Raw genomic sequence first — 57,671 nt, 5'->3', positions numbered from 1 at the left:
CATCGCTGTGGTCATCTCCAGGATTCCCCGAGTCCGGATGTTCATTGGCAGGTCCTTTAGAAAGGCAGGTCGTTCGACATATCAAACGTTTGGACGATATGATGTGCATAACGACGCCTTTCGTCAAACCGAACAATCGTTTCCGATAGAGAACGAAATGCCCTCTTCTTCCCCAGTTGCCCCGCCCTCGCCCATCGGCCTGCTGTCCGCGTCGCTCAGACGGGAGCGTGAGCGCATGGGCCTGTCCATTTCCGAGTTGGCCAAGCGAGCTGGCATCGCCAAATCCACCTTGTCGCAGCTTGAGGCGGGTGTCGGAAACCCGAGCCTGGAGACGCTCTGGACCTTGGCGATGGCACTGGACGTCCAGGTAACCCGGTTGATCGCCCAACCTAAAACCCGCGTCCAGGTCATCCGCGCCAATGAAGGTGCCACGGTGGCGTCGGAGCAGGCCCACTACGCGGCCACCCTGCTGGCGGTCTGTCCAATTGGTGTGCAGCGTGATCTCTATCGGCTCGCGGTCGAGCCTGGCGCGCCTCGCCTGTCTGAACCGCATCCGCCCGGCACGATTGAACACGTCGTGCTGTGTCGCGGGCGAGCCCAGTTGGGGCCGACCGACCACCCCGTCGAACTGTCCGCAGGCGACTACGCGAGCTACTCAGCGGACCAGCCCCACATGTTCGAAGCGCTCGAAGCCGGCACCACCGCCATTATGTTGATCGAGCATACGTAAGGCGCGGGCGGGTCTTACTTGTTTCCCACGCCTGCTGCATCGCGATCGAGACGGACGGGAGAGCCACTCCAACTTCAAGTAAGTAGAGACCGCCCCGTCGAGATCGACCCGGTCATGGATTGCGGGGAGCCAGGCCCGCGGGAGCCGGGCGCTTCACGGGGTGCAAGCGGTTCAAGGGCGAATATGACCGGCAGCGTGCCTACATGCGTCGACCCATGGGATCAACCAGAACGTGCTTCAGAACCTGCTTCATTTCGCGCCCCTGATAACCGCCGCCATGACCTGCGTGACGGCGCTGATCTGGGTCGTCTACCTGAGTTTCTTCCTGCGCAGCTACCGCCGGCAGCAGCGACCTTCCATCCTGATCACGTCGGGCGCGGGCAAGGACCTGGATGCGCACTGTTTCGTGACCAACCTGGGGCTGGAACCGGTATACCTGCTAGATGTGGTTATCGATCTGATCGACCCTGCCGGCAAGGTCGTGCGCGCGGTCATTCCCGAACGCACAGAGAGATGGAGCCACGCTGCTCCCGGGGACGATGATGATGTGCGCCGTGCGACCAACGTGGGGGCGCTCAGTAGTGGCGGCGAACGTGACCTGGGGCGATTCCGGACCCTGATCGAGCGCGCCAGCACGGAGAACCCGGACATCGCCGCCGAGACCGCCTTCACCAGCCTGGAAGTGACCGTGGTGACGGTCACCGCGAGCCAGGCAGAGTTGTGTGGGGCTTCGCGCTGCTACGGCATTGAGCATCGCGCAGATGGCCACGCTCGACTGAAGGCAAGAACCATCAAAGCGCGACAACTGCAGGGTTACTTTGCGCGACGCAATTTGACCCGCTTGTTGACCGCTCAGCTGGAATCCAAGGCTGCAGGCTGACGGCCATCGCAGTCACTGGCGGGTCTTTACTACTAACCCGGTGAGCACCAGGCGCCCCCTGCGCCTCCAGAAAGGCGCATGCCATCGAGGCCAAGCCTCCATGTCAGTAGAAATACTGAGCGGGAGACAGTGGATACGCTCTTGTCACCTGTGTGGCAGAGAGACCACAGTGAGGTTAGAACTTCTCATACCTCTGCACGCACGAACGTAGTGCATGGCCTGGGCCCAGCGATGCCGGTTGTGCCTGCGAGTCGGACCTCCATTCACCCCGCCCCGCCCCAGCGAGCTCAGTCCATGCGCCCCATGTCTTGCGGTCCGCTGCGTCTGGTGACAATGGTGATGCTGCTTCCAGCATGCCAGCGGCAGGAGGGCGAGCCGGATCGCGCGAAACCCGCTGCGGTTACTGACATACAAGCAGCCCAAGCGACAGCCAACGACCGCGAGCAGGAGGAGGCGCGAGCAATCGCCAAGGATGCCTACATCTACGCATTTGCGATGCTCGAGAACTACAACACGCTCTACAAGCAGGTGGCCTCGCCCACTGCTCCGGAGTACGTCGGTGGCTTCGGAAAATTCAGGCACTACTCGCAGCTCTATACGCCCGACAACCATGACGTAGTGACCCCCAACAACGACACGCCCTATTCCTGGGCCTGGTTGGACCTTCGCACTGAACCCTGGGTGGTCACCGTTCCCAAGGTGCCCGAGGGACGCTACTACGTCCAACAGTGGGTCGACCTGTTCACATACAACTTCGCCTACATCGGGTCGCGTGCCACCGGGAACGACGCCGCCAGCTACTTGATTACCGGTCCCGGCTGGAAGGGTGAAACACCGAAAGGCATCAAGAAGGTGTTTCCCTCCGAAACTGCCCTGGTGATGACCCTCACGCGCATAGCGCTGAACGGCCCCGACGACATCGCCAACGTCAAGAAAGTGCAGGCGGGGATGAAGCTTCAGCCGCTCAGCGCCTATCTGGGCACCCCGTCTCCGCCGGCAGCACCGGAGATTCGGTTCCCCCCATATGATGCTGACAAAGTCCATTCGCACGACTTCATCGGCTACCTCAACTTCCTGCTTCAGTTCACGCAACCGCCGCATCCAAGTGAGACCGCGCTAATGCAGCGGTTCGCAACAATTGGCATCGGCCCCGGGCTTCCGTTCGACGCCAAGACATTGCCCCCAGCGCGGTTGGCGGCGATCGATGCAGGCGTGGCAGATGCCAAGGCGGAAATGTCCGAGAAGGCCAAGACGATGCTCTCGTCCAACGGCCTGTTCGGCTCGCGCGAGTTCCTTGAAAACAACTACCTCACGCGCGCCATCGCGGCCGAGAAGGGTCTCTATGGGAACTCCATCGATGAGGCGTGGTATGGCGGCTACGTGGGTGACGGCCACAAGGCGTCAATGATCCATTTCAGCAAGGAGGCCCTGCCCCCGGCCAGGTTCTTCTGGTCAGTCACGCTTTACACCCTGCCGGACCGCTTCCTCTACGCCAACGAACTGAAGCGCTATTCCATTGGCGACCGGACCCCCGGCCTCAAGTATGACGCCGATGGCGGGCTGACCCTGTATGTCGGCCACGTTTCGCCTGGCAGGGAAAAGGAAAGCAATTGGCTGCCTGCCCCGGCCGGTCCCTACAGCGCGGTGGGACGCGTGTACGGTCCGAGCCCTGCTGCCATCGAAGGCAAGTGGAATCTGCCTCCTTTGCAGCCGGTTGACACAGACACGCCTTGATTCCCGCACGACATACGTCGGCGAACCAGACCACCAGGGAGAGACCGCATGCACGACCATCGAATTCCATCCGCTTCGGGGATCGGGATGCTCCTTGCCCTTGCCGGCTGCATGACACTCAGCGCCTGTAGCGAGCGAGCATCGACCGACAAGGAAAAGGATACGGCCACCACCGCGAGCCAACCGGCTCCAGCCGCGCAAGCGCCGGCAGACGCCTCAGCGCTGGAAGAGGCCAAGGCGACGGCCAGGGACGCTTATGTCTACGGCGTCCCGATGGTGGACACCTACAAGACCGTCTATGCGTTCAACGTTGATACGTCCAACCCGCAGTACAAGGGTCCGTTCAACGCCATCCTGAACATCGCCCGGGTGTTCACCCCGGACGACACCGCGTTCGTCACGCCCAACTCGGACACACCCTATTCGTTCGCCATGCTGGATCTGCGCGCGGAGCCGGTCGTCATCACCGTGCCGAAGATGGCGAAGGACCGCTACTTCGTTTTCCAGTTGATGGATCTCTACACGTTCAACTTTGATTACATCGGCAGCCGCGCAACCGGGAATGACGGCGGCAGCTTTCTTATTGCCGGGCCCGGGTGGAAGGGCGAGGCGCCCAAAGGCATCACCAAGGTGATCCGGTCTGAAACCGATCTGGTCAGCGTGGTCGGACGCACACAGCTGTTCAACGCTGCCGACCTGGAGAACGTGAAAAAGATACAAGCCGGCTACAAGGTGCAGCCCTTGTCAGCGTTCGCAGGGACGCCAGCGCCGCCACCGGCCCCTGCCATCGACTGGATCAAGCCAACGCCACCGGCGCAGGACAGGACGTCCCTCGAGTTCTTCAACCAGCTGGCGTTCCTGCTGCAGTTCGCGCAGCCCCCGCATCCCAGTGAGTCCGCCCTGCGTGCACGTTTTGCCCAGTTGGGCATCGAGCCGGGCAAGCCATTTGATGCCACCCGCCTGCCGCCACCAATGCAGGCCGCGCTCAAGGAAGGCATGGCCGAGGGGCAGAAGCAGATCGATGACAAGCGCGCGTCGCTGGGAGGAAAGACCGATGCCCTGTTCGGCAATCGGGACTTCCTGAAGAATGACTACGTCGCCCGTGCCACTGGCACCCAGGTAGGCATCGGCGCGAACTCCCGCGAAGAGGCGATGTATCCGATTCTGGACAAGGATTCGGACGGCCAGCCCCTGGACGGCAGCAAAGGCGCGTACACGCTGCGCTTCGCCAAGGACCAATTGCCGCCCGTGGACGCGTTCTGGTCGGTCACAATGTATGGCTTGCCGCAGCAGTTGTTGGTCAAGAATCCGATCAACCGCTATCTCATCAACTCGCCCATGCTGCCGGGCTTGAAGAAAGATGCGGACGGCGGTTTGACGATTTACATCCAAGCCCAGCCACCCGGGAAGGACAAGCAGGCCAACTGGCTGCCGGCACCCAGCGGGCCGTTCGTGATGTTCATGCGCTACTACCGTCCCAAGCCGGCGTTGCTGGATGGCCACTGGCAAACCCCCGCTGTGACCAGGATGCAAGGCGGCGATGGGCAATAGCTGCGCCCTCAGCTCTCTCACCAGAACCTGGCATACAGTCGAGACCGGCCTGAAGGTCAATGGGGACGCATTGGGCGAAGGACCCGCGAGCGGACCAAGTCAGTCCAGCATTGGCAGAACATACTGAGCTATGACCCGCCCACTCCGGATAACCACGTAGGAATAGGCGTGACCCGACGTGCAGTGGAACGAACGAAGTTCGTCGCCACGCTGCATGCCAGCGATCATGCCTGTCCACTTTGGATCTTCTTAGAGATTGGGATAGAGCTCCCATCGACGCCCTATATTCAAGGCGTCATTTGGAAGCAGCGGAACAGATGCTCGACAGCTGGGCATGCCTAGTTGTCGAGTGAGTGATCTCGGCTCCTTCTTTAGGGGCTCGAGGAACTGCACCCTGAGACGGACACAGCTAACGCAATGAGGATGACAATCGATCCCACGCGAAACGGAATACTCCAAGGGCATGCGCTATTTGATTGAATCGGAAGCTTCATTGAAGGGGCTCTGATGCTGCATGACTTGGGATGAGGATTACCGACACGATATGGGCGGAGGACTTCATAGCCATTAGCCGCCAGGCCACAACGACAAAGCCCGATCAACGAGCGGAATTTTCTATTGCGCCCGCCCCCGTTTTACCTTGACATGACTGCTGTACAACTGGGCGCAATTGATCTTCAGGATGCCGCATCGCGACCGTACTGCTCCACTCAGGATCCTCTGCCGGGTTGGGATAAACCTTCAGTTCTCTTCCGATCTCGACTACTTCGGTCGAATTCAGCGGTACCGGTACCATGTAGTCCGGAAGCCTGGCTCATTGCTTCCGGCACAGAAACGCAGCCAATAGCTGAAGTTGCACTGGCAGCAGCAATGATGAGTCCCACGCCATCAAAACGAAAGCATCTACCTGACATCATCGAAAGCATCGTCAGGCGAGCGATGGGTAGTTCCGCGACCAGTTTGGCGAGCTTGCCCACTCGTTGATCCCTCAACTGTGCAAAGAGCCGAGCATAGCCGCAGGACAGGAGGACCGCACACAGACGCGCCACGCTCAACGCCTTGGTACGACGGGTTCGTTTGATCAGCCGGCAGTCGAGCACGGCCTGAGGGTCAGTGGGGAGGCGCTGGACAAAGGACGAGCGACAGGTCGATATGCAGCTCAAATGACGGGAGATACGCATGCGAGTGTTTCCTCGACATGCTTCCCGCCTTCCAAACCATCCAACTCAGTTGATTTACTTTACAAGCAATGCGCTGCAAGAGTCTGGCGGAGAGAGTGGGATCGGATCACCACCGATCTAACCAATTCTCTCCGTTGCAGAAAGCCTCTTTGGCAGGTTTCCTTGGGATGTTTCCTCGATCATAGCCAGTCCAAGGTACGGTTGGTACTGCTTCCCCGGGTGACCAGGCCTCCCCCGATGGAGGAGCGGTCGGCTAGCAAATTAGCCAACCGAGGCCCCCGATGGCAGCGGGTGCGGAGATACGTCTAAGGCGGAGATCTAAGGTCGAATTGGAAGTTCAGATATGTGAAATTTCTCTCATTTTTAATTTGGCGCCTATGGGTATGGGTGCTTGGATGGGGCCGTCCACTAACGAAAAGGAAGGCTCTATGCACCACGACACACAGCTCCACATCGCTAGCCAATTACTCAGCGCTCTCATGTTTCAGACCCCAAGTCGGGACATGGACGATCGCGAGGCAGACATTCGGCATGCTTTGGATGTCGCCGCCGAACTGATGAGGCAGTGGGGACCGACTACGCCCCCAGTGGGTTTCAATCCCCCGCCCGCAGCCGGCAGGTCACTGAGCATGCCCGTTGACCGCTCACTCCCACCACCGGAAATGCCAGAATCGATGGAGCAGTGGCGGAGCAGCAGGATCAACACACCAATGCCCGGTCCAAAGCCAAAGCTGGGCAGACGGCCTGGTCTGCACTGAGTAGCAAGTGGCCCCGCAACTGCGGGGCCACTTGCTTTATCGACTCGGCGGGCCCGACGGACGCGATGCCGGACCAGGCCTAGGCACTTCCGGGACCCTGCGCACCGATGGCGCCACGAATGCGGGCAACTCACCGCAAGACTGAGCCAACTCCGACGCTTGTTGAAGAATATCTCTTTCGGCGGCGTCCAGCGCAGGCTGAGTCGCCCTCTCTTGGGCCTTAGCCAACTCGATTGACCGCATCTCGAGCACAGCCAGACGCCTCCCTCGGCGTTTGGCCCATTCCTTGGGCGACCACTGGCTCCCTTCTCGTGGGTGGTCCGCGTTGAAGCCCTCCCACTGCTGCTGCGCCATGTGGTGAAGCCGGTCTGCTCGCCGGACCGCGCTCTCCCTCCGCCCCCTTCTCAGCAACGCCTGCTTGAGCGTGCGGATCTTGACCGCAACCGATGCGACCAACGGGCGTGCCTGGACGGTGTCACCAAAGCGGACCACGTGACGGCGCACACCCGCGAGCCACTCCCGAACAACGCCCAAAGCCAAGTCCGCGCGGGCTTGGGTAATCTCCCAGAGGTCTCTCAGTGCAACATCAATCCACTCAAGGCAGCTCCAATGCCTCGGGGGGCGCTCGGGGCCCCACACCCCGTTCTCAATGGGAGGCAGCCGGATGCCCATCACTCCCTCAATCTTGAGATCGCCGACCACGAGAACCGGCGCGTCAGACTTCTGCTTGGCTCGCTCAGCGAGTGCAGCCCGGTGATCGTGCGTGGGAGGAAGTCCAATGGCCCGCCCCTCCGCCACAGCGTCTTGGATCAGCGATTCGAATTCTTCCTCGTTTTCCTGCTGAATCGATAGGTTGGTCTCTTCAACGTGGGTGGCCTGGCCTTTCCTGGCAAGCGCCGTAGCGACCTTTCCTTGGTGACGCGTAGGCTCCCTGGATAGCAGCGTTGCCCGAAGTGGATCCCCCTCCAACAAGGCCATCTGAGACTGCTCTTCCAAGCTGCGGTGGTCAACGCGGGACCGGATGCCAGCCGCCTCCAGATGTGAGTTGATCGTGGACGCCACCGCCTCGCGAACCCACTCCACCTCAATCCTGCCCGTGGGCCCGCCGTCCAGCTCCTTGGTCTTGTCACAAAAGCCTTGCTCAGTGATTCGGCCCGTGCTGGCAAGGATGTGTACGTGGTGGTTCAGGCCGTCCGGTATTGCGGGCGCATGGATGCTGGCTTGGACGGCAAATCCATAGCGCTCCACCAACACCTCCGCTATCGCCCACGCGAGTTCACTGCGCTGTTCGGCATCGAGCTCGTGTGGCAGCGACACTTCGAACTCGCGTGCAATCGTGGCGTCTTTGCGACGCTCAGCTGCTTCGACCGCGGGCCAGAGTTCGCCTGGAATCAAGGCCCATGGTGGCGCTCCTGGAGGCACCACGCACCTGCTTGCGACGACACCACTGCGGCGCTGATAGTCGTGCACTTGTCCTGTCTGAAAGTCTTTAAGCCGCAGACCGCCGCGATAGGCGGCCGCCGCGACGGCGGACTGGCCTCGCGCACGGCTGAAGGTTTTGACGCTGGTGTGGTAGATAGCCATTGAGAACTCCGTGATTGGTCGGAGTCTTTATGCTTTTGTTTTTTCTCTTCGCAAGCGGGAAACCGCTTGGGGTTCAAGGGGCGAAGCCCTTTGCGCACGTGTAACAGAGTTACACCTAAGTGCGCTCTTGCATTGTTCTTTTAAGCATGTTTTTTGAGCGCTCATTGAGCGTTGCACGTTTGTACATTTTCAGATGCTAGCGATCTTGACGACACCAACTTCTTTGGTTGACTGGTTTCAACCTCATGAAGGAATTCACCATGACCGCAACCAATCAATACCATGAGCGCATCCAGAGGGCCACAGAGCGGCTCGCCCAGCTTCAGGCGCGCGAGCTGTTGGCATCACAACGTCAAGCAAGCAAAGCCAAGCAAGCCCAGCGTCAAGAAGAAGCGCGGCGCCGCCGGCGTGTCGCAGCGCTAGTTTACTTGGCTGCTGCAGAAACATTGGATGACGCAGAACTCTTGGGCGCGCTTTTGATCCACCAGCAGAGCCGCACAGATGATGAGATCCGAAAGGATGCCCGCGTCGTCGGCAAGGCGAAGCTGCAAGACTCCGCTGCTCCACATTGACGCGTTTGATCTGATCCAGGTGCTGGCCGCCCAGGATGGACGGCCAGCCTGATGGTTACTTCTTCTTGCCCTTGTCCGGGGCCTGACTGAGAGCCGAGCCAGCGGCGGTTTTGGAGTTCTTGCCTGTGGTGCCGCTCTTCAAGACCTTGCTGGCTGCGGTCGCTGCCTTCGGACTGGTTTTCTCGTTGTTGGCCATGTTCCTCTCTCCAGGTCAGTCACCGGCTGGTGACGGCCATAAGCTGCGCTCGAAACGGCGGCGAGACAAGTGTGCGAAACAGCCCCAAACTGACGGTCCCACAATGCATTCACATTTCCGGGCTGAGCAACACCAAGCCTCCCATCTAGGCGCGCATTCAGTTGCCCGTCATCCCTTGCAAATGGGGACCTGATCACAGTGGATCCTGCCTTTGCGTGGCCAGGCTGATCCAAAGGGCCGATCACCACGCGCGCGACCGGCACGCCAGTCTCGAGGATGCCATACGCCCTAGCTGAATTATTTGAGGCTGGGCTATGGTTGGACACGTGACCGGCTTGCTGAAGAAATTGACATCTTGCACCATGAAATGTAGTGTGGTAAACGAGCCGCGAAAGGTTAGCACCCATGAAGATCAAAATTGCTCACTACCCTCAGCTACGCTCCCTTTCCTGGAACCGGCGTCCGGATGGGACCATTGAGGAGGTTGACGCCCTTGCGCTCTATGAGCGCAATTGGCATTACGTTGACCAGCAGAATATTTCTGCCGATGAGAAAGCTCTGATTGATCGGCTGGTTAACACGTTCGGGTTTGGCGTGCTGAATGTTTAAGCGAGCACACCATCAAAGAATTGAAAAGGTGCTTCGAGCCCTAAATAGTGACTTGTTTCTGGATGCAGAGTGCTACTTCGGTGGCGGCACGGCGATTGCACTTTCTATCGGAGAGTACAGAGAGTCCGTTGATGTGGACTTCCTGTGCGCGTCTATCGATGGATACCGATTGCTACGGAACACCATCGGCTACACCGATCTCGGGCCGCTTATCGGGGATTCCATCAAGCAACTTCGCCAGGTACGTGCCGATCGATACGGCATCCGCACTGTCTTGGAAGTAGACGGCATACCCATAAAATTTGAAATTGTCAGCGAAGGCCGGATACAAATTTCAGGCGTAATGTCGGGCATGTTCGGCGTCCCAACACTCTGCCGTGCCGACATGTATGCAGAGAAGCTCTTAGCCAACGCTGATCGCTGGGCTGACCGGTCGACATTGAACAGAGACATCATCGACCTTGCCATGATGATCAATCAGTGGGGTCTGATCCCAAAGGATGCTTGGGACAAAGCTCTCGGCGCTTATGGCAATCATATGATCGACTCGTTCTCAAGGGCCGTCGAGAGAGTTTCTGATCAGAACTATCTCACGCAATGCCTCGAACAAATGCAGGCTCAAGACGTTTCGCCGGGCATCATCATGGATGCGTTAAGCCAACAGTTGGCGACGAATCCAACCCTTGCACTGGAGAGTCAATCAACTGCCCAGGCACGACCCCGGGTACGTTGACCGCCAAATCAGCAGCAAGACTGTGTTGACGTCGTCCTGTCTTGCGTTCACTTCACGTTGTGCACGCGCGACGCAGCGGCAGCCGACGTTTGTCGTTTTGGCGCGCGCCTCCTCTATCTCCTTTTGACCAATGGGACGCAAACTGGCGGAAATCCTGCGTTCTTCCCGCATGAGCCAAGATCGATGGGGGCTGCGATTGGCAAATCAGGTCAGAGACTTCCCGAGTCAGATCAGTCCCTGTAGAGATTTCGGTCCAGCTCCGTGAAGAGTCTGAGCTCGCATTCAGCGACCTCCAAGAATCGCCTCTCGGACCAAACGCGCTGGAGATGAGGCGGCTCGGCCTGCCTTACCGTGGAAAGCAAGCCGGGCATCGGCTCCGCCTCTGGCGTTATTATGGCCTTCAAGGAAGCGCCGTAGGCAGGGGGCCACGTGGCGAGAAAAAGGAAGCAATCCGCCGCCGGCTGGATCGTCGGTGTATTGGTCGTTATTTGGCTGATTCCAAAGGAGATTTGGATCGGTCTCGGGATCGCCACACCCATAGGATTAGTCCTCTGGATCTGGCTCAAATGGCGGGCTGAGAGGAAGGTCGCCCCGGCACCAGCGCCGGTGCCAGAACCCACGCTGGCAGAGCTCATCCAATCTTCAGCGCCCAAGGCGATGCCCAAGGAGCCAGTCAGGCGGCCGACGCCCATCCGCGACGAGGCAGCCATTGCTCCTGTCGAGCCATTGAGAGCTTCTGGCCCGCCCGCCTCCCACTCTTCAGGCTCGGGTGGATCACCGTCTCAAGTGCCCGGACCGGTTTCGCACGGGTCGGCCGTCGGTGGGCCAAGCACAATTGAAATGGCCCTTTCGCCTCCGGACGCGGGGACGTCCCCGAGGGTTCTTACCAGGGCCGCCCTTGCCATGGCCGATGAGCCCACCCTAGGCCCGGACTTCTCGGTCTCACAGCAAGAGCCAAGCAATCTGAGCCTGGAGACCTCCACTCATTCCGCCCCCCGTAAGAAAGCTGGAAATCTGGCAGAGGCAATGAAGGCCGTAGCCGAGCGCTCTGCTGCAGGAAAGGCTGCCCAGAACTTTACGGAACAGGTGCAGGTCCAAATTCCCGCAGCGTCGGACGCAGCTCAAAGGCTCGCAGCAGCTTTGACGGCCCATGGGGCCCAGGCGACTGGCGCAAGCCGGCACGGAAACTTGAAGGAAGTGAAAGCACATATTGCCGAGCACGGAGCTTCCTACAGCGACCCCACCCAAGTTGAAACGGAACTGAGGACCAGCGCTCACGATGATCGCGGACCGTCTCAAGGTCAGCAGGCGCCGCCTGCCATCGCCAGAGCTGTCCCTCCACCATTGCCCTCAGCAACGGGACCCGCTACCGGAATGGAAGAGTTGCATCGCGTCGTCATCGCTTCTGACACTCCCTCAAAGGAGTTCACCGTCCCTCGCCCGCCGGAAGGCTGGGCGAAGACACGATGGCTGGGCGCCGATGAGACGGTCGAGATCGGGGGCATAGCCATTCGAGGCGGCCTCTTCTACACGGGCGTCAAGCTCGACTCCCCCAATGGCGACACCGAGCCCAGCCTTGTCAACAGCGTCTTGGCCGTCGCTCCATATGGCGATTACAGGGGCTCCACCAACTACTGGCTGGCTTACGCTCAGCTGTCGCCCAGCGAGCGGCGGGCCTACCTGACCTGGTTGGCATCGGACCGAAGCGACAGCAATTGCTCAATCAACTATGTCCGCCTCTACTTCTTCGGCCTGGAGCGCCGCGTCCTGCTCGACTCGGTAACCGATCCAGAGTCGAGAAAGGACTGGCCAGCTATCAAGCAGGCCCTCCGAAAGCTGGGCTCCGCCTATGGAGAGATCTACGGTCCTATCCGTGGATACACCAACAGCTTGTTGGACTGGATGGAGCTGGATTCGGTCGAAGATAAGCTCTACTCAAAGCCAATTCCCCCGTTTGATCGCTCCTACGAGCTCCCCTTCTACGTCCGCTTGGCGCTGGGCCAGTGTTCGCTTGACCGGGCCCCCGTCCCTGCTCCACTGGCTCTGGCCTGGATTCGCCTAAACCCGGAGGTTTCGCTGCGAACCGCGGCAGTCCGGTGCGCCGATGAGTTCGATCGCCTGTTTGTAGAGCGGTATCACGAGCTGTTTGGCAGCGGCATGGTGCTTCCCAAGAACCGCACCAAGCTCAAGTTCGCACGGCAACCAGCTTCGCCCGCCCTGTATGGCGCCTCCCTCAAGCCCAAGACGTTCGGAGACGTTCCTGACGTCACGGCCCTTCGTGCCCCACTGAAGGGCCTGCTCGAGGTTGTTCAGCAGTGTACAGACGAGCTCGGACCCTACAGCCGATTGGTTGGCAGATCTTCCGATTCAAAGAATGCGCTGGAAGCGTTGCTCTTGCTGCCGCCCAGCATTTGGCCTGAGAGCCAAAGGAACATCCTCCGTTCAATTGCAGAGGACGTCCAAGCAGGCAACATGACGATCCAGTTGGCAGAGCTGAGCGCTCGGTTCGGCCCAAGCCTCGGCCCTCTTGGCAGGGAAAGGCTTCGCGATCTCGCCCGGGTCTTGGAAAGCGTGAATGTCGGGATGGAGCCAAATGTCTTGGAGGGAGCACGTGCTCCGTCTGAAGCCGATCCGATCGTGATCTTTGCGCTCCTACCGGGTCAGTCGCACAAAACAGACGCCGCGGCGTATCAAACAGCCATCCTTACCTTGCAGCTCGCCTCGGCGGTCGCCCAGTCGGACGGTTCCTTCAGCGCGCATGAGCTGGCGCATCTCTCCCTAGAAATCGACGGCTGGTCTCACCTTAGCGTGGCAGATCACGGACGACTGCGTGCCCACCTCGACTTGCTTGTCGCGTCGCCCATTTCCCTGCCATCACTGCGGAAAAAGCTCGACCCGCTGGACAGTGCCACCAAAGAGACCATTGCGGCTTCCATGGCCACTCTCGCCCAAGTGGACGGAATGGTGTCGCCGGAGGAGGTGCGCTTTCTGGAGAAGGTCTACAAGGCCTTGGGTGTCGAACCTAAGCGGGTCTTCAGCGACATCCATGCCCCGAGATCGGGCAAAACCCAGCCCCAGTCCACCCCTTCCGCCTCGTTCCAGCTGGATCCAGAGCGCATCGCCGCGCTGCAGCGCGACACGGCCAAAGTGTCCGCCCTCCTTGCGAACATCTTCACGGAGGACGAGCCCAACTCTAGCCACGAAGATGTTCCCTCTGCATCTGTGGAGGAAAGGCCTGAAGTCAGCGACGGCCTACTAGGCCTGGATGAGTCTCACAGCGCATTGCTCCGACTGATGCTGTCTCGCCCGAGCTGGACGCGTGCCGAGCTCGAGGACGGCGCTGCAGACCTTGAGTTGATGCTGGATGGTGCGCTGGAGCAGATCAATGATGCCTCCTTCGACGCCTATGACATCCCCTTCTCCGACGGAGACGATCCGTTGGAGGTCAATCCCGAGTTCATTGAGAAGATCGAGCAATGAGTAGCCCTATTCGAACCAAAGACCGCGACGCGGTCGTCCAGTCTCTTCGCGCTGGCGTTGTCCCCCGCGCGGGACAGCACCTGATCCAAGTTGGCCGCGCCCGCGAGGTGGAGACGCTGGTCGGCGACATCGACCGGCTCGCCGATGGTGGATCCTCCTTCCGCCTAGTGATCGGAGAATACGGCTCCGGCAAGACGTTCTTCCTCAACCTGGTTCGCGCCATTGCCATGGAGCGAAAACTTGTCGTAGCCAGCGCGGACCTGAACCCGGATCGCAGGCTTCATGCATCGGGAGGGCAAGCGCGTTCGCTATATGCGGAGCTGATGCGGAATCAGGCGACGCGAACCAAGCCCGAAGGCGGCGCATTGCCCGCAGTGGTAGAGAAGTTCATCGCTACTGCAAAGTCCGAATCTAAGGCAAAAGATGTCCCTACCGAACAAGTCATCCGCGCCAAGCTGGAGCAACTGACGGAGCTGGTCAACGGCTACGATTTTGCTGACGTCATTGCGGCTTACTGGCGCGGGTTCGAGGAAGGCAATGAACAGTTGAAATCCGATGCCATCCGCTGGCTTCGTGGTGAATTCACGACCCGTACGGATGCCAAGGCCGCGCTAGGCGTCCGCACAATCGTTGACGACGCGTCCGTCTATGACCAGCTCAAGCTCATGGGCAGGTTCATCCACCTCGCCGGCTATAGCGGGTTGCTCGTATGCCTAGATGAGTTGGTCAACCTGTACAAGCTGGCCAACGCTCAGGCCCGAAACTCCAACTACGAGCAGCTTCTGCGCATGCTCAACGACTCGCTCCAGGGAACGGCGGTTGGTTTGGGTTTCGTTCTTGGAGGGACACCCGATTTCCTTATGGACACCCGCCGCGGCGTCTACAGCTACCAAGCACTGCAAAGCCGACTCGCACAGAACACCTTCGCCACAAACGGCCTGGTGGACTTCAGCGGACCTGTGGTCCGCCTCTCCAGCCTTACTGCAGAAGACTTCTACGTTCTTTTGACCAAGATCCGCCACGTCTATGCCGGTGGCGACCAGGCCAAGTATCTCCTTCCTGACGAGGCCGTTCATCAGTTCATGGAGCATTGCGCCAACCGCATCGGCGACAACTTCTTCCGCACCCCTCGGACCACCATCACCGCCTTCATCAATCTGCTTGCTGTGCTTGAGCAAAATCCTGGCACCAACTGGCAGTCCTTGATCGGTGCGGTCGAGGTCAAACCTGACCTTGGCGGCCAGGGCGACCTTGATGTGGTCGAAGATGACGAACTGACCTCTTTCAAGCTGTGAGCTCATGAGCACCTCCAGCGCCTTCCATTCGCTTCATCCCGGCATCCAACGCTACCTGTGGGCGGAGCAATGGGAAGCATTGCGGGAGGTGCAGGAAATGGCCATCCCGGCCGTCCTGCTGGCAGATCGGGATGTCGTAATCGCAGCCAGCACAGCATCAGGAAAGACCGAAGCAGCGTTTCTTCCGGCCCTGACCCACCTTTTGAACGGCGATACAGATGGGCTGATCGTCTACATCAGTCCCCTCAAAGCACTGATCAATGACCAGTTCGGGCGACTGGATCGCCTATGCGAGGATCTGGATATCCCCGTTTGGCCATGGCACGGAGACATCGGCTCAACTACAAAGCAGCGCTTCTTCAGGAAGCCAACGGGCGTGTTGCTGATCACCCCAGAATCCCTGGAAGCGATGCTGTGCAATCGCGGCACATCTGTGGCGGGCATCTTCAAGGGAGCAGCCTTCGTCATTGTCGATGAACTCCATGCATTCATCGGAAGTGAGCGAGGAAAACAACTTCAGTCGCTCATGCATCGCATGGAGGTTGTCCTGGAGCGGAGAGTGCCTCGGATTGGGCTGTCGGCAACTCTGGGAGACATGCAAGCCGCGGCGACCTTCCTCCGCTCGGACGGCAGGGCCGCAATCGTCGATGCCCAGTCGGGAAACAACGAACTTCAGCTGATACTTAAGGGGTTTGAAGAGCCTCCTGCGCCGCAAGATGCCAAGCACGAAGAAGTGGCGCCGTTAGCCGTTGCCAAGCATCTGCATGAGGTGCTTTGCGGCACGAACAATCTGATTTTTCCCAACAGCAGGCGCGAGGTAGAGCGCTACACCCACCTACTGAACGAGATCAGCGAGCAGGCCAGTCGCCCGCGGGAGTTCTGGCCGCACCACGGCAATCTTTCCAAGGAGATTCGCTCAGACACGGAAGCTGCGCTCAAGCAGAAGGAGCGCCCAGCAACCGCTATCTGCACGAATACGCTCGAACTGGGGATCGACATAGGCGCCGTGAAGAGCGTGGCTCAAATCGGGACGCCCCCTTCCGTTGCCAGCCTGCGGCAGCGCATGGGTCGATCAGGTCGCCGCAAAGGCGAGCCGGCTATCCTCCGCGGATACGTCATCGAGGATGCGATCGACTCCAACTCCGATCTGAAGACCCGCCTGAGGCTGGACACGGTTCAGTCCATCGCTTCTGCATTGCTTCTCATCGACAAGTGGTTCGAACCACCCGTCGCCGGCGGCGCTCATCTGTCGACACTGGTGCAGCAGCTTTTGTCTGCGATCGCCCAGTATGGCGGGCTGCGCGCCCCCCAAGCGTATCAGCTGCTGTGCGCGTCCGGCGCGCCGTTCCAAGGGCTCTCAAGCGAATCCTTCGTAGAACTCCTGCGCCATCTTGGGAAGCAGGACGTGCTCACCCAGGACAGCTCCGGGTTACTCCTCCACGGGCCGACCGGCGACAAGCTGGTCAATCACTACTCCTTCTATGCTGCTTTCGTGGCGGACGAAGAGTTCCGCATTGTCGCGGCGGGGAAAACTCTGGGAACCTTGCCAATCACGCAAATGCTCGCGGCCGGCCAGCGCATCCTCTTTGGTGGACGCACCTGGCTAGTGGAGCAAGTCGATGAGACACAGAAGACGATCTACGTCCTGGCAGCCAAAGGTGGAAGCCCCCCGATCTTTAACGGAAGCGGAGGGCGTGTGCATACCCGTATACGTCAGACGATGCATGCGCTCTATCGCGGTGAACTACGACCAACATTCCTGGACGCTACGGCGAGCCGCTTCTTGGAGGAAGGCAAGAGCGCCTATGAGCACCTGGGGCTCGACGAGAACGTCCTACTGGACCAAGGAAGCCATTTCCTCCTCCTCACATGGGCTGGGGACGCTGCCAACGAAGCCATTGCATGCCTCCTCGGCGCGAGAGACTTCAACGCACAGGCCGGCAGGCTCGGCGTTGAGGTCACCAAAGGCTCGCAGACCCGCAGCCATCTGCTGGAAACGATGGCAGTAATCGCTTCACAGCCCGCCCCAAGGAGTGAGGAGCTTCTCGTCAAGGCTAAGAACCTAGCCAGCCAAAAATGGGATGGCCTGCTGCCTCCGCGCCTTCTCATGCACTCCTACGCTTCGATGCGCTTGGATGTGGCTGAGGGCATGGACTGGCTGAGGGGACATCAGACTGTCAGTCAGGCCGAGCATTGAGGCGCAACCTCAAAGGCCCGTCCAGCCGCCTGCAGCATGGAGGGCTCAGTAGAAGAATGCCCGAAACGGGATTTGCGGGTGGCGCTTTGGGCGCGTGAAAGAACCTACGGAGTTCCCTCCCAGCTCCTCCGCCCCATCGTGGGGCGGACGAGCTCGCCTGCTGAAAAGTCGATATTTCTGACCCTTCAACTTGTCATATCACTGATCATCATCCGTGCCCCGACTCCCGGTAGGCGGATCCTTTGGCCTAAACCTGCCAGGCCTCTCAGTTCGCCTGACCGCCTTGAGGACTACGTCCTTGAGGTCTTCAGACAGGTTCGGAACCTTCCTTAGGGCGTCGCGAAACATTGGTGACGCAAAGAACTCGGCATACGGGCTCCCGTGATCAGTCTCCGCCATGAAACGCAACGGCTCTTGATCAAGGTGGCGGAGCGCAGACCCAAATAGGTCTTTTTCAAAGTCTGGGTCGATACGTGAAGCCTCGCGCCGATAGCCCTCGTAGGCTGTCGCCAAGGATGCTTTAAATGAATAGTCCTCGGCTAGACGGAATCGCTGAGCTATCTGACGGGTCGCCAGCCACGCTACCCACAGCGGCGCAGCAAGGGACAGCGTCCCAAGGGCGACTTGAACCCAAAGCAATGACATGAACTGCTGGGCCGTCGGGTCCTTCGTCAGTTCGGAGATTGCTTGGACTCTCAGGTAGCCAAGATAGGCACCGGCGCCGAGTGCGCCGATCAAAAGCCCAACCCACCATCTGACCGATACCCGGAGGGCGTTTGCCCGGCTATTGAAAGCCTCAGCGAGCGCATGGCTGGTCGTGGCGCGATACACGGCCTCGATCCCGTCCAGCACCTTTTTGGCCTCGACCTCCAATGCCTCCATCCGAGTGAAAGACGACTCAGCATCATCTGCTGCAACCTTAGACTTCGACGCAGCTTCAACTGCAGACTGATGTGCTGCGGCAACGTCCTTGCGAGCATTTGCAATCATTTCAGCATCGACCGGAAGGTCGCCGATCAGCTGTGCGCCCTGCTTGATTTCGGCCAACTGGGCTTCGAGGGCCTCTCGATCCACAACAATGGCATCCAATGCCTTCCTGGTTAGCTTCAGTTGACGCCGCAACCTACCCGGCAGCGTCTCTGGGTCCGGCTCGGCCCAAGCCCCATTTGGGAACAGAGTGCGCTCCCACTGATTGAACGTCTCAAAATACGCCCAACCTCCCTGACCTATGTTACCGCTCGTTAGATTGCCCAAATTTCCAGTAAGCATGCTGAGCTGGGCCGGAAGGCTGGCGATCAAGTCCGCTTGATCTTGCTCGTCACCATCACTGGAATCGAAGCTAAGATCGGCATCCCTAATCCGCTGAGCCAATCTTGCCGGGACAGCAGCAACTTCCTGGGGGGTAAGCGCAGGCGCCATCCAACCGATCTGCTGTTGAAGTGGATTGGTCACCCCACTAAACGTCCGCTCCACTGCAGACGTGAATTCATCCAGAGCACTACACGCCGCTTCGACCTGCTCATCCATAGATAGCCCCCATTTTCAGCGCATTGTAGGGGCAGATCCTGCCTCAGGAGCAAGATGGCGCCCTGTGACGAAGCTCATAAAAAGGTCAGACATGCCAAAGGACCCTCGCCCAGGCGCCTGAAATTTGCTTTGAGCGGTATTCAGGGTCTCATCCACTCAGGTTGACGTAGCCAAAATCTGCCGCCAACTCGCCAAAATGACACAGATTGTCCCGGGCCAGGATAAGACAGGTCAATTGACGACCCCCGCCTCGGGTAAGCCAATGCAGGAGCGCGGCACAAGCAGAAAGTCTGCGCGGATACGCCAGGCCTGACATCGCCCCCCTCTCCCGCGGTCGCTCTCCCCCCCAAGAACCCCGGCACTCAGGGCCGAACTCTTCTGTCGAATCCAGTCTAGAAAGGTAGCGGAAAGATACAAGGCGGAGGGGCCCCTCCGCCCTGCTTGAGCAGTTCTCGGCTCCGCCTCTGCTAGACCAATCGCCCTACCCCAAGTCTACTGAAGAGATTCCGTTGAGCTCAGCTAGGCGAACACGGCATGCGTCACTAACGCAGAGCCCGCCCCTCCTTCGACTTGCTTCCGGTTCGATAGTCATTGAGCCTCCCCACAGAGTGCTGCTAAGGGCTGAGGGCTGAGGGCTGAGAACAGAGGGGCAAAACCAACGCCTACTTGCCCAATTGTGTGACAGGCGTCACTATTCTGAAAAGGACTTGCTCTCCTATCGCACCGCCTACCACAAGGGACGTGATCCATGGCGAAGAACAACCGGACGTTGCGCTCCCAGCTTAGGTGGCCACGGAGAGGAAAATGGGCTCCGAGCGCCCCGATTTGATTTCGACCCTTTTCGGCTCCAAAACTATGCATTCGTCACCAAAATCCAAAAAACAAACGCGTTGCTGTTTCATGGATGCCAATCCTGGCATCTCCTCTCAACCAAAGGAGTTTTAGCATGGCAGCTCGATACATCCTCAGCCGTTCAGGCGTTCAATTTCGCTTTGTCCTCAAAGCGGGAAATGGCGAAACCATTCTGACCAGCGAGCTTTACACCACCAAACAAGGCGCTCAGGGCGGGATCGCTTCGGTCCGACTGAACTCCCCTCTCGATGCTCGCTACGAGCGAAAGAACGCGACCAATGGGCTTCCCATGTTCAACCTGAAAGCAGCTAATGGGGAGCGAATCGGGACGAGTGAGCAATACTCTTCTACCAGTGCGCGCGAGACGGGTATCCAGTCGGTAAAGGCTAATGGCCCCACTGCACCTGTGGATGATCAGACCTAAGCAACAAAGCGGGCGGGCAGCAAATGCCCGCCCGCAGCCCGATCGATGGTTTGTCTAACGCTAAACGGATTGCCACCGTGAACAGCAAGAACCTCCGACAGCGCTCAAGATAATTTGGCGGCGATACTTTGATCTTGGCGTAATCGCGAAACGGGCCAATCTAGCTACGCTCTCTACCCGCGCGACAATCCCTATACGATCGATGCCAGGTGATGCGAGCAGTTCTTTTTCGATAGGGCAACTAAGTGACGTAGCGCGGCAGCTCGGTCCTGCCATGTGTCCACATGCCAAGAGGGATGGTAGACCCACGTCATCAGTGCCTTGCCTCCCGGGTAATCGAGCGACCAGATCTCGCGCGACTCAATGTAACGCCGCTTGCTTTTTCCTCGATTCACCTGTCGCGCGATGAAGGGCTCTAATGCCGGTTCCACCTTGCCATGACTGAGGAGCCGCCAAGTTACCCGACCCAGCACAAGGACAACGGTCGGCTGTAGCACTGGCAGGATGTCCCGAACGAAAACGTCGCTTCCATCTCGCAGCGCTTCGTTTCGCGGTCTGTGATTTGCCTGGGAGCCCGCCAAGGACTGGGAGAGATTCATGAATGCCACACGCTTCCAATAGTCAGCCGCTTCGTGAAGGTCGAAGTCCTGCTGCCCAACGAGCACCAAGTCGAGTGCCTTGAAGAATGGCCCGTCGCCGTCTTTCCGCACGGGCAAGGCCATCTCACGGAAGTGGTCTTGAGTGAAGGGGCGGGTCACTTCAAGCGAATCGCTCCACCCCTCTTTCCGGTAGTGGGACTCGCCCAGCAACAGGACACGCTCCCCGTCCAGACCATCCCAGTAGAGGTCACCCCAATACGGTATGAAGCGTACGGCGTCGGGCCACTCGTGGCGTGTCAGATCTAATTCTGCCTCATGGTCCATTCCCTGCGCGACTAAGCTCATCCCTGTCATCTTCACTCCTATACCCAGACACCCGAAAAAGACCGGCACCAGCCGGTACCGGTATCTAAGACTACTTCTTACCCTTCTTGCCATCGTCAGGGGTTTGATTCATGTCGGTCGACGCTTCGCATGTTCCAGCTGACCTGCGGCGTCAAGGCCACGGAAGCCATCACTACCCGACACTCGAAGCCCTGGGTGTGAGGCTTTAGCTGTCGCTACCAGATGGGCTGCCACGGAAGGGAAAGGCGCCGGCCGCGAGCACCGCGCCGCCAAGCGGCGACCAGAGGAGAGACCGGTTTTTCGCGTCTGGCAGGGAACGGCTTTGACAGGGCCAGCGGGTGAATTGGGACGCGTCTCGACCATTTGGTATCGTGGGCCCGCGCGCCACTTCCATCCCCAGCCTTATGCCACGTAAGTCCTCGAACCGTTCACTCGCATCGCTGCTGAAAGCCCCCACTAGGGCGAGCTCTCCGGGACCAGACGCGGGTAAAGCACTTGTCAGCGACCAAGGAAGCCTACAAGCGCGTGAAATTGCTCCTGGAAGCTTGTTTCGAGGATTTCAGCCCAGCGCAGCAACGCAAGATCCGCGAATCGATCGGAGCGAGCGCCACTTCGAAGCCGCCTAAGCGAGCCAAGGCCGCCAGAGCTCAAAAGGAAGACCTGACGCCCCGGTTCTGGCTGCCCTTCAGCGGTGAGACGTGGTCTGGCCGAGGACGCCCGCCAAAAGCATTCCTTGCCTGGGAGGGAACCGTCGCCCATACCGAGTGGAAGAAGCAACACCCCGACGTGAGATTCCCCGCTTACGCGGGCTGACTTCATTGCGCAGGGACCTTAGCTGCACTGCTTGGCGACGCCTAGCGGTAGCTGAACTGCGTCGACCTCTTTGATCGACAGCCGCGCTGTCGACACATCTTGACCAGTCCGCAAGGTGCCGCCCTGCCCCTCCTGCCATCAAGAGTCTTCAGAGACCTGGAGGTGGTCCGGCTGAGCGTCGAGCCACATTGGACCTGGGCAGTTGCGCGAACTGCGCTCACACCCAAGCCCACACCTAAACACCATTACTTACTAACAAAAACTCTAAAAATATAACCAAACATTTAACCGCGGTACAGCTAACTTTACTAACAAATATGATCTATTTTGTTAGGCAACCCAATTTCGTTCATTATGGAAGCAGCCCACAATTGGACCTCTGTATCTGAAATAAATTAATTAAATACAACCAGTTATCGAAAACCAAACGATGCACCAAGTCCTGTCGCCGCGCCTCCACTTCCGCTGCCACTCCCGTAGCCCTAAAGGTGTATCTCCACCCCAATCAAATGCACCTCTCAGGCATTGACTCGCTCGATCGGTCACTTATCAAGCTTCCAATCAACAGGGAAGCAGCCGCATGAACAATGAAATAACCCCACCAAGAGCCGGGAGTGCAAGATCAGAGCATGGTCTCGTCAAGATTGAATCCGTAAAAGTTGGACGAGTGAAGTTCACTGGCGTAGAGCTGATAGATGCGAAGTCACGAACAAACTTTGAGGAGCTTCTTCGCTTCGCACTGGACAAGACGGCACGCATAAGCGCCCGCAAAGGCGGCACGATCTATCCGCCGACCCTTCCACTCGGGACGCCAGCCGGTTTGCTGTCGGACGAAATAGCTGACTATCTTGCACACATGAAGCGAAGGAATGTTCGGCCATCTTACATGCAAGCAGCGGCTCAGACACTCTCAAACCTTCAGAAAGTTTGCGGGGATATTCGAGTTACAAATATCGAGCGGCGACACATCTACATGCTTTGCGAGCTCCTCAGGTGGCAACCACGGCCCCGACGTCCTGCACCAGAGCTAAAGCTACTGTCGGCTGCTGAATTGATTGAGCTTGGCAAGAGAACTCATTTCGATCCTCCCGCTCCAGCGAGCCTTGAGCAGCAGCGAGCACGCCTAAGTGCTTTCTTCAATGCTCTTCTCAATGCAAAAGCCATCACGGCATCGCCGATGGATGCGTTCGGAAAGATACGAAGAGACCTGGTCGGGGTGCAGCCTAAGCGCAATCGTTCGCTGGGCGACGCAGAGCTACAACGCATATTCGAACCATGCACCTTTGTGCCCTGGGCGAAAAAGTGGCCGCATCGGTGGTGGGCGCCGATCCTTGGCCTGTACACCGGCGCGCGCATCGGCGAGATTGCTCAGCTCAAGGTAGCGGATATCGCCTTAGAGGAAGGCACCTGGTTCATCTACATCCGCATCACCGCAGACGATGATCTTGCCGGCACGAAAGGCGTAAAAAGCAGACAGAGTCTGAAAGGACCCTCATCTGTACGAAGAATCCCAATTGCACAGCCTGTTCTGGACGCAGGACTCTTGGCATTCCTGGATGACATCAAGGAGTGCAAGCATCCACGCCTGTTCCCTCACCTCTCTGCCGGCGTTAACCAAGAAACCGGTGAGACCAATGCTCGCTACAGTCATGCGTTGGTGCACCAGTTCGGCGCTTACATGAAAATCCTTGGCTTCTCGAAGGGCACCAGCTTTCACTCATTCCGCCACACACTGATCAACAGCCTTATCAGCAAAGGATACACAACGTCGCAGATTGCAGTGATTACCGGCCACTCAACTACAGGGCAAGTAAGGGAGGAGCAAGCTCCTATGATTAAGGAGGTGTATGAGGGCATGCTGCCAGAACAATCTCGCCCTCTGGCCGTGAGAATGCTAGAAGACTTCACCCCTCCCGTCGTTCTACCCAAATATGTGCAAGGCCAGTTCAAGGGCCGACTGCGGGACAGGAGGGGCTTCTATCCGTGAGTGAGCCGCAATACCCGTGGGTCGGCAGCAAGGGATGCCACGTCAGGCTTCGCGTTCCATCGATGAAAGGGACGCGAGCCTCCTACTGAAACACCGCCAGCGAGCCTTCCCTCGCAGGAGGATGGCTGGTTCACCTGCGCAACTATGGTTTCAGGCTCTGAGTGGGTGTGGTGGTGGGCGTGGGCGTCGGGTCCGGGAGGTCTACGAGGGCCGTTTGCTGGTGGGAGAGGACTCCGCGGCTCTAGAGAAGCGGCGCAGCCAGCCACCGCGTTCACCAGTTCCAACGCACGCCCACCTTGCCGTCCCAAGCATCAAACGCACGGTCGAAGCTGCGCTGATAGCCGATGTTCGCGTAGAGGCTGGTCGAAGCGCCCAACTGCCAGGTCGCCCCGGCGTTGAGCTGCCACCACGTGCCTTTCAGATTGGCTTCGAATGGCACGTAGCCCTCTGCCGAGGAGAACTCGGTCACCGGTTGGCCACGGAACTCATGCCAGCCATTGAGCCGCAGCCATCCGGTGAACAACCGCCGGATGCCGTCATGCGTGGGCTCCAGGGTCCAGGTGTTGGCCCATCGCAGGCCCAGACGGGCAGCGAGCGAGTCCATGTTGCTGAACCGGATCAGCGCGGCGGGGTCGCGGTTGTGGTCCCGGTCGATCCGCTGATAAATCACCTGCAGCTGCGGCTCGAGGATTTCGTCCTCATCCTCCTCATCGATCTGGAACGGATAGCCGCCTTCCAGCGATGCCCCCCAGCCGAAACTGTCGCGCTCCAGCAGAATGCCGTTGCTCGACCTGGATTTGCCTTTGCCCCACGTCCCCTGCCAGACCGCATCCAGATACTGGCCTTCGTCCCAGTAGCGCGTCCAATAGAGGCCAAGTGAAGTGCCCTTGACCTGGTTGCGGCCGGCCAGCGTGCCATCGAAATGCGTCACATCACTGCGCATCCTGCCCTGCCCCAGATACAAGCCAGCGTGATCGCGCTTTCCGTCGTCATGCTCCACCGCATAGACATCCGCGCCGGCTTGGATGGCCAGAATGTCGTAGTCGTAGCGCGGGCTGCCACCGTAGATGCCGCGTCGGCTGCCTTCCACGTCACCGTTCTCGCCGATCACTCTCACCCAACCGCCGTTGAAGTACGTGTCCCCGCGCAGGTCGGCGCGTTGGCGCAGCTGCTCCTGCTCCCCTACCCGCTCGTGCAGGTTGCCGAGCGTAGCCCAGCCGTAGCGCAGGCCCATCGCCGGCAACGCGGTATAGAGCGACACCTCGCTGCGGTACTCCGGTATGGGAGCCGGCTGCGGCACATACGGGTCCGGCTCTGGCGGCGCCGGTGACGGCGGCGGCAGCGGAGGTGGCTCGGGCGGTGTCGGATCCGGATCCGGCGGGGTCGGTCCCGGCGGCGGATCCGGGGGCGGGGGCGGAGGAGGCGGCGGGGGTGGAGGCGGCGGCGGTGCGGGACACGGGGGCGAAGGCGCAACCGGACCGTTGCAGTCGATCGACGAACGTAGGAACCAGTCCTGCCCGTCGCCGGCGGCATAACCGCCGCGGTGCAGCCGATACGCATACGGACCGGCCAGCACCGGCGCGCCGGTGAAGAAGGTATCCGGTGCGGTGGTTCCACCATCGAGCGCGCTCACCACGCGGATGCCGTCACCAAAGGTCAGCGCGCCGGGCCCGTCGGTGTTGTGGATGTCCAGGCGGGTGATGCCACTGGCGCTGCCGCCCTGGATGACCAGTTGGTCACTGGGCGAGCCATCGCTGTCCAGATAGGTGTTGAGCGCGATCACGCTGCCTGCGCCGCCGGCATACGAGGTGGTGTAAAGGAACTTGTAGTCGTTCGCACCGCCAGGCGGCAGGAACTCGATGCGCCCGTCATTGCGTACCCACTGCGACACCGTCGAGTTCTGCGGGATGCTCCAGGTGCTGGTGGCATCAATGCCTGCGTTGCTCAGGTTCCAGGCAGCCCCTGTCCAGTGGCTGGCGGCCTGCAGCGTAATGTTGGCCTGTGCCGCGGAGTCCGCGCCGGCATCGCCCTGCAGTGTGCTGTTGGAAGCGACCAGGTTCAGCAGGGTTGCCTCACCGGTGGCGCCGATGTTGGCCGCCCACAGCAGATAGTCGTCCCCGCGGACCGTGGCGTCCTGCACGGTGGCGCTCAACGGCCCATAAGCATAGAAGGCCGTCTGTTCGGTGGTGAGCGAGCCCCCACGCATGCTGAACACGTTGTCCCAGCCGTTGGACTGGTTGGCGGAGAAGACGCCATAAGCGGCGCCGGTGGCGATCACGGTGGTATTGGTGAGATGGACCTCGTTGTTGTCGGTGACCTGGGTGGGGCTGCCAAAATTGCGCATATAGATGGCGTCAGCGCCCCCGCTGTTGCGGACGGTCGAGTCGACAACGAAGACCTGCGCGTTCCCATACGTGCCGATTCCCACCGACCCCGCCCCGGAAGTTTCGATGGTGTCGCCTGTCAGGTTGACCACACTGCCCAATGCACTGTTGGCGCCGGCATAGATGCCATAGCTCCCGGCCACCGGGTTGCTCCAGAGGGTGCCCGTGCTGTTGAGGGTTCCCGTGGCAACCACCGCCCCGCCTCTGACGGAGGTGCCCGAGGCAGTGCCGAAGATGGCATCCACGCCGGCCATGCTGGTGCCAACCGTAAGTGCATAGCGCTGGGCGTTGGTTGGCGAGGTAATGTTGATGCGGCTTGCGCCGGTCAGGTTGACGGTCGAGTTTTCGGCGACCCACACGCCGATGCCCACGCGAGGCCCGGTGACCGCGAAATTGCGCAGGCTCGCGCTGCCGCCCCGCTGCGCAACCAGACCGGTACCGGCCGTGCCGGTGGTGGCGGTGAAGTTCGCCGTAATACCGTCCAGCGCCTGGGTATTGCTGCCGCTATCCACTGTGACGCCGATGGAGTTGGCGCCATTGAAGGTCAGCGAGAGCGGGCTGTTGATCTCCAGCTGCCCGCCGCCGTACAGATAGACGCCCATGGCGCCAGGCTGCTGGAAGGTGAATTGGTTGGTGCCGCTGAGCACCGCCTTGGCCATCGGGCCTTGGACGCCCAGCCCGAACGAGTTGCCTGTCCTGCCTATATACAGGCGATTGAATCCGCTCAACTCTACCCGCGCGGTACCGTCGATGCCGATACCGTTGCCCTGCATGCCAGAGGAAAGCGCAGGATCGTTGTAGCGCATGTTGGCCATCTGGATCAGGCCCGCCGTGCCACCGGCCAGCTTGCCGATGCCCGCACTGGTGACATTCCCAGCAAAGACAGACACCGTGCCGCCGTCGGCATACAGCGCCTGCCCTCTGCCGCTGACCCGCAGGTTGATGCCGCGGGGCGCAGAAATGACGCCGCTGCTCGCGTGCAGGGAAAGCGCATTGGACAGGACCGAAATCGCTCCCGGCGTGGCAAGCGGCGAGTTCATGTCCAGCAGCACGTCGCCGCCATTGGCCCGCACGCCATCATTGTTGCCGGTATCGATCGTGGTGTTCCCAACGACAGTGGTGGTACCGGACGTTGCGGTAACCGTGCTGTTGACCGTACCGGGCCCAACCACCGCCTGAGCAATGGCAACAGCCGGTGCTACGAGGACGCCAGCCAACACTGCCCCGATGGACTGATACAGATGTCGCCTACACGTGTTCATGGTGGCTTCTTGTCCCGTGAGCGGGGCGCCTGGCTCTCGGGCGCCTGGGCCACTGCGGCCAGCCTTCTCTTGTGGGGGGAGTCGGACGGACCTACCGCCCGGGCCCTTTTGATGCGCCATCCATGATCTTCTCGACCACTGCGTCGACATTGAAGCTGGCCGACTTCTGCCGCGGCGGGAACTCCTTGAAGGACTGCAGCCATTTGCCGACCACCGCCTGCGCGGGCACCAGGTAGTAAAGCTGGTTGGAGGTCTCGAAGGGCAGTCCGCTTTCATCTGCACGTTCGAAGGGGTCGCTGCGCAGGTTGTACGCCCGTGGAATCCGGTAGTTGGTGAACTCGCGCGTCCACACGTCCAGTCCCTTGCCCAGCTGCTGCAGGAAGTTGAGCTTTATGTCCTTCAGGCGGATACCGCACAGCTGGCCGTCGTCGTTCCAATAGATGAACTCCTGACGCGGCCATTGGTCGAATTCGCTCTTACCGGGTTCGGCGCTGCCCTGTGGCGGCCGCGGTCCGGGCTTGTGAGCTTTCAGTGCGTCCAGCAGGTTGTATCCATCCAGGTGCACATGGAAGGTTTTTCCGTTTGCGGTGTAGTTGCCGTTGAGGCATTTCTGCTTGACCTCGGCATCGCCGGCGGCCGCCGCGAAGGTGACCATCAGATCCTCGTGCGCACAGACGTCGTTGATGATTGATCCAGGCTGGATGACGCCAGGCCAACGGATAACGCAGGGAACGCGGAACGCTCCCTCCCAGTTGGTGGCCTTCTCGCCACGGAACGGCGTCTGGCCACCATCGGGGTAACTCAACACTTCAGCGCCGTTGTCGGTCGTGAACACCACCACTGTGTTGTCGTCGATGCCCAATGCCTCAAGCTTGTCGAGGAACTGTCCGACGAATCCATCTAATTCCACCATGCCATCCGGATACAACCCCTTCCCGGTCACCCCTTGCGAATCGGGCTTGAGATGCGTCCACACATGCATGCGCGTGGTGTTCATCCAGCAGAAGAAAGGCTGGTCGGCCTTTGCCTGGCGCTCGATGAAGTCCAGCGCCGCGGCGGTGAATTCCTCATCCACCGTTTCCATGCGCTTCTTCGTGAGCGGGCCGGTATCTTCGATCTGTTGCGGCCCCACACGACCCCAGCGCTTCTCTTCGGTGGCGTCATCGGTACGTGTGGCCTTGGCCTTGAGCACACCGCGCAGCCCAAACATCTCCTTGAAGCACGGATCCTTGGGGTACTTCGGATCTTCCGGCTCCTCTTCTGCATTGAGATGATACAGATTGCCGAAGAACTCCGAGAAGCCGTGAACCGTCGGAAGGAACTTGTTCTGATCTCCTAAATGGTTCTTGCCGAACTGTCCGGACACATACCCCAGCGGTTCCAGGATCTCGGCAATGGTGGGGTCTTCGGGCTGGATGCCCACGTCCGCACCGGGCAAACCAACCTTGGTCAACCCGGGCCGGATTGGGCACTGGCCGGTGATGAACGCGGCACGGCCAGCGGTGCAGCTCTGCTGGCCATACCAGTCGGTGAACAACGCACCGCCTTCGGCGATACGGTCGATGTTCGGCGTCCAGTAGCCCATCATGCCGCGGTGATAGCAGCTGGGATTCATCCACCCGATGTCGTCACCCATGATCACCAGGAAATTGGGACGCTTGCCGAAATTCATGACCGGACCCTCTCAGGATAGATGGCAATAGTCGCGCGGGCCAAATGCGGGCGAAACCGCAAATGTACTTAGATCCGTTCGGTACTTTCAGCGGACGCTAATACGATTGTTCGGCACGGCCGCCAATCTTGAGCCGCTTTACGGCGAACACCCCACCTATCATCAGGTCACCATTCTCCATGATGGTGGTGATGCCACCCAGGGCATTCCAGCGACGACTGTCATCAGGGAACGTCCAGCGCGACTTGATCTCGCCCGTCGACCAGTCCAGGCCGACATACTGATAAACGCCCTTGTCTTTGTCCTTGTGCGCTGCGTAAAGCAGCCCTGTGGATGCCGAGACGACCGGCACCATGATGTCGGTGTTGTCGACCTCATGGTTGATCCAGGCCTTCTCGAACGCGTCCTTGTCCGGGTTCCAGATGAATTTCTGTATGCCCATCGGCGCCGGTCGGGTGATGCCGCCGGTAAACGCATTGCCCGGGCCGGCCGGAAGCGGCTTTGGATACGTGCTGTTGAGGAATGCAACGCCGTAGCCGAGCACATTCGGGGACGGCTCGATGGTCATCTGGCTGATGTCGATCCGGATCTGGTCGGCGATTCGGTTGGACTGCGTTCCAGGCTTCTGCTTGAAGCCTGCCGGAATCGCATCCCGCCAGAACGCCACCGCGTTACTGCCGGTTTCAGCAGCATCGGCAATCACGATGAGTTTGTCCGGGTCGCTGCCGAAGCCCATCAACGTCGGGGTGGTGCCCGAACCCCGGGAAATCGCGCCCATCGCCAATGCCTTCTCGCCGGGCATGGAATCGTAGGGCGACGACCACGCCCCGTCCTTCTCATCGGTGGACAGCGTCGTTCCGTTCCAGATCACCTTGTTCATGTGCTTTTCGGTGACTACATAGATGCCGTTGTGTTCATCGATGACGATGCTGTTGTCGACTGCCTCGCCGTTGAACGTCACCGACGCCTTCACATTCAGATCCCGGTCCAGGATGATCAATGCGCCGGGAGCGGCAGCAGCCAGAAAGCCGTCGTAGGTCATGTTCAACCCGATGATGCGGGTAACCGACTTTGCCACGTCTGCGGGCAGCCCCTTGGCGACGTCGGCGGTCTTGACGATCCGCGGCGGGTCACCGACCACGTTGCCATCGGTTGTCTTCAGCACGTGGGTGCCACCGTAGACGCAGTAGTGATTGCCGTCTCGATCAAACAGGTTGTACACCCCGTTGATACCACTTTCCATGTTGAGACCAGCGGCGCCCAGGCCCTTCAGCGCGCCGAGGATCTTCGTTTCGTCCTTGGCACGGTAAGCAGCGTCGAGCTGCGTCAGTGCGCCATCAAGCGCGGCCGGTGTCGCCATCGCGGCGGACTCTTCAAATCCCGGGTAAGGAAGCAGCCCTCCCACGGCTTCAAAGGCATCACCGGTCACCCGGATCTTCTGCACTCCCACCGCACCGCTGGCAAAGGCGATCACCTCCCCGCCCACGCGCTTCAGGGTGGGATTGGAGGTCACCAGGGTGGGCACGGTCGCCACATCCGCGGCGGTGAGGTTTCGGCTACCCACCGGCCCCGCGATAAGCACCGAATCGGTGGCCGCTGGATTGAAGTGGGAGGTCGGGTAGACGCTGTCCGCGAGCCACGGATTCGGCGGAGGCATGCTGGGGGGAGCCGTAACCTGGGCAGCTCGGGGGCCAATGTCGGGCGGGGCGGTGGTCCTATTAGCGGCCTCACGGCCAAAGGCTGCGAGTTGCAGCGACCCTATCACGGTGAGAGACACCGCCAGGGTGGTTGCCCGCTTTATGGTAGCCATTTCCGTTCCCCTCCTCTGGCATCGTCGGACACCAGTTTTGCCACGGACGGGCTGGGGCGGCCACAGCAAAGGCACGGTAGGCCCACCGGTACTTCTACTTAGAGACAACCTAAGAGGCAGGAAATTAACGCTTCGGCGACGGACGCGTTGTTATCACACAGCCCTTGAGAGAACGTGGAGCGTGCGGCTACGCGGACAGGCGGAACATTGATTAGCAACAGATTAGCCGACCACCGGCCTCCTGGCGTCACCTTGTTTTTCAACTGCTGTCAACGGCCAAGCGTCGACCGGGCCGAAAGGGCTGCTGCACGTGTCCCCCCGCTGCCCTCGCCCGATACGGTGAAGAGGTAATTTGACGGATCGGGCTAGGCTCTTTGAACCGTCAACGCTCCAAGCAAACGTCCAATGCCGCTGTTATCAGACAGACCTACGCGCAGGACTCCACGGTAGGCAGGTGGCCGCGCTCGTAATGCAAAGCCTCACGAGTGGCGCCGGCGACGACGAACGGCCAAGATCTGGCCCACTACGGCGGTAATTAGGATCAGGGTGTTGGTGACCACGAAGACCGTGGACCCCATCAGCGCACTGTAGGCGATGAAAAGCACCGAGGCGGTCATCTGACCGAAGAAAAGCCATGTCGATACCGCCTCCACCGAGCCGGCCTGGTGCTGCTTGTAGATCTGCCGAGACAGCGTCGCAATCAGCACTGCCGTAGCTGCCCACCCCAGCAAGTCCGCCGGCATCGTCGTCATCGCACCAGTTCCCCCGATGGCAACAAGGTCGCACGCGCTTCGAGCACTTCGCGCTCCAAGGCACGTAGGAAGCCACTGAAGCCGTGGGGCGCCCTGGCTGACCGGCGGGCGCTCGTGGTAACCACTGGTCGAGCCCGCCAAGCGATCGTTGCTCCCGAGCGCTGAAGGGCCTGAACCAGCGCCACATCTTCGCCCGTAACCAACTGTGGGAAGCCGCCCACCCCCTGATAAGCCGCAGCACTGACGCCCAGGTTGGCGCCGTGGATATGGCGGTGGCCGTCGCGCGCAAGCTCGCGCCTGGCGAATGCTTGCCGCACGGTAGACGGATAATCAAGCCAGTCGCGCACCTCTACCACCCCGCAGAACGCATCGGCCTCGCAAGCCGCTTGTTTCCAGAGCCAGTCACGCGGGACGTGTGAATCGGCATCGGTGCTGGCTATCCAGCGCGCGCCTAAAGCAAGGGCATGGCCGGCAGCAGCCGCTCGTGCCGCGCCGACGCACCGCGCCTCAACCGTAATGGCCGCCGCACCGTGGTGCGCACACACCTCCGGCGTTTCATCGGTGCAGGCATCCAGAGCCACGACTGTAACCACGGGCTCGCTTTGAAGTCCGGGATGCTTCGCGGCCAAGGCAATGGATTTTAGGCAGCGGCCAATATCTGCTGCCTCATTGTGGGCCGGAACTATCACTGCGATCACCGCAGGCCCTCCCTGGTCGGTCCGTGCATCGTAAGATCCTCCACCCGTAACGACGAACAGATACCCGCGACAGCGTAGTCAGACGGTGACCGCAGCGTGGTGAGAATGTGGAGCCCGCCCAAACGCCGTTCTCATGGCGTCGGGAGCAGCATAGAGGGCGATGCCAAACACGGAGCGACCCATGAGCAAACTGCCCTTCAATCCCGGCGCCGACGCGGATGACCAGGACAAAGCGCACACCCCGGAAAAGCTCCGGAATGATGACGCCACGTGGAAAGACAAGGACATGCCTGAGGCGGAGCACACCGCCAAACCCGAAGACTACGAGCGCCCGACAAAGCCTTGATTGTCCTGTCCAGCACCTCCTTCCTATTCAGGAGAATCAGATGGCCTTGATCCACTCGATTTTGATGGGAGCTGTCGCCGGAATGCGGGCGATGACCCCTTTGGCTGCGGTGACCAACGCCGCGCGGAGCGGCAACTTGCCCGCCGACAACGGTGCCCCTCGCCTTCTGGCCAACAAGCTCGCCTCCGCAGGTATGCTCGCATTGGCAGGCGGAGAGCTTGTTGGTGACAAGATGAAAACGGCCCCCGACCGCATCGTCCCAGCGGGCATGGTTGCGCGCGTCGCTACCGGGATGATTGCAGGCGCAGCGCTTGCTCCCCATCGGCAGCGGAAGCTGGGCGCGCTTCTGGGTGCCGGCGCCGCTGTTGGTATGGCTTACGTGACCTTCAACCTGCGCATGCGGGCGATCGCCCGCTACGGTCAAAGCAGCACCGGCGCCGTGGAAGACGCCATTGCCGTCGGCAGTGCTGCCCTCATCACACAATGGGCTGCCGGGGGCGCCAAGCCAAGAGGACTTCGCGGATGAACCCCGATGAGCCGACGTCCCTCGGTCGGCGGTGCTGGGCCATCGCCGAGGGCTACATCCCTGCGTGGAGCAACGGGCCGGAACCAGCGCTACAAAGCCACGAGACGTGCTGCATCCTCAACACTGGTTCCACCGATGCGGCCATCACCCTGACGCTGTACTTCGAGGACCGCGACCCGCAGGGCCCTTACCGCTTCACCGTCCCTGCCCGGCGCACGTGTCACAAGCGCTTCAACGATCTTGAGGTGCCTGCCCCGGTGCCCCGTGGCGTGGGTTTTTCGTGCGTTATCGAATCCGATGTTCCGGTCGTGGTCCAGCACACCCGGCTTGATTCACGCCAAGCCGAGAACAGCATCATGACGACCATCGCCTACCCGCTTTGACCCTCCGGTCGGTCAGGCCCTGCACATTGCATCGACACCACTGGGCCGCGACGTTGACCAAGGCGTCCGCACACTAACTTTTCCTCAACCCAACAGAGGCTCCGCCGATGCCCGTGCCCAACTACCCGAAGCCGCCGTTCAAGGCGCAGCAGCAGTCGTTTCCCGGCAAGACCGACAAGCTCGATCCTCGGCCAGACCACGGTGAGGAAAGCTACGTTGGTCACGGCTTGCTGAAAGGCAAGAAAGCTCTGATTACCGGCGGCGACAGCGGTATTGGTGCGGCGGTAGCCATTGCCTACGCCCGGGAAGGCGCCGATGTGGCTATCGCGTTCCTTGAGGGCGAGGAGAAGGATGCCGCCAGCATTGGCGCTCTGATCGAAGCGGCGGGTCAGAAGGCCGTCCTGTGCCCCTGCGACATCAGTGACGACGCCCAGGCCGAGGCGCTCGTCAAGCAGGTCACCGGCGAACTTGGCGGCCTGGACATTCTGGTCAACAACGCCGCTTATCAGCGCTACTACGAATCCTTCGACGACATCACCCTGGACGACTGGCGAAAAACGTTCGATACCAATGTGCACGCGGTCTTCAACCTGACCCGACTGTGCGTGCCGCACCTGCAGGACGGCGGCTCGGTCATCAACACCGCATCCGTGAACTCCAAGAAGCCCACCCCCAACATCCTGCCCTATTCGGCCACCAAGGGCGCGGTGGCCAATCTCACCATCGGCCTGGCCGGCCTTCTCGCCGAGAAGGGCATCCGTGTCAACGCGGTGTTGCCCGGCCCGATCTGGACGCCCTTCATTCCCGCCGGCATGGCCGCGGAGGAAGTTGAGCAGTTCGGCAGCCAGACCCCGTTCGGTCGTCCCGGCCAGCCGGCCGAACTCGCCTCGGCCTACGTGATGCTCGCTGCCGACGGTGCGAGCTACACCTCCGGCGCACTGCTTACCGTCTCCGGCGGCGCGGTCACCCTGTAAGGCCTGTTCTCCCTCCTCCCCCAAGGATTCCAATGACTTCCCGCCACCAATACGACATGCAGAACCCGCTGACCCAGTTCCCACAGCCGACCTACCCGACCCAGGTTCAAACCCCGCCCGGCACTGTTCATGAACTCAAGCCGGCGGCTGACCATGGCGAGAAAAGCTACGTGGGCCTGGGGCGCATGAAGGGCCGCAAGGCGCTGGTGACCGGTGCCGATTCCGGCATCGGCCGCGCAGTGGCCATTGCCTTCGCGCGCGAGGGCGCCGACGTGGCGCTGAACTACCTACCCGAAGAAGAAGACGACGCCGCCGAAGTGGTGGCGCTGATTGAAGCCGAAGGCCGCAAGGCGATCGCCATCCCGGGTGACCTCCAAGAGGAGCAGTTCTGCGGCGACTTGGTGGCGCAGGCGGTCAAGGCGCTGGGCGGGCTGGACGTGGTCGCCAACATTGCCGGCAAGCAACTGGCCGTGGAAAAGATCGAAGACCTCACCACCGAGCAATTCGACGCCACCTTCCGCACCAACGTGCATGCGCTGTTCTGGGTGTGCAAGGCTGCCCTGCCGCATTTGCCCGCCGGCGCCACCATCATCAACACTGCGTCCATCCAGGCCTATCAGCCATCGCCCAACCTGCTGGACTACGCCCCCACCAAGGCGGCCATCGTGAACTTCACCAAGGCCCTGGCCCAGCAGGTGGCCGAGCGCGGCATCCGCGTGAACGCAGTTGCTCCGGGTCCGATCTGGACGCCCTTGCAGCCTGCCGGCGGCCAACCGCCTGAGGCCATTCCGGAGTTCGGCTCGCAGACGCCGCTGAAGCGGGCGGGCCAGCCGGTGGAAATGGCGTCGGCCTACGTGCTGCTGGCCACCCAGGAATCGAGCTACATCACCGGTGAGGTGATCGGCGCCACCGGCGGCATGCTGCTGCCGTGACCGCTAGCTCCAGCGATGCCGATAGCGTGCCTGCCGAGCGCGACGCGGACGGGTATGCGCCCATCCACTCCTACGCCGCCATTGGCGATGGGCGCTCCAGTGCGCTCATCGCGCCGGATGGCAGCATCGACTGGTGGTGCGCCCCGTGCATGGACGCACCGCCCTTGCTCGACCGCCTGCTCGATGCCCCGGCCGGCGGTCGTTTTGTGCTCCAAGCCCGCGACGTTCAGCAGGTGCAGCGGCGCTACCGCGACAACAGCAATGTGTTGGAGACCGACGTTCGCACCAGCACCGGCCTGGCCCGCGTGACCGAGTCGCTCAACAGCGGTCCCGCCGGGCGGCTGCCCTGGTCCGAGCTGGCTCGCCGGATGGAAGGCGTCGAGGGAGAGGTCAGCTTCGATCTGCTCTACCAGCCCGGCACGCGCGCCGGGGCCTGCACGCCGTGGATGAGCGACACCCCAAACGGGTGCGTGCATCACGCCGGCCCAGTCATGACGATGCTGCGCTATTCCGAACGCGTGCAGATCGGCAATTGCGATGACCGGGAACTCCGCGGCACCGTGACCCTTACGCCCGGCGACCGGGAGATTATCGCGCTGCTGGCCTCGCAGGACGAAGTGCTCCCGGTTCCGCCCTTGGTCGATATCGATACCCGCATCGACCGCTCTGATCGGGAATGGCGCCAGTGGGTGGACGACCTTCACTGCGACGCCAGCCGACGCGACGAGGTCATCCGCTCGGCCTTGGCGCTCAAATTCCTCTGGTTCGCCCCCACCGGCGCCATCGCCGCCGCCGTGAGCACCTCTCTGCCGGAACGCATCGGCGGGGACAAGAACTGGGACTACCGCTACGCCTGGGTGCGCGATGCTGCATACGTCATCAAAACCTTCCTGCGTGTGGGTGCCCTGCCCGACGCCAAGGCCGGCTTCAGCTGGCTGATGACCACGATCGGCCGCCACCGCCCCGGGCTCGCGCCTTGCTACACGCTGCGCGGCGAACGGGTCGAAAAAGAGCGCTGCATCGACGTGCCGGGTTACCGCAACAGCCAACCGGTCCGCGTGGGCAACGCCGCCGCCGAGCAGTTGCAGACCTGCGCCTACGGTGACGTGCTGGAAATGGCCAGCCGGATGATCGAGGCAGGCCACATCCTCGATCCCACCACCGCCCGGCTGCTGTTCGAGCTCGCCGACGAATGCGCCGACAACTGGATGCGCAAGGACAGCGGCTTCTGGGAACTGGGCGACGCGCAGCACTACACAATGTCCAAGGTGGAATGCTGGATGGCGTTGCGACGGGCCTGTGAGCTGGCTGAGGCCGGTCACATCACCACCGCTCGCCTGCCGCGCTGGCAGCGCGAGAAGGAACGCATCCTCGACTGGGTGGACGCGCACTGCTGGAATGAGGCAAAGCAGAGCTACGTGATGCACGCCGGCAGCGATCGTCTGGATGCGAGCCTGATGCTGGCCTCGCGCTTCGGCCTGGGCGACGTGCGTCGGGAGCGCTTCATCTCAACGCGAGAGGCCATGCGGCGCGAACTGTCCGATGACAGCGGCGATCTGCTGTGGCGCTACAGCGGCATGCAGGACTGCGAAAGCACGTTCATCAGTTGCGCGTTCTGGATGGTGGAGGCCTACGGCCTGCTGGGCGAGAAGGAAGAAGCCAGTCGCTTGTTCGGCGCGCTGCTGGCCCGGGTCCAGAACGACGTAGGCCTGATGCCGGAGATGTGGGATCCCCACCAGGAACAGGGGCTAGGCAACACGCCACAAGGACTGAGTCACTTGGCCTTGGTGCACGCTGCTTATGCGGTGGATGGCGAGTAGCGCTGCGCACCCACCTGGGCCGATGTTCCTCGGGGCGCTGAAAGGGCCGGCGAGAGTTGGCTCTATCCCAAGTTGCTATCGCTTCGGGTATGCACCTGCCCCTGTCCGTACTCGCCTAGCCCCTATCCAGCCGTTTGTGGCTGGCCTCGCCCCGCCTCCTCTAGGTAATTTGCGAAGGGCCAGTCTCCCAATTGCTGCGCCAACGAGAGGGCATCCCCTTCCTCCACATCCGCGCCATATCGAATCAGGACGGACGCAACAGATATCTTCGCGTCAATTTTCATCTCTTCTGCCATCACCAGCCAAACCAGAGGCGGCTCATCGCCTTCGTCTTCCGTGAAAGGATAGCTGTTAGGCCCTACACCTCGACTTAGCAACGCTTCGACCAGCTCGATGTCGCCCTGAACACAAGCGTGATGCAACTGCGGGTAGGCCAAAGCCCTGCCGCGGTCAATGACGGCCTTCGGGAGCTGCTCGACCGCTTGGAACATCTGTCTAAAAGCTTCTCGAAACTCAGGGAGGGTCACATAGAGTTTGCCCCGCCCGTCAGCTATCGCCTTCGGCAGCAGTTCCATGGGTATCTCCTTTTCAGTCCGGGCTGGCGTGCTCGGGCCCGCGCCCAACCATCCTATACCCACCGGCTTCCCAGTCACGAAAGAAAAGGCCAGGTCGCGGCGCGCAATGCCCGCATCCAAGCATCAAAGCGTTTGCCGATATAAACCGAGTATTGAGCCCCATGCCTGGGGCGCTCTTGTCAGTTCGAACATCCGCCCACCGTAGCTATTTGAGCACTTTGGCGCTCTTCCCTACAGGCAGGTCCAGTGCAGGCCTGCCCTCCTCATCCCAATGCACGGGCTGCACGCGCGGCGAACGTTCGGATGTACAGCCCATTTCAGGGCCCGGATTGGCGTGATATACGATCCATGGCGTTCCGTCACTCATATGGAAGAACCCGTTATGCCCCGGCGCATATACATTGCCGGCCGGGTTCTTCGCCAAGATAGGGCGCTTTTCCTTGGACCACGCCTTTGCATCCAAGGGATCTGCGCCTGCTTTGGCGTGCAACAGGCCAATGGCGTAATCATCGGACCAGCAGGCGCTGCCTGAGTAGGTCAGAAACAGGTCCCCGTTCGGGCCCTGGAGGAATTCGGGCCCTTCTAGGATCTGCCTGCCGCCCTGCCGCTCCCAGGTCTGGTCGGGGCGCGCGATGATGGTTTCCGCTCCCGTCAGTGTCCATGGGTTGGACATGGCCACGATGGCCAGCACACTGTCCGGCCCGATATACGGGGAGTAAACGAAATAGCGCTTTCCTCCCGTGCTGAAAGTCGTGCCATCGATCCCAGGATGAGCGGTGGCCAAACGACCGCGGTCGCGCCATTCGCCGGTGGTGGGGTCGGCGCTGCTGTTTTCGAGCACGAACACGCCGCGGTGTGAGTCTTCCTGCCCTTCGGCAATGCCGCTGGCGGCAGCCGTGTAGTAGATGTACCACTTGCCCTCGATGCGGTGCAGTTCCGGGGCCCAGATCGAGGTGGCATTGGGACCGGTCGCCGGTGGCCGCCACACCGTGATTTCCTGTGCAGCATCCAGCTTGGCGAGATCGGTGGTGACGCGGATGGCCAGCCGGTCACCGTGGGTGCCCATGTAGTAGAAGATCTGGCCCTCGCGGGTGATCCACGGGTCTGGCCCGGACAGTAGAAGTGGATTGTCCGTTGCCGGCGTTATGGCGGATACGCCGCCCGATGCCTGCAGGAGCGCCATGACCACCAGCGTACGAAGCGTGCCATTGAACATCTTCCCCTCCCGTGGAATGTCGCACTGACAGGCTTGCCAGCGCCGCACAACCAAATCATATAATCGGACAATAGGCAACACTCCGTCCACCTTGAGGATCCGCTATGCACCAGCGTCACACGGACAGCATCATTGGCATCAACTGGGGCAGCTCCAATCTGCGGGCCTACCTGATCGGGACCGATGGACGACGGCTGGACGCATACGAAACGCCCGCCGGAGTGGCACTGCTGCAGCGCGAAGGTATGGCCGCCGCCGCCGATGCGATCCGGGCGCGGTGGCCCGACGCCGGCCATGCCTATGCCGCCGGCATGATCGGCTCCAACGTTGGTTGGATCGATGCGGGCTATGTGGATTGTCCTGCGGGCGTGGAGGCGGTCGCGCTGAGCCTGGTACCCACCCGCATCGGTACGCTGGATGTGAGCATCGTGCCTGGCATGGCATGCGTGCGCCCCGTCGACGGTGCGCACGACGTCCTGCGCGGTGAGGAGACCGAGTTGCTGGGCTTGCTCAGTGCCGGAAACATCGACCTGGGTGCCATCGTCGCCCTGCCTGGTACGCACACGAAGTGGATACAGCTCATTGATGGGCGTGTGGACAGTTTCATGACCTCAATGTCGGGGGAGCTGTTCGACCGTTTGGCCAGCGCCGGCCTGCTGGCATCCGTGCTTGAGGGGCCCGGCACACCCGGGGCGGCCTTTGCCGAAGGTGTGCGCGCGGCGGCAAACGGCCCCCTCGGGTTGGGCGCCCTGCTCTTCGGCGTTCGCGCGAGGATGATCCGGGGTGCACTGCCTCGCGACCAGACAAGTTCCTACCTGCGCGGCCTGCTGGTCGGCGCGGAGATCGCCGACGCGTTAGCGCTGTTTCCTTCCTTGAAAAATGCCTCAGTGCCCTTGGTCGGTTCCGGTCCGGTCAACCGGCTTTACCAGGCGGCATTGGCCGAACTCGGCATCGCAGCGCGGCCGACCGCGTCGCCGGACGCCGTGGTGCGCGGATTTTCGGCCATCCATGCGATGGCTGCCGCGGCGCACTGACCGTCCACATTGAACGCTTGTTGCGTCGCAACGTGCGTATTGTCTGATTATATGTTTTTGTACGCTCCACGACATCGAGAGGGGTCTTGAGCAATGCGTGCTGGCAAGGGGAAAACGGCGGGATTGATCGGCGTACTGGCACTTTCCGCAGTGGGCGTCGCTGAGGGCCAGGAGCGGACGGTTGTGGGCAAGTTGCCGGATGGAACCCAAGTGGAATCCATCTTGCTGCGCGATGGCAGCGGCATGCAGGCGCGGGTCCTGACCTTGGGCGCAGCACTGCATTCGCTGGAAGTGCCAGACCGCGAGGGTGTGTTCGCCGACGTGCTGCTGGGCGACAAAGACCTGCAATCCACGCTCGACAAGCCGCAGTACTTCGGCACCATCGTCGGCCGGTTCGCCAACCGCATTGCCAAGGGCCGCTTCACCCTCGATGGGAAGAGCTACCAGGTGCCCGTCAACAACGGTCCCAACAGCCTGCACGGTGGAACCCGGGGATTCGACAAGGTGGTCTGGCAGGTCGTCGACGTCACCCCGGACCACGCTACCTTGCGGCACGTCAGTCCGGATGGCGACATGGGCTTCCCCGGCACGCTCACGGTCACCGCGACCTACGCCTTGAAGGGCAATGGCCGGCTGGAGATCGACTACAGCGCCACCACCGACGCGCCCACCATCGTCAACCTCAGCAACCATTCCTACTGGAATCTCTCCGGTGAGGGATCGGGCTCGGCGATGGAGCACGAGCTGACCATTCCGGCCAGCGCCTATACGCCGGTGGATGCGACCTTGATTCCCACTGGGATGCTGCAACCAGTGGCAGGGACCGCGTTCGATTTCCGCACGCCTAAGGCGATCGGTCGCGACCTGCGCCGGGGCGACGAACCGCAGTTGCTGCACGGCCAAGGCTACGACCACAACTGGGTCATCAGCACGGCACCGGCGCGTGAACTGCGCGAAGTCGCCCGCGTCCACGACCCGCGCTCGGGTCGCGTGATGACGCTGCTCTCCACCCAGCCAGGGCTGCAGTTCTATTCGGGCAACTTCCTGGATGGCAGCACGGTGGGCAAGAGTGGCCGCGTGTATCGCCAGGGCGATGCGATCGCGCTGGAACCGCAGTTGTTCCCCGATACCCCGAATCAACCGGCGTTCGGTTCGGCGCGTCTGGCACCGGGTGAGACCTATCTGAACCGGATCGTCTACGACTTCACTACGGACCGCGCTGCCAAGCAACGCCGCTGATCCCGCGCCCTGCGCACCTGCCGGTCTCTGCGCCGGCACCACCACCACGTAGCGCCCGCCTCCCGGTTTCGGCCAGGACGGGCAGCTCATGATCGAAGGAGATGCATCTCATGCGAAAGTGGCCTTCCCTCCTGCTGGCGACTTTGCTCGCCGTTGCGCCGATGGCGCATGCGACCGAAGCCGTACGCTGGACGCCGGCGCAGGCTGAAAGCTGGTATGCGAAACAGGAATGGCTGGTGGGGGCGAACTACACCACCTCCAACGCCATCAACCAGCTTGAGATGTTCCAGGCCGACACCTTCGACCCGGAGGCCATCGACCGCGAGCTTGGCTGGGCACACGAGCAGTTCGGCATGAACACCATGCGCGTGTACCTCCACGATCTGCTCTGGCAGCAGGACCCGCAAGGGTTCCTCAAGCGGGTCGATACCTTCCTGAGCATCGCCGACAAGCACGGCATCCGCCCGATGCTGGTCCTGTTCGACAGCTGCTGGGACCCCGATCCGGTGCTGGGGGCGCAACGCCGCCCGATTCCCGGCGTGCACAACTCCGGCTGGGTGCAGAGCCCGAGCCGCCACATGCTGGTGGACCCGGCCAATGACGCGCACTTCCGTAATTACGTGGAAGGTGTCGTCGGCGCGTTCGCCAACGACACGCGCGTGCTCGCCTGGGACCTGTGGAACGAACCGGACAACCCGGGTGGCGGCAACTACATGGACAAGCAGTTGAAGGGCGAGCAGGAACGCATCGCCGAGCTGTTGCCGCAGATCTTCGATTGGGCGCGTGCCAAAAGGCCGGTGCAGCCGCTCACCAGCGGCGTGTGGATCGGTGATGACTGGTCGCCCGGCGCCGCCTCGCTCACTTCGATCCAACGCACGCAGTTGGAGCGCTCGGACGTGATCACTTTCCACAACTACGAGCAGCCCGAAGCGTTTGTGTCCCGCATCAAGCAACTGCGCAAGTATGGCCGCCCGCTGATCTGCACCGAGTGGCTCGCCCGCGGCGCCGGCTCCAATGTGGACACGATCCTGCCGATCGCCCGCCGCGAGAACATCGGGATGATCAACTGGGGCTTCGTCGACGGCGCGATCCAGACCCGCTTCCCCTGGGACAGCTGGCAGCGCCCGTACACGATGGAGGCCCCCACCGTGTGGTTCCACGACCTGCTCAAGGCCGACGGCACGCCGTATCGCGCTCGAGAGGCGGAGCTGTTCCGCACCCTGGCAAAAACGCCACGCAAGTCCGTTCCTGCGTTCTGACACCTGACGGCCCGCCATCGACCGATGGCGGGCCACCCACCGCGCTCGCTTTCCGGAATCCGGAGATACCGCCATGACCCGCCATTCTTCCCGCACCCTGCTCTCCTTGGCCATCCTGTCCGCCCTTGCCCTGCCCGCCTTGGTGCAGGCGCAGACCGCGGGTGCGGTGAATGTAGCCACGCCCCACCCGGCTGCGCAGCCCACCGCCGTCGACCTGGATACCGTCACGGTCACCGCGCTGCGCCAGAGCCTGCAGACCGCCCAGACGATCAAACAGGAGGCGGCGATGGTAGTCGACTCGATCGTCGCTGAGGACATCGGCAAGCTGCCCGACAACAGTGTGGCCGATGCGCTGCAGCGCGTGACCGGCGTGCAGATCGCCCAAGGCAACCAAGGCGAAACCACCGGCGTGGTCATCCGCGGGTTGCCCAATGTGATCAGCACCCTCAACGGACGCGAGATCTTCAGCAGTTCCGGCCGTGGTTACGCGTTCCAGAACCTGCCGGCCACGGCCATCAAGAGCCTCAACGTCTACAAGAGCAGCGAGGCGAGCCTCCCGCTGGGTGGCATCGCCGGCCTGGTGGACATCCAGTTGCGCCGCCCGCTCGACTTCGATGGGGCTGAAATCGCCGGTACCGTCACCGGCACCCACAGCAAGTACGCCGGCGACATCGATCCTTCGGCCAGCCTGTTGCTGAGCAACCGCTGGGACACCGACGCCGGTGAGATCGGTGCGATGGTCAACTTCGGCTACATCGGCAAGCGTTACGCCTACGACGCCGTCTGGGGCGACTTTCCGAAGGTGCTGGAGAATCCGGACAGCTCGCCGATGCGGACCGATGACGGCAACCTGATCGCTGCGCCCAACGGCTGGGGCACCAACTACAACCATGGCGACCGGAAGCGCAGCGCATTCAACTATGCCTTGCAGTGGAAGCCGAGCGAGAACACCGAGGTTTACGTTGAAGGTCTGTACGACTACGTGCGCGACGACTATGACCAGGCGTTCCTTTTCAGCTTCCCGGTCGGGGTGGTGCCACCCACCGGACTGGAGGTGGGCAGCAACTGCTATCCAAACCAGCTGGCGGGCCCGCTCTCGGGTCAGACAATCTGCGATGCCACCGGTGGTTCCTGGACCGGCGACACCTACGCTGCCAGCAGTACCCAGGCGCACAAGCAGCGCGGCCAGGATATTCAGAACGCGCTCGGCTTCAAATGGAATGGCGACCAGCTGCACCTCTCCACCGAGGTCGCGCGCACGTCCGGCTATTACCGTGATGAGAACTTCATCATCGATACGTTCCTGAGCGGTCCTATCACCACAGTGTGGGACGGCACGGCGGGCAATCATCAGAACTGGTACCTGGCGGGCAACCCGGCCATGGATCCGTCACGGTTCTATCTGAATGGCCTCTTCCAGACTTGGGGCGAATCCCGCGGTGAAGAGAACAGCTGGCGAGGAGATGGCAAGTTCGATTTCCTGGACGGCCCCATCGCATTCCTGCAGTTCGGCCTTCGCTATGCAGACCGCAACGCCAGCGCCAAGGGCAGCGTGGAAATCAGCACCCCGCCGCCGGGTGGTGCAGGCACCGGCAACATCACCGCCAACCCGAACCCGGCCAACCAGGTGGTGGGGCTGGTCCCGGCCAACAGCTTCTTCTGCAGCAAGCGTGGCAACTCGGCGCTGAGCCAGTCCTTCCTCACCCCGTGCTACGACTACCTGATCAACAACGCGGATGAACTTCGCGCTTATTACGGCCTGCCGGACGGCCTGGCTGCCGAGAACCCCGGTCGCTTCTTCGACATCCAGGAGCGCAAGTCCGCGGGCTACGTGCAGGCCAAGTACGATTTCGATGTGTTCGGCCTGCGTGTGGACGGCTTGGTGGGCGTGCGCGCGGAGAAGATCAAGCGCGAGCTCAATGCCTTCTCGTTCGACGCCAGCACTGGCGTCTACAGCGCGATCACGCGAAACACGCAGGACACCAATACGCTGCCCAATGCCAGCTTGAACCTGCACTTCAATGATGCCTGGCAGTTGCGCGTGCTTGCCGCCAAGACCCTGAGCTACCCCGATTTCGGTGCGCTGAACCCGTCGATTTCGCTGAACCCGGGCACTGTCAATCGTGCGGGTGTGGCCAGCAGCGGCAACCCCGACCTGAGCCCGATCAAGTCGACCAACTACGACATGTCGCTGGAGTGGTACTTCTCGCCGGTAGGTTATGCCAGTGCGGGCGTGTTCTATCGCGATATCGATGGCTACATCCAGAACTACATTACCAATGTGGTCATCGCCGGTGAGGACTACGAGCTCTCCTCGCCCCAGAGTGCCGGCAGCGGCCATCTGCAGGGCGTGGAACTGGCGTACCAGCAGACCTTCGACTTCCTGCCCGGCGCATGGAGCGGACTGGGTGCGCAGTTGAACTACACCTACATCGAGGGCGACACCAAATCGCCGGAGTTCATCGGTGGCCCGGTGGTTTCCCGCCCGCTGCAGAACGTATCAAAAAACAACTACAACGCCGTGCTCTTCTACGAGAACTTCGGCCTGTCCGCGCGCCTGGCCTACGGCTATCGCAGCCGCTACATCGACTTCTTCACCCAGCCGACCGTCGCCGGCACCGAAGACCAGGTCGAGCCGGCCAGCTCGCTGGACTTCTCGATCAGCTACGACGTGACCCCTCGCGCCACCGTGGTGTTCTCGGCGACCAATCTGCTGGGCAACAATCTGCACCAGTTCTGGGGCAGCGGCGATACGCGGCCCCGCGATATCCGCTACCAGGACAAGACCGTGGCCATGGGCTTCCGGTTCAAACTGTGATGACGGCCGCCCCCATGTCCATGCAAGCCACCCTGCCGAACCCCTTTTGTCGGATAATAGGAGTGACCGCGCTCAGCGGAGCACCAAGCCAAAGGGGTGTCTGTGAAACGGATCGAGCTACGCAACCTTCACGATCAGGTTACCCAGGAAATTGGACAGCGCATCATCAGTGGCACGATCAAGCCGGGCGAGTATCTGCCCAAGGAAGAGCTGCTAGCACAGACCCTGTCGGTGAGCCGCTCCGCGCTTCGCGAGGGGCTGAAGGTGCTCGGCTCCAAGGGGCTGATCGAAACCAAGCAGAAAACCGGTTCGCGGGTGCGCGAGCCCCGGTTCTGGAAGCAGCTGGACAGCGACATCCTGGCGTGGCGCTGCGCGTTGATGCCCACCCAGGACTTCGTGGACAAGCTGGTGGAAATGCGCGAAGTGATCGAGCCTGCAGCGGCCGCCTCGGCAGCGCAGCGACGTTCGCCCGCGCAGCTCGCCAAGATCAAGGCGGCCTACCAGGCGATGGCCGACGCGCTCGATCAGGACGCGTGGGCCAAGGCGGATCTCTCCTTCCACGAGAGTGTGCTGGAGGCCACCAACAACGAGCTGCTGGGTTCGTTGTTCTCGGTGATCGACGCTGCGCTGGGCACGTTCTTCCTGCTCTCGGCGCAGACCGCCAAGGACTTCAAGTACTCGCTGCCGCGCCACTTCGAAGTGTACGACGCGATCCGGCTGAAGCAGCCGGAGGCGGCGCGTGCGGCGATGCTGGACATGATTGCCGATTCCCGGGCCAACCTGAAGGGAATCCGCGCCCCGCGCAAACCCCCACGCTGAAGGATTTCCCATGAGCACCGCCTGGATGCAACCCCTCCCATTGGTTGCCATCCTGCGCGGGCTCACCCCGCAGGAGGCCCCCGCGATCGGTGCCGCACTGGCCGATGCCGGGTTCCATATCCTGGAAGTGCCGCTGAACTCTCCGCAGCCGCTGGAGAGCATCGCCTTGTTAGCCAGTCAGCTCGGTGATCGTTGCCTGATCGGCGCGGGCACCGTCCTCACCACCGCCCAAGTGGATGACGTAGCAAACGCTGGCGGCCGGCTGATCGTCATGCCGCACGCCGACATCGAGGTCATCGCCGCCGCGCACGCCAAAGGCATGCGCTGTACCCCGGGCGTGGCCACGCCCACCGAGGCGTTCTCCGCGCTGCGTGCCGGTGCCGATGCACTGAAGCTGTTCCCTGCCGAGCAGTTGCCGCCGCCGGTGCTGAAAGCGTGGGCCAGCGTGCTGCCTGCCGGCACAGCGCTTCTACCGGTGGGCGGCATCACCCCCGAACGCATGGCGGCCTACCGCCAGATGGGCGCGGCCGGCTTTGGCATCGGCTCGGCCTTGTATGCCCCGAAGACCCCGCCCACGGAAGTGGCGCGCCGCGCGCGCGCGTTCGTCGACGCCTGGAACAGCACCAACACGGACCTCACCGCATGAAGATCACCGCCATCACCACCTACCTGGTGCCCCCACGCTGGCTGTTCGTTCGCATCGATACCGACGCCGGCATCTGCGGCTGGGGCGAGCCTATCGTCGAGGGCCGCGCGCATACCGTGGCCGCCGCGGTCGAGGAACTGTCCGATTACCTCATCGGCAAGGATCCCAGACACATCGAGGACCACTGGAACGTGCTCTATCGCGGCGGTTTCTACCGCGGCGGACCGATCCTGATGAGTGCGCTGGCCGGGATCGACCAGGCACTGTGGGACATTCATGGCAAGGCGCTGGATGTCCCGGTGCATGCGCTGTTGGGTGGCCCGGTGCGCGACCGCATCCGCGTGTACTCGTGGATCGGTGGCGATCGCCCGGCCGATACCGCCCGCGCGGCGTCAGAGGCGGTGGCGCGTGGATTCACCGCGGTGAAGATGAATGCCACCGAAGAAATGCAGTTCGTCGATACGCACGACAGGGTCACGCGGGTGCTGGAAAACGTGCAGGCCGTCCGCGATGCGGTGGGGCCCGGGATCGGCCTGGCGGTGGACTTCCACGGCCGCGTGCACAAGCCGATGGCGAAGGTGCTCATGCGTGAGCTGTCGCCGTTCGGCCTGATGTTCATCGAAGAACCGGTGTTGTCCGATCACCTGGAGGCGATTCCGGAACTGGCGGCCCTCTCCCCCGCCCCGATCGCGCTGGGGGAACGCCTGTACTCCAGGTTCGATTTCAAGAAGGTTCTGCAGGCGGGCGGCGTGGACATCCTGCAGCCAGACCCGTCGCACTCCGGCGGCATTACCGAAACCCGCAAGATCGCGGCCATGGCAGAGGCGTATGACGTTGCCATCGCCCTGCACTGCCCGCTTGGTCCGATCGCGCTCGCCGCCAACCTGCAGCTGGATGCGGTCTGCTACAACGCCTTCATCCAGGAACAGAGCCTGGGCATCCACTACAACGCCAGCAATGACCTGCTCGATTATCTGGTCGACCGCTCGCCCTTCGATTACAACGAAGGGTTCGTCAAGATTCCAAATGGCCCCGGCCTGGGCATCGAGATCAACCAGGCCTACGTCGATGAGCGGGCCGCCGAAGGGCACCGGTGGCGCAACCCGATCTGGCGCCATGCCGATGGCAGCGTGGCCGAATGGTGAGCGCGATGACGACCATGGCCCGATACCCCAGCCTGCATGGCCGTGCGGTGTTGATCACCGGTGGCGCGACCGGCATTGGCGCCGCCTTCGTGGCGCATTTCGCCCGGCAGGGCGCGAAAGTGGCGTTCCTGGACATCGATGACGACGGCGCCCAGGCCTTGCTGGATGACCTGCGTGACGTCGAGCAGGCGCCGCGCTACCTGCGCTGCGACATCACCGATATCGAGGCGTTGCGCACCACCATCGCCGAGGCCCGTGGCCTGGTCGGGCCTTTCTCGGTGCTGGTCAACAACGCGGCCAACGATGCGCGCCATGAGCTGGCCGACAGCGGCGTGGCCGATTTCGAGCGCAGCGTGGCGGTCAATCTGCGCCACCAGTACTTCGCGATCCAGGCCGTGGCGCCGGACATGCAGGCGCTGGGCGGCGGCTCGATCATCTGTCTGGGCTCGACCGGCTGGATGATCAAGAACAGTGGTTACCCCCTGTACGCCATGGCCAAATCGGCGGTACATGGGCTGGTCAACGGGCTGGCGCGCGAGCTGGGCCAGGACCGTATCCGCATCAACGCGCTGGTCCCCGGCTGGGTGATCACCGAGAAACAGCAGCGGTTGTGGCTGGATGCGGAAGGTGAAGCGCAGCTGCGGCGCTCGCAATGCCTGCCGGGGTACCTGCGTGCGGACGATCTTGCCCGTGCCGCATTGTTCCTGGCCGCCGATGACAGTCGCATGTGCACCGGCCAGGACTTCATCGTGGATGGAGGCTGGGTGTGAGCGGCCCGGTGAGCGTGGCGGTTGCCTCGGCGAACACACTGGGCGAAGGGGTGCTGTGGTGCGACCGCGAGCAGGTGGTGTACTGGACCGATATCCAGCGGTCGCAGCTGTGGCGCTACCGCCCGCAGGACGGCGCGACAGCCCGCTGGCCCATGCCCGAGCGGCTGGCCGCGATGGCGCTGTGCGAAGCCGATGGCTGGCTGCTGCTGGCGCTGGCCTCGCGGCTGGCATTCTTCCATCCCGAGCGTAACGAATTCCGTGACCTGCAGGGCCTGCATGGGGTGGCGCCCACCGATACGCGTGCCAATGATGGCGCCTGCGACCGTCAAGGCAGATTCGTGTTCGGCATGCTCCATGAGCCCGCCGAAGGGCCGAAGCAAGCGGTTGCGCCCTTCCTTCGCCTCAACGCGGACCTGACCCTGGAGACCCTGCGGCTTCCGCCGGCAGCGATCTCCAACAGCATTGCTTTCAGCCCCAGCGGCGACACGATGTACTTCTGTGACTCGCTGCAGAAACAGATCTGGCGATGCGATTACGCCAACACGCTCGGGCAGGCGCAGCTGTTCGTCGATCTGCGCGACGAGGTCGGCGAGCCCGACGGCAGTGCCGTCGATGCGGACGGCGGGCTCTGGAACGCCCGCTGGGGCGACGCCCGTGTGGTGCGCTACCTGCCGGACGGCAACGAGGACCGCTCGATTGCCACGCCGGTCAGCCAACCCACCCGCCCGGCGTTCGGCGGGCCTGCGCACCGCATGCTGTTCATCACCAGTGCGCACGACGGGCTGAGCGCCGCCGTGCGTGCACAGGAGCCTCTTGCCGGCCACCTGCTTGCGATCGATGCCGGTATCGCCGGTCTACCCGAAGCCCGGTTCGCCGGCGACCCCACCAGCTTGCCGCCCCGCGCAGTGCGTGGGACTTCCGCGGAGATTCCATGAGCCTTTCCACCCTCGATATCAGCATCGTACTGGCCTACCTGGCGGGCATCTTCGTCCTTGCGCAATGGGTGTCGCGCGAGAAGGCGGGCCAGCAGAAGTCGGCGCAGGACTACTTCCTGGCCAGCCGCAGCCTGCCGTGGTGGGCGATCGGTGCGTCGCTGATCGCCGCCAACATCTCGGCCGAACAGATCATCGGCATGTCCGGCTCCGGCTACGCCATCGGACTGGCCATCGCCTCCTATGAATGGATGGCGGCGCTCACCCTGCTGATCGTCGGCAAGTGGTTCCTGCCGATTTTCCTGCGCAATGGCATCACCACCATGCCGCAGTTCCTGCAGGAGCGTTACGGCAATCGGATCCGCACCCTGATGGCGGTGTTCTGGCTGGGCCTGTATGTGTTCGTCAACCTGACCTCCATCCTGTGGCTGGGCTCCATCGCCATCGCCGGCGTTGCCGGCCTGGACCAGGACGTGGCGCTGGTGCTGCTGGGAGCGTTCGCGCTGGCCTACCAACTGTATGGCGGCCTGAAGGCGGTGGCGCTGACCGACATCGTGCAGGTGTGCCTGCTGGTGCTGGGTGGCCTGCTGGTGACCATCATCACCTTGAGCAGAATCGGGGACGGCAGCGTCAGCGATGGCTTCATGCAGCTCTGGCAGCAGCACCCGGAACGGTTCGAGATGATCCTCAGCAAGGACAACCCGTTCTACAAGGATCTGCCGGGGTTGTCGGTGCTGCTGGGCGGCATGTGGATCGCCAATCTCAGCTACTGGGGTTTCAACCAGTACATCATCCAGCGGGCACTGGCCGCCAAGAACCTGCGCGAAGCCCAGAAGGGGGTGGTGTTCGCCGCCTTCCTCAAGCTGCTGATCCCGGCCATCGTGGTGTTGCCCGGTATCGCCGCGGTGATGCTGGCCCCGGACCTGGAGCGCCCCGACGCCGCCTACCCCACCATGCTGGCACTGCTGCCCAGTGGCATCCTCGGCCTGGTGTTCGCCGCCCTGATCGCCGCCATCGTCGCTTCGCTGGCGTCCAAGATCAATTCCGTGGCCACCATTTTCACCCTGGATTTCTACGCCAAGCGCGCGCCTGACGCCTCGCAGGCGAAGCTGGTGCGGGTCGGCCGCATTGCCGCTTCCATCGCCATCATCGTCGCGGTGCTGACCGCCCGCCCGTTGCTGGGCGGGTTCGACCAGGGCTTCCAGTACATCCAGGAGTTCACCGGCTTCTTCACGCCCGGCATCGTGGTGATCTTCCTGCTGGGTCTGTTCTGGAAGCGCGCCAACGAGGCCGGCGCGCTGGCCGCCGCAGTGGGCTCGTTCCTGCTCTCGCTGGTGTTCAAGCTGCTGTGGCCCTCGCTGCCGTTCCTGGACCGCATGGGCGTGGTGTTCCTGGCGACGCTGCTGCTGGGGGTCGGCGTTGCGCTGGCCACCCGCGCCAGTGGCGACCGCGACCGCATCCGTACCGATGACGTGGGCTATGCCACCTCCCCGTCGTTCAACGTCGCCTCGCTTGCGGTACTGGCGATCCTGGTGGCCCTGTACGCAACTTACTGGTGATGGACATGCAACTGACGCTTCCCCTGCGCACCCTGATGCTGGCCATGCTGACAGCCGTGGCGCTCCCTTCGCTGGCGACCGAGGTGACCTGGACCGATACGGCCACGGTCGATGCGGAGAATGCGGGCTGGGGCCGCCTGGCACGGCTGCCGGACGGCCGCTGGCTGGCGGTCACGACGCGCTATCCCGGCGGCGAGACCACCACGCTGCAGCTCTCTGTCAGCGACGACAATGCCCGCACGTGGGCGCCGCTCTCCCGGGTGGAAGAGCCCAAGCGAAAGCTCGACAACGGCGAGCTGATCGTCCTGCCCGAAGGTCGCGTTCTGCTGGCCATGCGCTCGCTCATCGATGGCGTGTCTTACCAATTGAACGTGTATGCCAGCGACGACCAGGGGCGCAGCTGGCGGTTCCTCAGCACCATCACGCGCAACGAATCCCCTGCCGGTCGCAAGGACCGGGGGGTGTGGGAGCCGGTTTTCACTCACCTGGAAGATGGCACCTTATCGGTGGTCTACGCCGACGAAACCCGGGCGGACGAGCAGCCCTCGTATAACCAGGTGGTATCGCAGCAACTGTCCCGCGACGGGGGGCGCACTTGGAGCAAGGCGGTGACGATCGCCAACCAACCCGGTGGCGGCCTGCTCCGGCCTGGCATGCCCGTGATGGCACGGCGTCCGGACGGCGGTTACCTGATGGTGCTTGAGACCTGCGGGGATGACCCGCAGTGTCCGGTGTCCTACAAGATCTCGGCCGATGGCCACACCTGGCCGGCAGGCCTGGGCACTCCGCTGGCGGACCAGCGCTGTGGGCCCCACGTCATGACCACCCAAAGCGGCACCATGTTTGTCACCTCCTGCTCCAATGAGGTCAGTGCAAGCGACGATGGAGGTGCCCGCTGGAAGACAGTCAGACCGCCCGCATGGCCGCTAGGCTTCCGCCACTCCTGGCCGGCAGTGGTTGAATTTGGCCCCCAGGAAATCGGCGTAGTCAATGTAGTGGATGGAAGCGTGAAAGTTCGATTTGGAACTTACACGTCAAAGGATCGCAACTGAGTGCCGCTAACCTTCGCCTGTGACAACACACTTCGGGCACGTCGCGGCTTCAATCAGTCAACGGCGGGAATTCTACTTGGCAACCCGCCTCGACCAAAGTAACCAACCCAAAGGAGATTAGTCCCGTTCCGGAACGGCTTTTATGACGACTGCCATTGCGTCACAATGCTCAGGTCTGCCCCTTTATGCTCTTCCATTCCAATGAGCAATCGAATCCTCTGGCTCCTCACTCTGACAGTCACCGGGCTTGCGAGTCTCGACTCATCCGCCGCCTCTTGGCCTGAAAGCCGTAGCGATGCCGTGAAAGTGGTCGCGGAGATCCGCCGGGTGGTTGCGGACGAAGGCGTGGAGCGGCTGGAGAAAGTCCGCATTGGCGGCATCGACCAGTGGGTATCGATCCGCGGGTCGGATCGCCGCAATCCAGTGCTTCTCATGCTCCACGGCGGACCAGGCTGGGTATCAATGCCCACCAGTTGGTATTTTCAACGCGGCTGGGAGGAGTATTTCACGGTCGTCCAGTGGGACCAGCGGGGCGCCGGCAAGACTTACGCCGCTAACGAGCCGTCCGTGATAGCACCCTCGATGACGCGCGAGCAGATGGTCGCCGACTCGGAGGAGATGGTTGCATGGCTACGGCGGGAGTTCAGAAAGGAGAAGATCTTTTTGCTGGGCCACTCTTGGGGCAGCTACCTCGGCTTGGAGGTTGCACAGCGCCATCCTGAGTGGCTGCATGCCTACATCGGTATCGGACAGATATCCAATGCCCCGGAGAGCGAGCGGCGCGGGTGGGCATGGACCCTTCAACAAGCGCAGGAAGACGGCAATGCGAAAGCGGTGGCCGAGCTCCAAGAGTTAGCCCCGTATGCCAAGGGCACTGCCCCGGTGCCCTTGCAAAGTCTCTTCAAACAGCGCAAGTGGCTTAATTACTACGGCGGCATGGTTCATAATCGCCGTGGCGGCGACGCGGAAGCTGCAGCAATAAAGCTCTCGCCAGAGTATTCCGATGCCGACGTGGCGGCGGTCTGGAACGGTAACGATTTCTCGATGGAACATTTGTTGTCAGAGGTCTTATCGCTGGACATGTCTTCGGTGCGACGCGTCGACACTCCCGTGTTCCTGTTCCTAGGCCGGCATGACCACAATGTTTCTTCGGAACTGGCCGCCAAATGGGCCGATAATCTTACGGCCCCGGAAAAGCAAATTATCTGGTTTGAACAGTCGGCGCACGAGGTCATGATTGAAGAGCCGGGCAAGACACTGCTTACCCTCGTCCAACAGGTGCGCCCCATTGCAGAGCGTGCAGGCGATATCGCACCTTAAAATGAGGGAACCTGCCCAAGAGCAAGTTCCACGCGCTTTTATCCCCCCAAAATCAGCCAGGGAAGGGTAACCAACCCTTGCGCGATCGCGTGGAGTTTGGCCGACAGCTCAGGCCGATCGACGCTAACAGTGAATTCCTGAAGATCCAACGCGGGACCAATGAACGCCGATGTCAGACGAGCGCCGTCCAAGTCCAAATGAATCCAAGAGCCCACGCGATTGATGGAAAAAGCGCGTAGGGCGGCCCGCTCGCTTTCCGAGAGCCCGACCCTGAACTGCGGGTGCCCACTGGCCGCGTAGCCAAGAAATCGAATCGCGCTGAGCTCGACACAAGGTGGTATCAACTGCTTGGCCTTCTATTGCTTGGATGGGCCCGCCTCTTCCCGATGCGCCTCCCCGCCTCAAACGAATTTGCCCGTGTGTCTCCTGCCACGGACCGCTCAGAATCATCGCCCGTCAGTTTACGTTGAGCTCATCCGTGCACCATCTAACTTGCCGACTGATTCATTGACCGGATGCAAGTGAGGCGCGACGTGAATAGGGAGAGGGGCCAAAGAGAGAAAGAGAAAGCGGCGGAGCGGTGCCATTTCACAGCCAAACGCAGGCGCGCGGTCGGTATCGGTGGCCAAGCAGCACGCCTTGCTCCGGTCGCTCAGAAATTTCCTAGACTGGAAGCTGGGCAAGCTGCAGCCCCAGCCTAGGTGGGCCCCGACATTGCCAGCACCGAGAATGGCAAGGCGAAGCCGTGGCCATGGGGGGTGGCGCTGCGTCGATTGCATACCAGCGGCAATCATCGCCGCCATGCCCAACGTCGGGACCCACAAAACCACAGCAGCCGCTATGCAGGTGGGCGAGCTACGGCAAAATCCACGATCGCCGTTTCACCAATCCTCATCGCTGCGCCTCAATCCAGCGCGCCACATCGTCGACCAACTGCGGAAGCACCTCGCCGGGCGTGTTGTACTCCTGCAGCGAACTCGGACCTTCGCCCGGGATCCCTAAGTGGTTGAGCGCCGGATATCGCTCGAAACTGGCTCGGCGCTGTCCAGCAAGGCTGCGCTTCCAAAGCTGCCAGTCGGTATCCACAACTTGAAAGTCGCGCCCTCCCTGAAGCAGCAGGATCGGGAGCGCGGAGGCCTTGGCGTCGGCGACTGGATCAATTTTCTCGAACGCGCGCCAGTAGGTTGCTGGCACGCCCAGCGGCAGGTCCTTGGCAGCAACCGGCTCGGTGCCGCGTGCGGCGGCGATCTGCGCGTCCAGCTTGTCCAAGAAGGCTTGGTCATCGGCGCTGATGCTGCCATCCAGGCCCAGCAGGTAGCGGTTCTGTTCTGGCAACACGGTGAGCAGCGAACGGGCCGGCGCCGACCACATGACCAGTCCGGCCACCTTGCCCGAGCGCTGGGCGATGCGAGGCGCCAGCATGCCCCCTTGGCTGTGGCCCATTACGTAGACGTGCTGCGGATCAATGCCGGTGGTCTGGACCAAGCTGGCGACGGCAGCTACTGCATCGTCAGTGGTTTCGTCATCCACCGTGTAATTGTCGCGATTGAACTCCTCTGGACGTGCTTTGGTGCGCTTTTCGTAGCGGAGCACCGCGATGCCGCGCGCGGCCAGGCCGCGCGCCACGTCCAGGAACGGTCGATTCGGCCCAATGGTTTCGTCGCGGTCTTGGGGACCCGAGCCGTGCACCAACACTACCGCGCGGAACGGCCCTTTGCCCTTGGGCAGCGCCAACGTGCCTGGAAGGTTACCCTTGCCAGACACCACGTTGAAAGGCATCTCCTTGAAGCTCGCATCGGACGGCACGGACGGCGCCGGCGGCGCTTGGGCAGCCGCCGGTTTGAAGTTCATACCGGCCACGCGGCCACTGGCATCTACCGCCACTTGGGTGTCGATGTCGCCCATCGCGAACCTCAGCCGCTGCGTCACCAAGCTTATGTCTCCGCGCGCACTAACCTGGGCAGCGCCGCGCTCTTGAAGCCCGCCGAACGAATTCCATAAGGCCTGTAGCTGCGCTGCCGGCACAGCCTTGGACATCTCCGGGGTGAACATCTCCTCAGCTGCGCCCACGTCGCCGGCCTGCAGGCGATCAAGGAGAGTGGCAGCAGTCTGCGCTGGCTGGGCAGCATGAGCCAGCGTGGCGGCGAAAGAGAGCATCAGGCTCGTACCCCAACGTGTCAGCGCGCGCATGTCACTCTCCTTTCCCAAAGATCACCACCACCGACGGAACGGCCGGTTGATCGCGCTCACCGCTTGCCAGGCCAGCCCGCCCAGCCCGTTCCGTTCGTCCAAACTCAGCTTTCGCTTCGCGTGTCAGATTCGTTTCGACTCCAATAGTTGGGTAGCTCCAGCGTGTGACCACAGCTTGATCTCCATTTCGAGGTTGAGATGGGGCAGGCAAGCTGCCCAGCGCTGTTGATCTCTGATCATCAGTCATGTGGATTTACAGCGGAAGGCCAACCAGAGCCGGCGCAACGTCCCCCGACGGCCTTTACCCCAAGCCCCAATCAGTCTGTCAGCGGCCCCGCTACGCTGCTCGACCTATTGAGCCTTTGCCAGCTCCGGCTCCGCCTCTGGCGCCAAAGTGTGAATCACGTCCCCTTTTGCATTGAGAAACTCAATGGCGCCATAACCTTCTTCGGTTACCGTCAGACGCAAACGTGGCTTGTCAGCCTTGTCACTCAAGGCGATTGCCGGCGTGCCATCAGCGCCCACCACCATTCGTATACGCGTGGACGTCTTAACCCCGGGAACCAAGCGATTCCCGAGGGCCGGTTCGCGCAGCAGCGGCGGGGCTTGGTTGATCGAGAACGCCACCTCGCCGTCCGGCGAGACACGCCAGCCGATGGCATCCATGGCCGGGTGGTCCAGGGCCAGAACCGCCATTCCCCCGGCCACATCGGCGGTGCCGAATCCACCCCGCTCGCTGCCTTTGTCATCGTAAAGCACCAGCCCGGCGACGTTAAACGCCCGTCGGTATTGAAGCCCATCGATGATCGGAGCGGGCGTTCGGCCCGAAAGAGTCATCCGGATGACGCCGTTCTCGTCGACAATATCGATGCGTTTTGTCGTTATTCGGTCATGGTCGGGCCTAGTAACTTTTGTTTCAGGACTTTGCGACTCAATGATGCGCTGCAGCGCATCCAGCGATGGCCGAGACGGGCTGGAATTTTCCGCCGCTTGCGACAGAGGGCAGGCCAACATGGAAGCGAGGAGAAAAGCAAAGGCAAGTATCTTCATGCAGGTTCCCGTGGTGGTTAGTGGCTTTTCGCTGGACGCATTGACGCTGCTGCCGGATCTTACCGCCACGTCACCCACGCCCCTGGATGCACTGACTGGACGTCGATAGCGGTTCCCCGCGCCGCCCTGACCAGCGCGCCAAGAGGATCGTCCACTTCCTGATACTCATCAACTCCCGAGACGCCGTAGTGGATCGGGACCACGGACCGCGCGCCCAGCACGGTGGCGGCCGCAATGGCCTGCTCCGGGGTCAACACGCCCGGCTGTCCGCTGACGGGCTTGCGCCATCCGAACCTGGCGCCGTTGATCGGCAGGAACGCCACGTCGAAGGGCCCGAACTGGCGAGCGATCTTCCACCAGTGACCGTGCCACATCGTGTCTCCGCCATGGAAGATCCGCCGGCCCGCGGCCGATACCACCCAGGAAACCTGCGTGTCGCCG

47 protein-coding genes (2 of these 47 only partly in view) are annotated in these 57,671 nt (G+C 61.8%); 31 read left to right on the top strand and 16 right to left on the bottom strand.

Going from position 1 to position 57,671, the window contains the following annotated elements:
- Positions 1 to 45, bottom strand: the 5' portion of a protein-coding gene (locus tag ABIA71_RS06685; RefSeq protein WP_354284139.1) for a DMT family transporter. Its footprint begins 846 nt before the window's first position; 45 of the gene's 891 nt are visible here — the first part of the coding sequence; the start codon lies at positions 43 to 45; its stop codon lies off the left edge, out of view.
- On the opposite strand from ABIA71_RS06685, the gene ABIA71_RS06680 reads away from it, so the two are divergent.
- The 4 genes from ABIA71_RS06680 to ABIA71_RS06665 all read left to right on the top strand — a co-directional run.
- Positions 1 to 730: the 3' portion of a helix-turn-helix domain-containing protein gene (locus tag ABIA71_RS06680; RefSeq protein WP_354284137.1), read on the top strand. The gene continues 5 nt to the left of window position 1, outside the view; 730 of the gene's 735 nt are visible here — the last part of the coding sequence; its start codon lies beyond the left edge, outside the window; it ends in the stop codon at positions 728 to 730. The genes ABIA71_RS06685 and ABIA71_RS06680 overlap by 50 nt on opposite strands.
- Before the next feature lie 232 nt (positions 731 to 962).
- Positions 963 to 1,610 (top strand): hypothetical protein, encoded by a 648-nt coding sequence (locus ABIA71_RS06675; protein WP_128097854.1) that lies wholly within the window; start codon positions 963 to 965, stop codon positions 1,608 to 1,610.
- A 294-nt stretch (positions 1,611 to 1,904) separates the two neighbouring features.
- Positions 1,905 to 3,344 carry a DUF1254 domain-containing protein gene (locus ABIA71_RS06670; RefSeq protein ID WP_354284135.1) on the top strand — a complete coding sequence of 480 codons (1,440 nt, stop codon included), beginning with the start codon at positions 1,905 to 1,907 and terminating at the stop codon, positions 3,342 to 3,344.
- 48 nt (positions 3,345 to 3,392) lie between these two features.
- Positions 3,393 to 4,895 (top strand): DUF1254 domain-containing protein, encoded by a 1,503-nt coding sequence (locus tag ABIA71_RS06665; RefSeq protein WP_354284133.1) that lies wholly within the window; start codon positions 3,393 to 3,395, stop codon positions 4,893 to 4,895.
- Positions 4,896 to 5,605: 710 nt separating this feature from the next.
- Here the strand turns inward: ABIA71_RS06665 and ABIA71_RS06660 are convergent.
- Positions 5,606 to 6,076 (bottom strand): hypothetical protein, encoded by a 471-nt coding sequence (locus ABIA71_RS06660; protein ID WP_354284131.1) that lies wholly within the window; start codon positions 6,074 to 6,076, stop codon positions 5,606 to 5,608.
- Positions 6,077 to 6,870: 794 nt separating this feature from the next.
- Positions 6,871 to 8,418 (bottom strand): MobA/MobL family protein, encoded by a 1,548-nt coding sequence (locus ABIA71_RS06655; RefSeq protein WP_354284129.1) that lies wholly within the window; start codon positions 8,416 to 8,418, stop codon positions 6,871 to 6,873.
- Positions 8,419 to 8,678: 260 nt separating this feature from the next.
- Here ABIA71_RS06655 and traD point away from each other — a divergent pair, with 260 nt between their 5' ends.
- Entirely contained in the window at positions 8,679 to 8,990 is a 312-nt protein-coding gene (gene traD / locus ABIA71_RS06650; protein ID WP_313423073.1) for a conjugal transfer protein TraD, read from the top strand.
- 55 nt (positions 8,991 to 9,045) lie between these two features.
- On the opposite strand, the gene ABIA71_RS06645 is transcribed toward traD, so the two are convergent.
- A complete protein-coding gene (locus tag ABIA71_RS06645) occupies positions 9,046 to 9,186 on the bottom strand; it encodes a hypothetical protein (RefSeq protein ID WP_354284127.1) in 141 nt (46 codons plus the stop codon).
- 405 nt (positions 9,187 to 9,591) lie between these two features.
- On the opposite strand from ABIA71_RS06645, the gene ABIA71_RS06640 reads away from it, so the two are divergent.
- The 5 genes from ABIA71_RS06640 (at position 9,592) to ABIA71_RS06620 (ending at position 17,500) form a co-directional block, all read left to right on the top strand.
- Positions 9,592 to 9,795, top strand: a complete 204-nt coding sequence (locus ABIA71_RS06640) for a hypothetical protein (RefSeq protein ID WP_313422860.1) — start codon at positions 9,592 to 9,594, stop codon at positions 9,793 to 9,795.
- Positions 9,788 to 10,528 (top strand): nucleotidyl transferase AbiEii/AbiGii toxin family protein, encoded by a 741-nt coding sequence (locus ABIA71_RS06635; RefSeq protein WP_313422859.1) that lies wholly within the window; start codon positions 9,788 to 9,790, stop codon positions 10,526 to 10,528. Before ABIA71_RS06640 ends, ABIA71_RS06635 begins: the two co-directional genes overlap by 8 nt.
- Positions 10,529 to 11,902: 1,374 nt before the next feature.
- Positions 11,903 to 14,008 carry a tellurite resistance TerB family protein gene (locus ABIA71_RS06630; protein ID WP_354284125.1) on the top strand — a complete coding sequence of 702 codons (2,106 nt, stop codon included), beginning with the start codon at positions 11,903 to 11,905 and terminating at the stop codon, positions 14,006 to 14,008.
- Positions 14,005 to 15,303: an ATP-binding protein gene (locus ABIA71_RS06625; protein WP_354284123.1), complete on the top strand. Its 1,299-nt coding sequence runs from the start codon at positions 14,005 to 14,007 to the stop codon at positions 15,301 to 15,303. Before ABIA71_RS06630 ends, ABIA71_RS06625 begins: the two co-directional genes overlap by 4 nt.
- A 4-nt stretch (positions 15,304 to 15,307) precedes the next feature.
- Entirely contained in the window at positions 15,308 to 17,500 is a 2,193-nt protein-coding gene (locus ABIA71_RS06620) for a DEAD/DEAH box helicase (RefSeq protein WP_354284121.1), read from the top strand.
- A 198-nt stretch (positions 17,501 to 17,698) separates the two neighbouring features.
- On the opposite strand, the gene ABIA71_RS06615 is transcribed toward ABIA71_RS06620, so the two are convergent.
- Positions 17,699 to 19,027: a hypothetical protein gene (locus ABIA71_RS06615; RefSeq protein WP_354284119.1), complete on the bottom strand. Its 1,329-nt coding sequence runs from the start codon at positions 19,025 to 19,027 to the stop codon at positions 17,699 to 17,701.
- A gap of 946 nt (positions 19,028 to 19,973) precedes the next feature.
- On the opposite strand from ABIA71_RS06615, the gene ABIA71_RS06610 reads away from it, so the two are divergent.
- A complete protein-coding gene (locus tag ABIA71_RS06610) occupies positions 19,974 to 20,303 on the top strand; it encodes a YegP family protein (protein WP_136005424.1) in 330 nt (109 codons plus the stop codon).
- 191 nt (positions 20,304 to 20,494) lie between these two features.
- Here ABIA71_RS06610 and ABIA71_RS06605 read toward each other — a convergent pair whose 3' ends face one another.
- Positions 20,495 to 21,256, bottom strand: coding sequence for a hypothetical protein (locus tag ABIA71_RS06605; protein ID WP_354284117.1), 762 nt, complete (start codon positions 21,254 to 21,256; stop codon positions 20,495 to 20,497).
- 516 nt (positions 21,257 to 21,772) lie between these two features.
- Here ABIA71_RS06605 and ABIA71_RS06600 point away from each other — a divergent pair.
- The gene (locus tag ABIA71_RS06600; protein WP_354284115.1) at positions 21,773 to 22,060 is read left to right on the top strand and encodes an H-NS family nucleoid-associated regulatory protein; all 288 of its coding nucleotides are present in this window, start codon (positions 21,773 to 21,775) and stop codon (positions 22,058 to 22,060) included.
- 580 nt (positions 22,061 to 22,640) lie between these two features.
- Positions 22,641 to 24,047, top strand: coding sequence for a site-specific integrase (locus ABIA71_RS06595; RefSeq protein WP_354284113.1), 1,407 nt, complete (start codon positions 22,641 to 22,643; stop codon positions 24,045 to 24,047).
- A gap of 271 nt (positions 24,048 to 24,318) precedes the next feature.
- On the opposite strand, the gene ABIA71_RS06590 is transcribed toward ABIA71_RS06595, so the two are convergent.
- The 5 genes from ABIA71_RS06590 to ABIA71_RS06570 all read right to left on the bottom strand — a co-directional run bounded on the left by ABIA71_RS06590 (position 24,319) and on the right by ABIA71_RS06570 (position 32,625).
- Complete coding sequence (locus ABIA71_RS06590) at positions 24,319 to 27,813, bottom strand: autotransporter family protein (RefSeq protein ID WP_354284111.1); 3,495 nt, start codon at positions 27,811 to 27,813, stop codon at positions 24,319 to 24,321.
- Positions 27,785 to 29,365: an arylsulfatase gene (locus ABIA71_RS06585; protein ID WP_354284109.1), complete on the bottom strand. Its 1,581-nt coding sequence runs from the start codon at positions 29,363 to 29,365 to the stop codon at positions 27,785 to 27,787. Before ABIA71_RS06585 ends, ABIA71_RS06590 begins: the two co-directional genes overlap by 29 nt.
- Before the next feature lie 97 nt (positions 29,366 to 29,462).
- A complete protein-coding gene (locus ABIA71_RS06580) occupies positions 29,463 to 31,022 on the bottom strand; it encodes a hypothetical protein (RefSeq protein WP_354284107.1) in 1,560 nt (519 codons plus the stop codon).
- 632 nt (positions 31,023 to 31,654) lie between these two features.
- Entirely contained in the window at positions 31,655 to 31,918 is a 264-nt protein-coding gene (locus tag ABIA71_RS06575; protein WP_354284404.1) for a PQ-loop repeat-containing protein, read from the bottom strand.
- A gap of 5 nt (positions 31,919 to 31,923) precedes the next feature.
- Positions 31,924 to 32,625: a glycosyltransferase family 2 protein gene (locus ABIA71_RS06570; protein WP_354284105.1), complete on the bottom strand. Its 702-nt coding sequence runs from the start codon at positions 32,623 to 32,625 to the stop codon at positions 31,924 to 31,926.
- 181 nt (positions 32,626 to 32,806) lie between these two features.
- Between ABIA71_RS06570 and ABIA71_RS06565 the strand changes: the two genes are divergently transcribed.
- The 6 genes from ABIA71_RS06565 (at position 32,807) to ABIA71_RS06540 (ending at position 37,606) form a co-directional block, all read left to right on the top strand.
- Positions 32,807 to 32,971: a hypothetical protein gene (locus tag ABIA71_RS06565; protein ID WP_313422838.1), complete on the top strand. Its 165-nt coding sequence runs from the start codon at positions 32,807 to 32,809 to the stop codon at positions 32,969 to 32,971.
- A 40-nt stretch (positions 32,972 to 33,011) separates the two neighbouring features.
- On the top strand, positions 33,012 to 33,497 hold the full coding sequence (locus ABIA71_RS06560; protein ID WP_088434075.1) for a DUF4126 domain-containing protein: 486 nt from the start codon (positions 33,012 to 33,014) through the stop codon (positions 33,495 to 33,497).
- A complete protein-coding gene (locus ABIA71_RS06555; RefSeq protein WP_313422837.1) occupies positions 33,494 to 33,880 on the top strand; it encodes a sensory rhodopsin transducer in 387 nt (128 codons plus the stop codon). Before ABIA71_RS06560 ends, ABIA71_RS06555 begins: the two co-directional genes overlap by 4 nt.
- Before the next feature lie 107 nt (positions 33,881 to 33,987).
- The gene (locus ABIA71_RS06550; protein ID WP_088434073.1) at positions 33,988 to 34,854 is read left to right on the top strand and encodes an SDR family oxidoreductase; all 867 of its coding nucleotides are present in this window, start codon (positions 33,988 to 33,990) and stop codon (positions 34,852 to 34,854) included.
- 32 nt (positions 34,855 to 34,886) lie between these two features.
- Positions 34,887 to 35,786 (top strand): SDR family oxidoreductase, encoded by a 900-nt coding sequence (locus ABIA71_RS06545; protein WP_354284102.1) that lies wholly within the window; start codon positions 34,887 to 34,889, stop codon positions 35,784 to 35,786.
- Positions 35,783 to 37,606 (top strand): glycoside hydrolase family 15 protein, encoded by a 1,824-nt coding sequence (locus tag ABIA71_RS06540; protein WP_354284100.1) that lies wholly within the window; start codon positions 35,783 to 35,785, stop codon positions 37,604 to 37,606. The genes ABIA71_RS06545 and ABIA71_RS06540 overlap by 4 nt, the downstream gene beginning before the upstream one ends.
- 122 nt (positions 37,607 to 37,728) lie before the next feature.
- Here the strand turns inward: ABIA71_RS06540 and ABIA71_RS06535 are convergent, their stop codons facing one another.
- Together ABIA71_RS06535 and ABIA71_RS06530 are read right to left on the bottom strand one after the other, a co-directional pair.
- On the bottom strand, positions 37,729 to 38,181 hold the full coding sequence (locus tag ABIA71_RS06535; RefSeq protein WP_354284098.1) for an ankyrin repeat domain-containing protein: 453 nt from the start codon (positions 38,179 to 38,181) through the stop codon (positions 37,729 to 37,731).
- A 205-nt stretch (positions 38,182 to 38,386) separates the two neighbouring features.
- A complete protein-coding gene (locus ABIA71_RS06530; protein ID WP_354284096.1) occupies positions 38,387 to 39,397 on the bottom strand; it encodes a glycoside hydrolase family 43 protein in 1,011 nt (336 codons plus the stop codon).
- 104 nt (positions 39,398 to 39,501) lie between these two features.
- Here ABIA71_RS06530 and ABIA71_RS06525 point away from each other — a divergent pair, with 104 nt between their 5' ends.
- From ABIA71_RS06525 to ABIA71_RS06470, 12 genes are all read left to right on the top strand, one after another.
- The gene (locus ABIA71_RS06525) at positions 39,502 to 40,431 is read left to right on the top strand and encodes a 2-dehydro-3-deoxygalactonokinase (RefSeq protein WP_354284094.1); all 930 of its coding nucleotides are present in this window, start codon (positions 39,502 to 39,504) and stop codon (positions 40,429 to 40,431) included.
- Between the two features lie 93 nt (positions 40,432 to 40,524).
- On the top strand, positions 40,525 to 41,670 hold the full coding sequence (locus ABIA71_RS06520) for an aldose epimerase family protein (RefSeq protein ID WP_313244481.1): 1,146 nt from the start codon (positions 40,525 to 40,527) through the stop codon (positions 41,668 to 41,670).
- A gap of 110 nt (positions 41,671 to 41,780) precedes the next feature.
- Positions 41,781 to 42,929 (top strand): cellulase family glycosylhydrolase, encoded by a 1,149-nt coding sequence (locus ABIA71_RS06515; RefSeq protein ID WP_354284092.1) that lies wholly within the window; start codon positions 41,781 to 41,783, stop codon positions 42,927 to 42,929.
- Between the two features lie 73 nt (positions 42,930 to 43,002).
- Entirely contained in the window at positions 43,003 to 45,747 is a 2,745-nt protein-coding gene (locus ABIA71_RS06510) for a TonB-dependent receptor (RefSeq protein ID WP_354284090.1), read from the top strand.
- Between the two features lie 102 nt (positions 45,748 to 45,849).
- On the top strand, positions 45,850 to 46,566 hold the full coding sequence (locus tag ABIA71_RS06505) for a FadR/GntR family transcriptional regulator (RefSeq protein WP_354284088.1): 717 nt from the start codon (positions 45,850 to 45,852) through the stop codon (positions 46,564 to 46,566).
- Between the two features lie 10 nt (positions 46,567 to 46,576).
- Positions 46,577 to 47,212, top strand: coding sequence for a 2-dehydro-3-deoxy-6-phosphogalactonate aldolase (locus ABIA71_RS06500; RefSeq protein ID WP_354284086.1), 636 nt, complete (start codon positions 46,577 to 46,579; stop codon positions 47,210 to 47,212).
- Positions 47,209 to 48,357, top strand: coding sequence for a galactonate dehydratase (dgoD, locus tag ABIA71_RS06495; protein WP_354284084.1), 1,149 nt, complete (start codon positions 47,209 to 47,211; stop codon positions 48,355 to 48,357). Before ABIA71_RS06500 ends, dgoD begins: the two co-directional genes overlap by 4 nt.
- Before the next feature lie 14 nt (positions 48,358 to 48,371).
- Positions 48,372 to 49,127, top strand: a complete 756-nt coding sequence (locus ABIA71_RS06490; protein ID WP_313422828.1) for an SDR family NAD(P)-dependent oxidoreductase — start codon at positions 48,372 to 48,374, stop codon at positions 49,125 to 49,127.
- A complete protein-coding gene (locus ABIA71_RS06485) occupies positions 49,124 to 50,062 on the top strand; it encodes an SMP-30/gluconolactonase/LRE family protein (RefSeq protein WP_313422827.1) in 939 nt (312 codons plus the stop codon). The genes ABIA71_RS06490 and ABIA71_RS06485 overlap by 4 nt, the downstream gene beginning before the upstream one ends.
- Positions 50,059 to 51,618, top strand: a complete 1,560-nt coding sequence (locus tag ABIA71_RS06480; protein WP_293982176.1) for a sodium/sugar symporter — start codon at positions 50,059 to 50,061, stop codon at positions 51,616 to 51,618. Before ABIA71_RS06485 ends, ABIA71_RS06480 begins: the two co-directional genes overlap by 4 nt.
- Positions 51,619 to 51,623: 5 nt before the next feature.
- On the top strand, positions 51,624 to 52,670 hold the full coding sequence (locus tag ABIA71_RS06475; protein WP_293982173.1) for a sialidase family protein: 1,047 nt from the start codon (positions 51,624 to 51,626) through the stop codon (positions 52,668 to 52,670).
- A gap of 201 nt (positions 52,671 to 52,871) precedes the next feature.
- Positions 52,872 to 53,990 carry an alpha/beta fold hydrolase gene (locus tag ABIA71_RS06470; protein ID WP_354284081.1) on the top strand — a complete coding sequence of 373 codons (1,119 nt, stop codon included), beginning with the start codon at positions 52,872 to 52,874 and terminating at the stop codon, positions 53,988 to 53,990.
- A gap of 891 nt (positions 53,991 to 54,881) precedes the next feature.
- Here ABIA71_RS06470 and ABIA71_RS06465 read toward each other — a convergent pair.
- From ABIA71_RS06465 to ABIA71_RS06455, 3 genes are all read right to left on the bottom strand, one after another.
- Complete coding sequence (locus tag ABIA71_RS06465) at positions 54,882 to 56,180, bottom strand: alpha/beta hydrolase (RefSeq protein ID WP_354284079.1); 1,299 nt, start codon at positions 56,178 to 56,180, stop codon at positions 54,882 to 54,884.
- Between the two features lie 351 nt (positions 56,181 to 56,531).
- On the bottom strand, positions 56,532 to 57,230 hold the full coding sequence (locus ABIA71_RS06460; protein ID WP_088434056.1) for a hypothetical protein: 699 nt from the start codon (positions 57,228 to 57,230) through the stop codon (positions 56,532 to 56,534).
- 59 nt (positions 57,231 to 57,289) lie between these two features.
- Positions 57,290 to 57,671 (bottom strand): MBL fold metallo-hydrolase (locus ABIA71_RS06455; RefSeq protein ID WP_354284077.1); only part of this gene is annotated, 382 nt, incomplete at its 5' end.

The sequence above is a fragment of the Stenotrophomonas sp. 2619 genome (assembly GCF_040548725.1).
In the GTDB taxonomy this organism is placed as follows: domain Bacteria; phylum Pseudomonadota; class Gammaproteobacteria; order Xanthomonadales; family Xanthomonadaceae; genus Stenotrophomonas; species Stenotrophomonas maltophilia_AP.
This window is presented reverse-complemented; position numbering and strand designations above follow the sequence as displayed.

Excerpts from the sequence above, each read along its gene's own strand:
- ABIA71_RS06670 (WP_354284135.1), top strand. The coding sequence starts at position 1,905 with ATGCGCCCCATGTCTTGCGGTCCGCTGCGTCTGGTGACAATGGTGATG.
- ABIA71_RS06665 (WP_354284133.1), top strand. The coding sequence starts at position 3,393 with ATGCACGACCATCGAATTCCATCCGCTTCGGGGATCGGGATGCTCCTT.
- ABIA71_RS06660 (WP_354284131.1), bottom strand. The coding sequence starts at position 6,076 with ATGCGTATCTCCCGTCATTTGAGCTGCATATCGACCTGTCGCTCGTCC.
- ABIA71_RS06655 (WP_354284129.1), bottom strand. The coding sequence starts at position 8,418 with ATGGCTATCTACCACACCAGCGTCAAAACCTTCAGCCGTGCGCGAGGC.
- traD (WP_313423073.1), top strand. The coding sequence starts at position 8,679 with ATGACCGCAACCAATCAATACCATGAGCGCATCCAGAGGGCCACAGAG.
- ABIA71_RS06645 (WP_354284127.1), bottom strand. The coding sequence starts at position 9,186 with ATGGCCAACAACGAGAAAACCAGTCCGAAGGCAGCGACCGCAGCCAGC.
- ABIA71_RS06640 (WP_313422860.1), top strand. The coding sequence starts at position 9,592 with ATGAAGATCAAAATTGCTCACTACCCTCAGCTACGCTCCCTTTCCTGG.
- ABIA71_RS06635 (WP_313422859.1), top strand. The coding sequence starts at position 9,788 with ATGTTTAAGCGAGCACACCATCAAAGAATTGAAAAGGTGCTTCGAGCC.
- ABIA71_RS06630 (WP_354284125.1), top strand. The coding sequence starts at position 11,903 with ATGGAAGAGTTGCATCGCGTCGTCATCGCTTCTGACACTCCCTCAAAG.
- ABIA71_RS06625 (WP_354284123.1), top strand. The coding sequence starts at position 14,005 with ATGAGTAGCCCTATTCGAACCAAAGACCGCGACGCGGTCGTCCAGTCT.
- ABIA71_RS06620 (WP_354284121.1), top strand. The coding sequence starts at position 15,308 with ATGAGCACCTCCAGCGCCTTCCATTCGCTTCATCCCGGCATCCAACGC.
- ABIA71_RS06615 (WP_354284119.1), bottom strand. The coding sequence starts at position 19,027 with ATGGATGAGCAGGTCGAAGCGGCGTGTAGTGCTCTGGATGAATTCACG.
- ABIA71_RS06610 (WP_136005424.1), top strand. The coding sequence starts at position 19,974 with ATGGCAGCTCGATACATCCTCAGCCGTTCAGGCGTTCAATTTCGCTTT.
- ABIA71_RS06605 (WP_354284117.1), bottom strand. The coding sequence starts at position 21,256 with ATGACAGGGATGAGCTTAGTCGCGCAGGGAATGGACCATGAGGCAGAA.
- ABIA71_RS06595 (WP_354284113.1), top strand. The coding sequence starts at position 22,641 with ATGAACAATGAAATAACCCCACCAAGAGCCGGGAGTGCAAGATCAGAG.
- ABIA71_RS06590 (WP_354284111.1), bottom strand. The coding sequence starts at position 27,813 with ATGGCGCATCAAAAGGGCCCGGGCGGTAGGTCCGTCCGACTCCCCCCA.
- ABIA71_RS06585 (WP_354284109.1), bottom strand. The coding sequence starts at position 29,365 with ATGAATTTCGGCAAGCGTCCCAATTTCCTGGTGATCATGGGTGACGAC.
- ABIA71_RS06580 (WP_354284107.1), bottom strand. The coding sequence starts at position 31,022 with ATGCCTCCGCCGAATCCGTGGCTCGCGGACAGCGTCTACCCGACCTCC.
- ABIA71_RS06575 (WP_354284404.1), bottom strand. The coding sequence starts at position 31,918 with ATGCCGGCGGACTTGCTGGGGTGGGCAGCTACGGCAGTGCTGATTGCG.
- ABIA71_RS06565 (WP_313422838.1), top strand. The coding sequence starts at position 32,807 with ATGAGCAAACTGCCCTTCAATCCCGGCGCCGACGCGGATGACCAGGAC.
- ABIA71_RS06560 (WP_088434075.1), top strand. The coding sequence starts at position 33,012 with ATGGCCTTGATCCACTCGATTTTGATGGGAGCTGTCGCCGGAATGCGG.
- ABIA71_RS06555 (WP_313422837.1), top strand. The coding sequence starts at position 33,494 with ATGAACCCCGATGAGCCGACGTCCCTCGGTCGGCGGTGCTGGGCCATC.
- ABIA71_RS06550 (WP_088434073.1), top strand. The coding sequence starts at position 33,988 with ATGCCCGTGCCCAACTACCCGAAGCCGCCGTTCAAGGCGCAGCAGCAG.
- ABIA71_RS06545 (WP_354284102.1), top strand. The coding sequence starts at position 34,887 with ATGACTTCCCGCCACCAATACGACATGCAGAACCCGCTGACCCAGTTC.
- ABIA71_RS06535 (WP_354284098.1), bottom strand. The coding sequence starts at position 38,181 with ATGGAACTGCTGCCGAAGGCGATAGCTGACGGGCGGGGCAAACTCTAT.
- ABIA71_RS06530 (WP_354284096.1), bottom strand. The coding sequence starts at position 39,397 with ATGTTCAATGGCACGCTTCGTACGCTGGTGGTCATGGCGCTCCTGCAG.
- ABIA71_RS06525 (WP_354284094.1), top strand. The coding sequence starts at position 39,502 with ATGCACCAGCGTCACACGGACAGCATCATTGGCATCAACTGGGGCAGC.
- ABIA71_RS06520 (WP_313244481.1), top strand. The coding sequence starts at position 40,525 with ATGCGTGCTGGCAAGGGGAAAACGGCGGGATTGATCGGCGTACTGGCA.
- ABIA71_RS06515 (WP_354284092.1), top strand. The coding sequence starts at position 41,781 with ATGCGAAAGTGGCCTTCCCTCCTGCTGGCGACTTTGCTCGCCGTTGCG.
- ABIA71_RS06510 (WP_354284090.1), top strand. The coding sequence starts at position 43,003 with ATGACCCGCCATTCTTCCCGCACCCTGCTCTCCTTGGCCATCCTGTCC.
- ABIA71_RS06500 (WP_354284086.1), top strand. The coding sequence starts at position 46,577 with ATGAGCACCGCCTGGATGCAACCCCTCCCATTGGTTGCCATCCTGCGC.
- dgoD (WP_354284084.1), top strand. The coding sequence starts at position 47,209 with ATGAAGATCACCGCCATCACCACCTACCTGGTGCCCCCACGCTGGCTG.
- ABIA71_RS06490 (WP_313422828.1), top strand. The coding sequence starts at position 48,372 with ATGGCCCGATACCCCAGCCTGCATGGCCGTGCGGTGTTGATCACCGGT.
- ABIA71_RS06480 (WP_293982176.1), top strand. The coding sequence starts at position 50,059 with ATGAGCCTTTCCACCCTCGATATCAGCATCGTACTGGCCTACCTGGCG.
- ABIA71_RS06475 (WP_293982173.1), top strand. The coding sequence starts at position 51,624 with ATGCAACTGACGCTTCCCCTGCGCACCCTGATGCTGGCCATGCTGACA.
- ABIA71_RS06470 (WP_354284081.1), top strand. The coding sequence starts at position 52,872 with ATGAGCAATCGAATCCTCTGGCTCCTCACTCTGACAGTCACCGGGCTT.
- ABIA71_RS06465 (WP_354284079.1), bottom strand. The coding sequence starts at position 56,180 with ATGCGCGCGCTGACACGTTGGGGTACGAGCCTGATGCTCTCTTTCGCC.
- ABIA71_RS06460 (WP_088434056.1), bottom strand. The coding sequence starts at position 57,230 with ATGAAGATACTTGCCTTTGCTTTTCTCCTCGCTTCCATGTTGGCCTGC.